Raw genomic sequence first — 57,076 nt, 5'->3', positions numbered from 1 at the left:
AAAAACGAAGGATATTGAGAGCGGAGGGAAATTCAATTTTATATTTTTTTGAGAAAGGAGAATTAAATGAGAAGGAGAATATGTCAGGTGTTGACTGTACTAAGCGTTTCCAGTTTGACGCTTAGTTCCCTAGGAGGGTCACGTCTTGTTTATGGAGAAACACTACAGTCCTCCCAAATGCAAAGACAAGAAGTGGGAAATATTGAGACTACAGATGAGACAGATCCATTGTTAGACACTGGTGAGACAAAGAGATTAACAGAATATGAGGAGAAACAGAACGACCAGTCTAGTCAAGTAGAAGAAGAGTTAGCTACAGGCTCATCTTTTTCTATGTATAATCTTGACCCAATCCCTTTTCCACCGAACACTGATCTAACAGCGACATCTATCGATAGTTTCCCTAAACTAATTCGATTAGATAATTCCGGGCAAATCGTATCGGGGTTTGAATTTCTTCCTCAATCAGAAACATATCTGGTAAATCAAGGTTCATCAGCTACATTTTTAAACGATAGGCGTATTACGAATTCAGCAGCGGAAGGAAACGGCACTGTATTTCGAGTGGGAGATATAATTAGATTTGAAAACGTTGGAATAGGTGCAAATGATCGCCCATTTCATGCCATCTATGAAGTACTCCGACAAGGCAATAATTTAGCTGTTCATGCTCAAGGATTTAGTAGTTCTAATGTAGGGAGTGGTCCGCGTAGAAGTGCAGTGTTTCTTGTACACTTCGAATATGCAGATGGAAGTCCAGTAGAAGGCAGTATAGCTATGAGTCTGGGAGGAACAGCAAACCCTACACTAACGACATTGGAAGAAAATATGTATGCTGTTGCCACGTCATCGAATGTTCCTAGATGGGGACAAATTGATCCTTCTGTATTATCAGCTAGAATCAATATGGGAACCATGAATGTCTTCATTCCTGCAGAACCACATGTTCAAGCATGGTCTGCTTTTAATATTAGCTCCGTAAGCTTGTTTCAGCAACATGGCCCAGAATTAGATGTTTTTTACAATGAATTAGATGTGATTGGCGACATAGAAGAAGAGGCATTTGTTAGTCGATACAAAGTATCCCAAAGAATTCCTTCAGCTTCGAGACCTGGTGATAGACTTAATATTCAAGTAGATAATCCAGATATTTTGAAAGCATCGGATGCACAAATTCTTTCTGTTAAGGATGATACAGGAACCGACTTGAGTGAGGTGGTAACTGTCACCCAAACGGCGGAACAGCTTACCTTTGGTATCGATGACGAGGCGTTATCTTCACTTCGAGGGAAAACAATTGACATCGAACTAGAATATCCGATTGATAAGGAAAAAAGTCCATCTGACTTCTTAGTTGGTGATTATTTAGAAGTTGACCTAGAAGTTTCCAATAGTCAGAGCAGTACAATTGCGACAGGTACTGCTAAAACATGGGCTCGTCCATGGGGTGATCCAGTCCCTCAGGAAGTAGGTCAAGGACTATCTACAGCTGATTTGGATCCGAAAGAGCTTGTTGAAAACTTAGCGAATAAGTTGGTAGGCGACGAACCATTTGTTGTTGGCTTTTCTGAAGAAAAAACGTTTGATACACTTGGCGATACGACGGTAGATGTCATTATCGAATCACAAATTAGCGGGATTCAAAATACAATAGCCGTGCCAGTGAAAGTGATTGAAGCCGATGTGGTGCTGACGGTTGAATTTATGAATGAAATCAACCAACTTTTATCGGACTATACGGTGGTCATGGATGGAAAAATTGGGGATGTCGTGGATTTAACGACTGAACCTTTGGTTCTTGAACAAATGCAGGCATTAGATCAGGCAGGGTATGAGATTGTGACACGACCGGAGAATGAATCTTCTTTTACCTTAACCCAAACAGAAATGATTGCTCGCTATCAAGTCACCGGCCTGCTGCGGTTAACTTCTGCGCCAAGTGCATTGGATTTTGGTTCATTGACGTATAATGCCAGAACCCAACGGGTAGAAAAACCAACCTTTGATCAAGAAAAGGAACCACTGCTTGTGACAGATACACGAGCGAGTGCGGACAGTGGCTGGACGATGATGGCTACCTTGTCTTCGCCACTAGTCAACGAAGACGATCAGGAGCTATTCAACGCGCTACGGTATGTTTTTGAAGGCGAAGAAACCATCTTAGATACCAATGCTTTAATTGTTCATCGTCAAAATGATGCTCAACGATTGTTTAATGTTTCAGACACTTGGGGAGACACCCGAGGTAGTGATGGACTAAAACTACAGATCGGTGCCCGTGATGTCGTGCATACCGGGAATTACCAAGGGACTATCACTTGGACGCTCATGGCAGGACAACCATAGGAGGGGCAAATCAGATGAAAAATATACGTATGATACGAAAAACAATCTTTGCTGCTTTGGTGGTCCTTGCCTTGTTCTTTGTACCTTTGACTATGGTTCATGGGGAGACCACAGAATCTGTGGGTGGGCAGGTGACGACCGAAGGTCGAATTACATTTGTTTTAGAAGAAACCACTGGGGGGTCTAAGCCTGATTTTCCTGGTGGAGGAGAGACGGCGAAGCCTCCAGGAGGAGGCAGGTTGCCCCAAACGGGCTCTTTAGTCACAAACATTGGCCCGTGGTTGCTGGGAATTCTGATCTTATTCCTGCTCCTTCTTTATTGGAAGAAACGCCAACAGGAGGAGGAACAAGTCGATGAGAAATAAGAAAGTGATTCAACGTGTAACCAAACTGGTCGCGGGCGTCTCCATTGGATTTTTGTGGCCAGTAACCATTCAAGCGTCTAGTTTAGACGTAGATTCTACCGGGCGAGTGACAGTCCAACAAGGAGAAGCACAACCCGTTGATCCCGAAAATCCCGCAAACCCTGGAGATCCGGGAGAAGGTCCTTCAACGAAGGGGGCACTGCGGTTTGATTATGTGTCTTCACTTGATTTTGGAGAAGTGGTTATCTCACCTACGAACCGAGAATACCCTGCTTTAGCGCAACAGTTTAAAGAACCAGCGATTGGCCCGAGAGGGAGTTTTATTCAACTGTCGGATCATCGAACCACATCAACCGGTTGGACGTTACAGGTCAAACAAGAACAAGCCTTTACCCATGAATCCACTGAACATGGCAAGAACCAACTGACTGGGGCAACCTTGTCCTTAGACAAAGTTTGGGCCAATAATCATGGCACCAGTACTGCCCCAAGTGTGACGCGAGATCCGATTACGTTAGACAGTATCGGAACAGCTCAAACGATTGCGACGAGTGAAGCCGGAACTGGGCGTGGGGTATGGACGATCGCCTTTGGAGGTAGCAAACAAGCACCCGTGACGATCGGCAATACCTTGATCCCGGTAAAAGATGCCCAAGGAAACCCAGTCTTAGATGAATGGTCAGGAAAACCTGCTTACCATAATCATGCGATTACGTTATCAGTTCCAGATGGAACACCAATTGTGCCGGCGGAATACCAAACAACCCTTACGTGGATTTTAGCGGCATTACCTTAATTTTGTAATAATCATGAACCGAAGTTTCGTGTTATTAAATATAAACAACCATATTTTAGGAGGAAACAAAAATGAAATTACGTACATTCTCATCTGCTGCAATTATTGCGGCCATTGCTTTAGGAAGTGTGATCCCCGCAACCTCTGCCTTTGCGGACGAAAAAGACTTAGATTCTGTAGGAAGTGTTCGCGTCTTAGAAGACGATGGAACAGAAGAGCCAACGGGACCGATTGACCCAGAAAAACCAGATACAGAACTACCTATAGTAACATGGCCAGAGGTAAACCCAAACCCAGATCGTGGTCCGTTGATGATTGAAAATGTCACCAACTTAGAGTTTGGCGAAATCATGACTTCTGCCAACCGTGTTGAAAAACATGCAGAAGCAGTACAAATTTCTGATGGGACAGAACGTGGGAATTTTGTGCAATGGCGTGATACACGTGCCGGTGGTACATTCGGTTACGAGTTACAAGCAAAGTTAACACAACAATTTACCGGTGTGGAATCAGATACCAATGTCTTGACAGGATCAACGATTGACTTTGCGAATGGCTTTATGGAGGCAGATGTTCGTGATGGTGAAAATGAGAACCCAGCACCAACGGTTACTAACAATGCGTTTACATTGGCTTACGGCGATGCTGCAGAAACGGTCGTTACTGCGAATGAAGAAAACCGTGAAGGGAAAGGGCGTTACATTATGGCTTTTGGCGACAGTCGTGAAGAAACGGCTGGGACATCCGTGAAGCTATCCGTTCCAGCAAATACCGCAACGAATATGGCTCTTGATGACTATGAAGCGATCGTGACATGGAGTTTGGTTGCGGCACCATAGGAATGCACAGTAAAGTAAAAGCAACACCAGAGGAAAACCGTTCAATGGTTTTCCTCCTCGTACATAATCGATGAAGAAAAAGTAAGGAGAGCTAACGATGAAGATGAAGAAAAAAACAACGATTTTAACAAAAATGATCGCCTTCCTTCTTGTGATAGGAACAATCATTTCAATTCAGAGTCCAGTGGTTATGGCAGATGAAACACCCAGTAGTGCGACAGGGTTTACGTATGGGTTAACGTTTCCGGACAGTCAGGTTCAAGATGATCTAGGATACTATCATCTGACTCTTTCCTCAGGACAAAAAGAAGAGCTAGTGATTACATTGAACAACCCATCCACTGAGTCCATTGAAGTAGAGGTGGGATTGAATGGCGCCAAAACCAATCAAAATGGGGTTATTGAATATGGAGATACAGATATTGACAATGATCCTTCCTTGAAGGTTCCGTTTGAAGACGTGGTCAATAGTCCCGATTCTATCACATTAGAAGCTGGAGAGACAAAACAGCTCACGATTGAGGTCACGATGCCAGAAGAACCGGTAGAAGGGTTAATTGCCGGGGGGATTCAGTTGATGAGAAAAGACCAGGGATCAGAGGCTGAAACCGAAGGTTCCATGGTGATCAATCAATATGCATACGTGATTGCGGTCTTATTGCAGGAACAGCCTGTGACAATCTTACCTGATTTGGCATTGAATAAAGTCTTTGCGGACCAAAGTAACTATCGAAATACAGTATTTATCGATTTTTCGAACGTTGAGGCTAACTATTTAAATGATATGACTGTAGAAACAAAGATTCGAGCAAAAGGACAAGAAGCGATTTTATTCGAACGAGTAAAAAGCGATATGCGGATGGCACCCAATAGCTTTATCCAGTTTCCTGTAAGTATGAATGGGGAGCCAATGGTTCCTGGGCTCTATTCGGCACACACAATCGTTACGTCAGGTGAGCAGCGCTGGGAGTGGGACGAAGACTTTGAGATTACCGCAGAAAACGCGAAACTGTTTAATGAGCGGGATGTGGAATTAGTTCAAGAAGACGGACGAAATTGGTGGTTACTTGTGCTCATTCTTCTCGTCATTCTCTTCCTTGGCTTTGGGGCGTATATTTTATGGAAAAAAAGAAACGAACAGGCAGAAGAAACTGAGGAGCATCAAGAAAAGTAGGTTCAATCGTACAGGCAAAAAAAGGGGGGACCCGTATGGGCAACAAAACAAAACAATCCTTCTGGAAAGGCTGGCTGCTTCTTTTCGTGGTCGTCCTTGGCGTTATTGGTACAGGTAGCTATTTTTATGGGACACAAAGCCAACCATTGTCGGAAGAAGATGTGCCGTTAGTGATCAAGGGCCATGACTTGTTAGTAGAAGTTGAGGAGCAATTTGTTTTAGCAAAAGAACAACCTGGACAAGTATCCAAAGACTACTGGGAACAGCTGGTTTCTTTATTGGCAAGTTATCGGATGAATAGGGCTGATCCTGAAAATAGTCAAGAGGGGCAGCAGCTACTCAATCGTTATTATACGAGTCTCCAACAATTAGGAGAAAATGCAGGTACGATCTCTTCTATTTTAGAAAATCCAGAGCAGATTGACAGGTATTTACGAGAAATCAGTCGGGCAAAAGAGCACCAACAAGCGATCTTTTTCTACTATCGAATCAATGAAGAGGCATTACAGCAAAAGTAAAACCGATTTTCCGATGTGAGAAACTATGTACAAAAACAGTTAATCAAGGAATCACCGGTTTATACCAGTAGAGTCCATGGCTTGGAGAAAGGAGCTACCTATGTATGATGGAATTAAAAAATGTGCAGACCGCAGAAGAATACTTAAGTTATTATGAAGAAGCAATTGAGTGGACACAAGTAGTCAAAACTTTTCCAAAAACCTATGCGTTATATCAAGATCTAGGGGAACAATTCCGTAAGGAATATCACCAAACTTCCAACAAATTTTTTCATTCACTACGCAAGCTGTTAGAAATCGATGCGCAGCTTCAGATTTTGACTCAAGTCTTTCAACGAGATTTTGATTGGCGCTTTTTAATGGAAGATGAGGATCTTGTTGAAATGGTTATCCACGATAAGCAAAGTTTTTATCGTGAAAATGTGGGATTAAGAACCACTGATCAAGTACCATGGGGATTGATGTATTTGAGTGAACAAAACTAAATCAAAAAACAAACGCTTAAAATTCAAATAGAAAAGAGAGGTAAGACATAGTTATTCGATATCTTGTCTTTTATTTGATCAATGCTCAAATAAATCAGTAGTCACCAATAGAACTGATAAAGAAATAATAACTGAAAAATTAAGGGGAAAATACATTAAGTTTTTTGTTTTTCTACTATATATAATAGTAGAACTTAACTTTTGTATTGTTTTACAGAAAATTGGAAATTTGTGGGCGATAGCCTATCTAGAAATTTATGCCTAGTTGAAAAGCGAAGTTTTTGAATTTCAAAGGAATTTTTTGAAAGGTAAGGAAGTTTCTTCTATCAGTAGAGAACAGCGGAGTATTCTCTGTTGGTCTATTTGCCGATTGGAATATATAAACCGTTCTTGGCGATCAGATATGTTGAGCAAATTAGATTTCAAAAAAATGTATATGATTAAATTGTTGATAAGAGTGTTCAGAAAATGATAGTTTCTGAACGCTCTTTTTTTGGATCAAATTCCTATGGAAATTATTCTATATCATGTATAGAAACCTGTAACAAAATCATTGTCTAGAAAAAAGAGGCGGCGATAAGTTTTAGAACAATTCATTTAGGGGTCAGAAACTTAATAGTTTTTGACACATGGTTAAATTCGCGATATAATAGGCTTGAGAGTGTTTCATAAACTTATGTCATAAAGTTAAGGGGATTTTGCATGATTTTAGAGAATAAATTGGGTTTAACCAATCAAGTTGAGTTGGCAAAAGCAGAAGAAAAACTTAGCAAGCAAAAAGCGAAGGAATTATACGATTCGGGGAAAATAAATGAAATCGAAGTCGGCACGTTTAAAGGCTTATCTGAAATTCATGATTTTCTCTTTTCAGAAATCTACGATTTTGCAGGAAAAATTCGAACGGTCAATATCGCAAAAGGAAATTTTCGATTTGCACCGGTCATGTACCTGGAACATTCGTTAAAGCATGTTGATCAAATGCCGCAAACTTCTTTTGACGAGATTATTAAAAAATACGTAGAAATGAATATCGCTCACCCGTTTCGTGAAGGAAATGGACGAAGCACTAGAATTTGGCTGGATCTCATTTTGAAAGAAGAATTGCAAAAAGTTGTCGACTGGAACTTAATCGATAAAGCAGACTATCTTTCCGCAATGGAGCGCAGTCCAATAAATGACTTAGAAATACGCTATTTAATTTCTAACGCTCTGACTGATAAAATTGACGATCGCGAGTTATATATGAAAGGAATCGATGTCAGCTATTTTTATGAAGGATACTCTGAGTATACGATAGATGATTTGTAAGAGCAGGTGGGTTAAATGACAAAATATGGCTATGCACGTGTCTCAACTGCTTCTCAAAGTACAAAGGAGCAGATCCAACAGCTGCTTGAGAACGGTGTTGAGAAGAAGAATATTTTTTCTGAAAAATTTACAGGTACGAAACGAGATCGACCAAAGTTTAATCAGCTGTTGGCTGGTCTGAAGCCTGGAGACGAAATCGTTGTTACGAAACTTGATCGATTCGCCCGTAATACAAGAGAAGCACTAGAGATTATTGAACCTTTACTCGATGATAATGTCACGATTAAGGTATTGAATCTTGGAACGATCGAAAATACGTCAATGGGTCGAATGGTTACACGCACGTTGTTGAGTGTAGCTGAAATGGAACGTGATATGATTGTAGAACGTACTCAGGAAGGGAAATTGTTTGCGAAAAAGAATAATCCTAATTTTAAAGAGGGACGTCCGAAAGCAACAATTACACCAAAGAAGAGGCACGCATATGAATTGATTACTTCCGGTAAATCGTACAAAGAAGTGGAAGCCATAACGGGGTTCAGTCGTAGCACGCTTTTTAGAATTAAGAAACAAATAGAAGCGAGTGAGTAGAAGATTTATAAAATGAATATAAAAATCTCTTTCAAATCAAACAGATCGTTGTTTATACGAGCATTCTAAGATCAAGTTCACTTTTTGAGATGTATCAGTGGCCAAACAAAGCGTTATACTAGCTACGAATAGAGATATTTTTAGAGAGGAATGAAGTAAATGAAAGAACAACAATTAGGCTATACTTTTTGGGGACGTCCATTATATGGATTAGAACGAAGAACGGCTGTATCGATCGATTGTGCTTGCGGTGAGCTGATTCAGCAAAATATTCAAACGAAACAATATCATTGTAAAAATTGTGGGAATTGTTACCAATTCATTGATCAAGACTTCCAATTGCTAAACGAAAAAAACAAGTAGGTGTATGATAGTCAGACAGTTGTCTGGCTATTTTTCTGTTTAGAGAAGATCCTCGTTGTAAACACGAATGTATGTTTCCGTAACGTGAAGGAAGATAGGAGAACAACTGTCATTTTTATGTTTAAATGGAACAAATTTTTCTAATTATTTGTCGTTTAAATATAAAAATGACAATGATCGGCTAGTGTCTATTTAGGGTAAACTCTAATAATACACATAAGTAATATTATACTAATAAAAAGTATAGTAGCTTATAGATAATTATTTGAGATTATTTAATGATTTTATTTGGTATGTATATTACGTATAACTAAATCTGGATTAAAAAAAGCTTTATTAAATTCTTTTATATGCTATGACTAAACTTTTTTTATTGAATTAAATAATATTAAGAATAGTATAAGTCTAAGAGTTACTTTGAGATAACTAAATAGAAAATATATATTATAATAAAATTATTAAATAATCGTATTATTATTTTCAATTTACAACAAATAGATTTATAAGTTACAAGAGTAAAGTTCTAATGATGAGTTGGGGGAGTATACAATGAAGGAATTTCAGTTAGAATTTTTAAGTAATAAAAAAAATAAGCGTTGGTTAACTATATTAAATTTTTTAGAACTATCTGAAGTAATTTCTTCAACGGATTTATCGAAAGCCATAGGAGTTGCAGAAAGAACAATAATATTAGATGTAAATCAAATAAAAAATGAAATTTCAAAATACTCAGAAATTACTTCATTTCATACGGGATATACTCTAAAAATAAAAAATATGGAGAAATACTTATCTTTTAAGAAAGAGCTATTGAGTCAGGAACCGTTGTTTATCATTTTAGAAAATATTTTTTATAGTAATCTTTATTCTATTGATGAATGGTCCGATAAATTATATATTTCTAAAACAACATTAGTGAGATATTTAACTAAAGTAGAGGATATTTTTACTAAATATAAGCTTTCAATACAATATAACCCCTTGAATTTTGTCGGTTCGGAAGTAAATATACGTAAATTTTTTGTAGATTTCTACTATATTTCTAATTATACTCCTCATACTGTCTTTCCAGATTTGAAGGTAGTAGAACTTGCAGAAACTTTATTTAAAAATGAAAAATTTCAAAATAATACTTCTATTACTTCTTTAGAGCTTGCATATTATATATATATATCGATTGAAAGATCCTTGCAAGGTCATATTGTTTCATTGTCAAAAGAAAGTAATAAGATATATATCAATAATAATAACAATGAATTTGAAAAATTAGATAGGTATGTGTATATGGTCTATAATCACCAATTACCTGTCGATGAGTTAGCTTATATTTATTATCTATATATTAGTAACCGAACGACAAATCAATCAAAAGAATTAGAATTCTGTCATCAATTTTCAAGTTATTTTCAAATAGATAGTTTAGTAAAAAAAATTTTTAATGACCAAAGAATATTTAGTGAAAACAAGCAACTAGATTTTATTTTTCTAACCTCATTTTTTACGTCTGTCAAAATAAAACATTTATTGTCATCAGTCTATTTGATGAATATAACTGATCATACTACAGATAGTATAAATTATAATTTAGTAGCGTATGAAAATTTATATCCGTACGTTCAACTAGTACTTAAAAAATTGAAAATAGACATTTATAAAGAGGATATTGTTAGTAATTTTTTAAGATTAAGACAAACGCTGAGAGATATATATGTAAAGAAACAAAAAAATATCGTGTTTTTACTAGAAGGTGATACGTTTATTAGACAAAACATTAAAGCAAAAGCAACTAAATATTTTTCATTTCATAATTTATTTTTTATAGATAAAATGTATTTTGAAAATTTTATGGAATCTAATTACATCGACATAGTCGTTACCAATTACAGTGAATATTTTGAAAATATATCGACAAAAAAATATATATTATTTAATACAATACCTAATATTAATGATTGGGAGACTTTATTAATTGAAATTAGCTCAAAAGAAGATCTTGAATTTCTTCTAAAAAAATAAAATTCTTTTAGAAAATAGTTTTAGTAGGTAAATGTAAGGAATCTTATCAATAATCAGTCTGAGAGAAAACCGTCTCAGGTGGATTCTTTGAATAAAAATTGTATTGGTAGAAAACAAGATTTTTTCTACCAATACTACATATTAAATAAATAAAACCGTAATTATCATACATGCCTGATAATTACGGTTTTATTTGTGAATTATTTATAGTTATTCTAATTAAGAAGATTAAGAAGTTAATTAAAATTAGTTTCTTAATTATTCAAAGACTTATAAAGGAGGAGGGATATGAAATACAAAAAAAAATACATACTAAGTATGGGTATGTTACTGATTCAATTTTATGCACCACTAGTTGTTTATGGGGCAGAGGTACGTTCGGCGGAAACTGAAGGGGCCATTGGTTTTACTGGTGTATATGAAACACCTGGAACACCAGTTCCGGCACCAGAAGCTGAGGTCAAACCAGATTTACCAAAAGAAATTTCCCAGCAACCGTCAGATACCGAACACGGAATATCCAGAAGATTACCGAAAACAAATGAGGAACAGAAGAGTATATGGACAATTTTTGGTCTTCTGTTGATCATAGCAACACTTGGCTTTTGGCTATGGAAAAAAGAAAAAAATGAAGAAAGTAGGATTTAAATAAATGAAATTTGTTAGATTAGCAACCATTGCAGCAGTAACATCCACAATTTTTGTCGGGGGTATCACAGCCTTCGCAGAAGAAGTACGTAATGTAACAACTGATGGAACAATTGAATTTACAGCGAATGAGGATGAAGAATTAGTCGTTGTTCCACCAGAAGAAGGTCCAGATGTAGAAATTTCTCCTGAAGTACCAGGAACCACAGGACCTTTATCCATCATGAAAGCTGCAACGATGAATTTCGGTTCACAAGTTATCTCTAATCAAGATCAAACCTACAATATGATTGCAGAAAAGCAACAAAAAACGGGCACGACTGGTGAAGAAAACAAAGTCCCTTATGTCAGTTTTGCGCAAGTACAAGATGTGCGTGGAACGAATGCTGGTTGGGATCTGCAAGTACGTATGACCGACTTTAAAGCAACGAATGAAACAGTCAATGATACATTGCTTGGTGCAGAGATTTCATTGTTGAATCCAAGAATCCAGTACGAAGGAAGTACGCCTGAGAATGCGCCAGTGGCTCATACGGATGGATTGAAATTGATACCAAATGCTTCTTCTGTATCAGTAATGACAGCAGAAAAAGATAAAGGCGCAGGTGTCTCTTCAGTCGTTTGGGGCAACCAAGCAAACTTAGATGCACAAGAGGCGGACGATGCTACTGACGTAGTAACAAATGATGCGATCCAATTATTTGTTCCTGGTTCTACAGCAAAAGATGCGACACAATACAAATCAACACTAACTTGGGAATTATCCACTACACCTGATAGTAGCGGTGTAGATGAAGAGAACGAAGCATAGTCTTTACGAAACTTATATAAGTACATGGAGTAGCGTTACAAGTTTGTAGCGCTACTCTCTTCAAAGGAAGGGGTAGAAGAATGAAAAAAACAAATACATATCGAAAAAATAAAATCCATCAAGCAGGGATCATACTGCTCATGTTATTGGTTAGTTTTTTGTCATCGATGCGTGTGGGCGCAGAAGAAGAAACATTGAATTTTTATGTGACACCGGAGTTCTCAGAAAATCAAAAGTCAGGAAATGATCGTTATTTTCAATTGAATCTTGCACCAAATACGACAGAAAAACTCACGCTGAAACTACAAAATGCCAATGCAAAAGCAAAGAAAATCCAAATTACTCCACATACTGCTTATACCAACGTGATGGGAGTAGTAGAATACGGACAAGACGCGGATAAAGCAGATCCAACACTCAAACATTCACTGGCTGAGTTGATTGAACAACCAAAAATCCTTGAACTTGCTGGAAATGAAACAAAGACCGTTACGCTTGACTTGAACATGCCTACAGAAGAATTTGAAGGATTATTAGCGGGTGGATTACGAGTGTCAGAAGTCAAAGAAGAAGCATCAGAAGAAACGAGTAATGAAGAGGGTGTCGCCATCCAAAATGAGTTTGCGTATATCATAGGTGTAGTTGTGAGCAACAAACAAAATGCTGTACAACCGGATTTAGAGTTGTTAGATGTTTTTGCTGATCAACTCAACTATCGCAATGTGATCAGTGCGAATCTACAAAACTTCACACCGACCTTCGTGAATCGCTTAGAAGTCGAAGCTACGGTTCAAAAAGTGGGCGAAGAAGAGATTTTATACCAAGCAAGTCAAGAACAAATGCAAATGGCACCAAACTCCAATTTCAACTTTCCGATCTCTTTAGAAGGTGATCGTTTTCGCAGTGGTGACTATTTATTGAAAATGACGGCACGTTCAGGAGAAGAGGAATGGCAATGGGAAAAAACCTTTACGATCGAAGCAGATGAAGCACGAGCATTGAATCAGAAAGATGTCACAATCGATACGAGCATTAATTGGTGGATGATTGGCTCCATTACTTTACTTGTTTTATTACTTGGAATCGTTCTTTATCCACTAATTAAAAAAAAGCTAGAGCAAACGAACAAGATAAGTAAGAAGGAGTGAATGTAATGACTACAAGATTAAGAAGGGCGATACTTTTGTTGGGAACGGCAATTTTAATGATGCAATCAGTATCCATATCAGGCAGTATGGTTTCCGCAGATACATCGATGGATACCGAGGAACATGAACTAGTGGAACTACTGTCTGTTCAAAACTCCTTAGAAGAACTATTCAGTGATCCTCACTTTTTCTTTCCTCAATCTCAATTACAAGGGAAGGTAGAAGAACCCTTACAAGTGACATTCTTTTCGGATAAAGAAGTTTCAGAGGCGCGAGTTATCTTACCCAAAGAAGCAACGATCATCAAAGAGCAATTGCCAGAAGGGATTTCAGTCGAACAAGGAGAGCAATCTCATGAATGGATTATTCATTCAGAACGTATTCAAACTAAGTTTGGCCTTCCTTTAGTATTTGACACAGCAGGTAGTTATGAAGTGTTTGTAGAAGAAGTAAATGCAACTATTGAGATTCAACAAGATAAGAGCAATAACATCATGGATTCAACACAAGATGTAGAGCAACCTGATAATTCTGTAAAAGATGAAGAGAAAGATCATAATGATAAAACAATCGATGAAGATGCTTCTGATGAAAATACAGATGGAGATGAGGGCATAGATACATCAGCACCATTATTGGATCAACCTGTTGATGATGTTGAAGAAAAGATAATCAACCATACACATTTTGATGGAGAAACCATTGAAGTCAATACGTTTGAAGAATTTCGCTTAGCCGTTGCTAATCCTGAAATTGGAGTTATTGAGGTGCGTGATAATCTGAATCGAAGCGACACTGGTGTATCAACAGCAATTGGTTCAATAGATCGAAGCTTATTAGTCAAAGGAAATGGTCACTCAATTAATTTTGGCGCTGACAATGGTAGTTTAGTTTTATCTGGCTATTCAGAGAATACAAAAAGAACATTACGTTTTGAAAATACTACACTTTCAAAAATTGGGCAAAGACCAATATTTGAAAGTACAAATACTGATAGTTATAACTGGGTAGTTGAATTAGAAAATATTGGAGAATCATCTATAAATAGATCTCCATTAATTCTTGCACGTAGAGCTAAGATTCATTTCACAGGAGGAGTAAATAAGTTTGAAAATACCCAATCAGCTTCAGATACATTTATTAATGTCACAGATATAGAGGTTAGCGGTTCATCAGAAGTAAATATTGAAAAAGCGAATACTTATATATTTTATACGGCTCCTGATATGCCCAATCCAAGTATAAATATTAATGACAACTCTTATGTAAATATTAAAACTTTAGCAGGGACAGCAAATGTAATCGATATGAGGGGAGGAAACGCAAAATTCAATTTAGAGAATTCTCGTTTAACTATAGATGCTATAGGAACAACAGCGCAGCCTTCTAATACAAGTAATAATGTAATTACTTTACCAGGAGCAAGACCAACAGTTAGTATCAGCGGACAAAGCAATCTGACTGTGAGAAGCACTGCCTCTAAAAGAGGACTGCATCTATCTGGAGATAATCCTAAACTATTGGTAGAAAACTCGGAGTTATCGGTCACATCCGAAACGCAATCAGCAGTGAACTTAGAGGGAACTGGTGCTGATATAAAACTTAATGATAGTCATGTTAATATCAATACTACAATAGGATATGGTATAAATTTAAGGGGAAATACTATTAATTTTCATGCATCAAAAAGTGATATTGATATCAAAACTACTGGTTCTGCAAATGGAATAACTATGAATGGGCAAGACTCTTCTCTGGAGATTTTGGATAATAGTGCAATCTCTATAGAGGGTGGAGTTGGTGTGCATGAAAATATCTTAGTAGGAAATGGAAATGCGAATCCATCATTAAAAGTAAGTGATAACTCTAACATATCAATCAGTGCACGGAGCAACTCAAACACTGCAGCAGATGGAAATAACAATGCTATAAGAATTGATGGGGCTTCACCTATTTTAGAAGTTTCAAAAAATTCAAAGATATCTATTGATGTTCTTTCAGGAGGACGTAGAAGCATATTTATGAATGGTGAATCTGCAGTTTTTACGGTAGATAATAATTCTGAAATTCTAAGTAATAATTTGTATGGTACTTCTATAGGAATGAGTACAGCGAATGCTGAAGTTACTATAGATAATTTTTCGAAAATAAACATTGAGAGCTCAGCAAGAAGAAATAATCCTTTAATTAATTTTGCTGGAGGTTCAAATAATCTATCTATAAAAAATAATGCGTCAGTTTTCACAAAACATGTTGAATTTGATAACCCTGGTAATAATACTCGTGCCATATCCATGGCTGGTTCCAATAATAACATTAGTATTACAAGCGGGGGAAATCTAGATTTAGATAATACTCATTATACCGACCGTCCGAGTAGTGGATCTATTTCAGAAAATTTTTCTACTGTCTATCTTGGCGATGGAAACAATAGTTTTAGTATTGATAACAATGGCGCAGAGGGAACTAGATCACAATTACGATTAATAAATGATTATGCATCAGCTTTGCATTCTGCTGGTGGACATCTAACGTTTAATCAAAATCCAGATACAGTTTTTTATTCAGAAGGATCTTCAAATAGTACTCGTGAATATGGTGTTTTCGTGGCAGGAGATACCATGGACTTCAATGTAGATTCTCCATACTATTTCGACTTTAAGAATGTAAGACAAGCCGGAGGAGATATTTTCGGAACGAAAGCTGGTTCTCATTTAAATATTACTAATACCTTTTTTTCTGCATGGTCAACAGGAAGCCATTTTGATAGTGATCCTGATATCGGTTTCTTTAAAAAAATTGATGTCTCTTATGAAGGTCGGGATTTTGCTTCTGCTTCTTCGAACAATAACCCTGATCTTTCAACATCTTTACCTGGACTGTCAGGAAGAGTATCTAGAATATCAGCTAATAACTCAAAACCTATTTTTGAAGGATTTAGACAGCCGACGAATGCTGATAAATCATTTATAGCTGAGTTTTCTTATAAAGAGGGTCTAGATGATAAAAGAGAAGCTGGTACGGATGAAATTACAGCTGAAATAAAAGTTACAGATCCTGATAATAATTCTAAAAATTATACAGCTTCTACCGTAGGAAATGAATCTCCAATTCAAACTTGGGAAGAAAAAGAAGCTAATGATCCAGGAAAAGGAGGAAGAATACTGTTTGAATTTGAAGACCTTCTTAATAAAGGGTCTACCATTGAATTTGTTTCAATCAGCAGAGGATCGAATGAAGGGAGAATCTCTTTGTCAGAAGACGAATTAGAATTAATTAGCCCAATAACAGTATTGAATGTAACTCCACCGGAATTAGTTGACTTCGGGCATAATATAAACTTAACTACTAATACAACTAATATCGAGGCATTTCCAAACTCAATAAACATCCCTGGAAATAATGCTTTATTATATATTAATAATCAATTTATAGAAAAGCAACAAGTTAAAAATGATGGTAGTTTTTCTTTTGAACTTAAAAGTAAGCTAATGGAGGGGGATGAAGTACAAGTATCAATGGAAGACAACGAAGGAGTCTTGATTGATCATTTTAGTACTATTGATAGTGTTTTTAGAAGGCCTGAAACTAATAGTGAGTATGGGAATAGAAATCCGATAGCAAATGATTATACTTATCATGATGCAATATTTAAAAAAGCTAAAACTTATATTGTTGAGCTCTCAGATAATGTTTTACCGGTAGATCCTTTGGATCCTGAAATAGAAGTGACTCCAGAAAATCCACCAGTTCTTCCAGAAGAACAAGGTCCACTAAGTATCGATTTTGCCTCTCGCTTCAATTTTGGAGAACAGAATATCTCAGTCAAAGATAAAACATATTATGCGCAACCGCAACGTTTACTGAACGAAGACGGAACGGTCAATGAAACACAAGATCGCCCAAATTATATTCAGATTAGTGATCGACGTCCAGAATCTAAGCGAAACGGTTGGGAATTGGCGGTTACACAAAATGAACAGTTTAAAGGCAAAGAGAACCAAATGCTTAATGGAGCTAGTTTAATTCTGTCAAACCAACAAGTCGTTACTGCTCAAGGTGGAACGGAACCAGGACTCCAATTTACTGTTCCATGTAGGTTAGTACCTGGAAATCGGCGGACGTTACTTAAAGCACAAGGGAATGAGGGGACAGGTACTTGGATCTATCGTTTCGGTGATAGCGAGACGGCAGGAGAAAGTGTCAGTCTGTATGTACCTAAAGGAACGAATCCAGAAGCAACCAGTTATTCGACAACGTTGACATGGGAATTAAGTGCAGTTCCTGACAATTAGAAAAGAGTATCATTTTCTCTTATCTTGCTATGTCTTTAGAATCTCTGATAGATCAAATCGTTACCCAGAATGATGATTTAAAAATCCTCGATGGGTTACTGTAGTCTGATCAATAAATAAGCAGAAAAATTTTATCAAATCAGTCAGAAATGATTAAAAAAGAAAGGAGTGCACAAAATGAAACCACTCTTAACGAAGGATGCATATATGCGTCAGTTTGAAAAAAGTATGCCCCAAGACAAAAGGGAAGCAGAAGAACTGAATGATTACCTTGTACAACAGTTCGAGCAACTCGATCAACTGATAAGTACGATTTCGCCAGAAAATTTTTGGGAAAAGCTTCCTAGAGTGTTGGGAATCGATGCGAAACTAACACTGATAGCAGAGTTGATTCGTTATGACTATAATAAATGGCCTATAAAAGAAATCCTGCGAATCGTTGAGACGGACTATCGTACGTACCTCAAAGAACTTTGTGGAAATGAGTTAAGTGTGGAAATCAATAACTCTCTAGTATTTCATGTCGTATAAAATAAGTGTAACGCAATAGATCTTATAAAAAGAGCTTTCAGAAAAATATTTTCTGAAGGCTTTTTTTATAAGTATATGATTTGAACGGTCATTAGCTTTTGTTTCAATAATCTTATCATTAGATCATTGTTCATTAAAATAAAATTTATTAATGCATGAACAATTTATCAGAGACGGATACTTCTGAGTTTCTGATCATTCAATAAGAATAAATATTTCAATTCACATTGTTGTGAAACAAATACTGAGGGAAATTTAGACGAAACATTAAATACAAATGTGTTACAGTTAAGAGATAGTAAATAGGGAGTAATCTGTTTTAATTCAAAATATGGTTGTTCATACGAACATTCTAAGGTCCGGTTCACTCATTGAGACGTATCATTGGTTGAACTAAGCGTTATACCAACTACAGATAAAATATATTTTTATGGAGGAATGAAGTGAATGAAAGAACAACAATTAGGCTACACTTTTTGGGGACGTCCATTATATGGATTAGAACGAAGAACGGCTGTATCGATCGATTGTGCTTGTGGTGAGCTGATTCAACTCAATATTCAAACGAAACAATACCATTGTAAAAATTGTGGGAATTGTTACCAATTCATTGATCAAGACTTTCAATTGCTAAACGAAAAAAATAAGTAGGTGTATGATAGTCAGACAAATAGTCTGACTTTTTTGCTATTTTAGAATGTTCCCCTTTACAAATGCGAACGTATGTTTGTATAATCGAATTGAAATGGGGGAGAAAAATATGCTTGTTTACTCAAATGAGCTAGTCAATGATTACTTTTTGATCGATATAAAAAGTTTTTATGCGAGCGTTGAATGTGTCGAAAGAAATTTAGATCCATTAACAACGCCTTTAGTTGTGATGAGTCGAGCAGATAATACAGGGTCAGGACTTACTTTAGCCGCTTCACCCACTGCCAAAAGTAAATACGGAATCACAAACGTTAGTAGACCACGTGATTTACCTTATCCTTTGCCTAAAGAACTGCACATTGTTCCGCCAAGAATGAACCTGTATATAAAGAAAAATATGGAAGTAAACAGTATTTTTCGGCAATACGTCGCAGATGAAGACTTATTGATTTATTCGATCGACGAATCAATTCTTAAAGTAACAAAATCGCTGAACTTATTTACGACACCTGGTACAAGAAGTGAGAGACGCAGACAGCTCGCAAGACAGATACAGTTACACGTTTACCGTCAAACTGGTTTGATCGCAACCGTCGGTGTCGGTGATAATCCACTTTTGGCTAAACTTGCCTTAGATAATGAAGCCAAGCATAATAAAGGATTTGTGGCGGAATGGACGTATCAAAATGTGCCAGAAAAAATTTGGACGATTAAAGATATGACGGACTTTTGGGGGATTGGCTCACGAATGAAAAAAAGACTGAATCATATGGGAATCTTGAGTATCAAAGATTTAGCCAATTGGAACCCATACGCGCTCAAGAGGCAATTAGGTGTGATTGGACTACAGCTCTATATGGATGAAGAAAGAATAGACAACCAAGAATGGGTTAAGCCTATTTTTTTGATGCCGATATTAGGGATTAGTCCTAGTGAATAAAAGAAGTAGACAATAGCAGGTTATAAACGTTAAAATATTATTGCGAAAGCAATAATATTAGGAGAGGTAGGCTTACCCACCATGTCTCGAAATACTTTTGTTTATTCCCACCCAATCAACGTATTTATTATCAAGTATCTAGGAGTTACTGTGGATCAATTTTGTGAGTCTTATGGCTATAGTCAAGGTACTGTCGCAAGCTGGATCACACGGAATCGACGAGTTGAATCACTGCCCGTAGGTTTCATTTATGACTTAGGACTTGCGGCAAGCTTAAACATGTCTGATGTGTATGAAAAATTATTGATACTAGAAAATGAATACGACCAATTTACTTCAAATCAGCGGCGAAAATTAAAGACACAAATAGATTAAAAATTTATATTTACCAACTCATTAAGGTATAAGTTATACCTTAATTATTAAAAGTATAACTTATACCTTTAACAAAAAAGTATAGTTTATACTTTTTTTTGCCTATATTTCAACGTTTTTATAGAACAATATTTAACTTATACTTTTATTATTGACCATTATTGATATTTAAGTTATACTTTAAATATCAATTAAGGCTTAGGAGGATTTATATGGATAATTTTCAGGGAACTACATTTACAGTTGGCAATTTCAAAGGCGGCGTTGGTAAAACTAAGATTGTCAGCATGCTTGCTTATGACAATGCAATTATAAGAAATAGAAAAACACTCATTATAGATTTAGATCCACAAGCAAACTTAACACAAGTTATTGCAAGAACTTTTGGTATAACCACTATCAACACTACTATAACAACTGGTATTGCAAAGGGAGAATTAGCAAGTAGTATTATTAATATAAATGAAAACCTTGATCTACTAGCATGTGACACAAGTTTTCGATCGTTCTCTTCTTTTGCAAACAAACATGAAAATGAATTAGATCAAGTTACAGTCTTAAAAAAATTACTTCTACCAATAAAGAACAACTATCAAGAAATATTTATTGATGTTCCGCCGACAATTAGCGAGTTTTCCGATAATGCTATGGCAGCTTCAGACTATTCGATAATTTCATTTCAGACAGCCGAAGAATCTTTGGAAGGAGTTAACAAATATGTAAATTATCAAAAATTCATGGTCGATAGATATAAACTTAATTTACAAATTATAGATATTGTACCTTGTATGGTAGAACCAAATGATGATTTTGATAAAGAAATATTAGAAGAAGCAATCGAAAAATACGGAACTGTGGTATCCAAAAATCTCATTCACTATCAAAAGAGATTAAGAAGATACTCTAAAATTGGCATACAATTAAGAAAATATAAAAATGGAAATTTTGATCAATGGGATTATAAAGCACACCAAGTATTTATAAATATTTTGGCAGAACTGGATGCCAGACAAGAGTTTTTAAATAAATAAAAGGAGTTGTATAGGTAATGCCTAAAGACTTTGATATTCCTAAAACAATGAAAAATGGTGAGTTTGAACCATTATTACCAAATAACAAACGACAAGACGTAAATATATCCGGTGAATTTAACTTTAGCAATAGTGCGTTGAGTAACACAAAAAATATATCCTTCAAAAAAAGAGGACGACCAGTTTCAATTACCGATACAAGAAATAAAGTATCAGTTCCCAAGAAGATCTCTCCAGCATTAAATAGTAAATTATCAATTTTACAAGATTATATGACAGAGTTACAAAGTGAAAAAGGACGAATTTCTTTTGAAAAAATCGTAAACACATTAGCAGATTCGTATATCCAGCATAGACTAGGAGTAGCAAAAGAAGAACATATAAAAGAAGAAATACAAGAAGAATTTGATAAGCTACCAAAATAATTTTTCCTCATGTAACATCAAATTAAAGTATAACTTATATCATATAAACATAAATTAAAGTATAACTTATACTTTAATTTATTTAAAGTATAAGTTAATTATCCACCAATATATTAGCTATTAAATCAGCATTATCATAATTATATTTAAAGTATAAGTTATACATTATTTGGATTTAAAGTATAACTTATACTTATTTTTTTAATGTATAACTTATACCTTAAATACGGTAGTTGTTTTATTAAGTTTAAATACATGATATAGTTCAATTGTTGAAAATCGAGAATTGATATATAAATTTTTAAGAAAGAAGGCAAACAATGAGTACTTTTAATTATTTAAAAGCAAATCGTGCTTATAACGAATTATACTATCAATACCCAAAAGTCTTTATTGAAAGTGATACTTATAAAGAATTGTCGGAAGGTGCAAAAATTGCATACATGCTATTAAAAGCAAGAAGTGAACTTGCTATAATAAAAAATCAAATTGACGAGCAAGGTAATCTCTATTTCGAATTTACTGGAAAAGAATTAGCCAATATGATGAATTGCAGCGAGCGACGTATTACAAGCATAAAAAAAGAATTAGAAGATTTTTGCCTTCTAAAACAAGTGCCTATGGGATTCAACAAAACTACTGGTAAAAATGAAAAAAATAGACTTTATTTAGCGGAACTAGAAGTATCAAATCAAGATGTATATTTAATGCAAAAAAGGGAAAATCATGCTCAAAAGCTTGACAATAGCGGACTAGCAGAATTTGCTACCCAGTCTAAAGAAGCAAAAACTTCCGAATCCCTTGATAATAGCGGACTAGCAGAATTTGCTACCCACTCGAAAAGCTCTCAATCCTTTGATAATAGCGGACTAGCAAAATCTGCCAAAGAACTTAATAATAATAACTTAGACACTAACAGACACAATATAGACACTGAGAAAGATCACCTACAAGATCAATTATTGCTAGATAATTTTGAAACGATCATGAAAGACAATAGCATTGCCACGTTTATCCCTGAGAGAGTACTAAGTTTGATTAAAACATTCTCATCTAGTTACAGTGAAGCTCAAAAGACCGTTCAGACAATCCATAACGCAAAAGCAAAAGCAGAAAAAGATACTCAGACTAAAATTATTTTTGAGGATCTAGATATTTATGGGCTTAATGCCGAGCAAGAATTATATCAAACTCTTTTAAAAGCCTATCAAAAACAGAAAACAGAAAAAGTTGAAAATATTCAAAATCTAATCTTTGTTTACGTTAAAAACTGGTTTATGGAAAATCCGATTGCTGCAAAACAACAAGCTGAATCAAGAGAAGCATTCCCGACGGTCTCTTTGCATGATTGGACAAGCGAAGTTTGAAATCAGTAGTGACCATAGGAATTGGCTCAGAGTATCTTTTAGTAAAGAGTCCACAGTTACTAGTCTTAGTCGTGTTATAATTTCAGTTAAAAGGGCAAAAAAAGTTGATAGAACTGATACTTGTTATAATCGAGATTATGTAAACTAGATAGTTAAATAACAAAAAGGTGTATAAAAAATGGAAAATAAAAAATTAATCATTTTGGGCAATGGTTTTGATTTAGCCTGTGGCTTAAAATCTAGATATGCGGACTTTTTTGAAAAAAGAATTACTGAAAATATAAACGATGGTTTATTAGAAATTTATAGAATATTTGAACAAAAGCATAAACTTGGATCAACTGGACTAAATGCTCCTGTGTATTCATTTTCTACACTTTTTGATCTTAAAACTACTCATGCTAAGAGAAAGAAAGGTTTTTATAATATACATGAGTATGAGGTACTTGAGATAAGGTTAGGTATGCAAGGAACAATCAAAGCTAGTAATTTAACTTTTTGGGATATCGTATTATTTTATTTTCAAAAAGTTGGTCAAATAAATTTAGAAGATATTCAATGGCAAAATATTGAAGATAGAATGTTAGATTTTTTAACTAATGAAAAAACAGAAACACCTTCATTTAAAGAAATTTGTCGAGTTATTAATGAGGATTACGATATGGGTCTTTCTAGCTGGGTTTGTTTACACGTAGCAAGTTTTTTACCCGATCGAAATAAGAAGTATCAAGAGGATGATTTTTTACAATATTTGTATGATGAATTACGTTTATTTGAAAAAGATTTTGCAGAATATATTAAAACCGAATCTAGCAAAAATTCTTATAAGCATAATGCAATAAATAAAATTTGTGAAATTTCTGGTAAATCTATAAATAATTTTACTGACAAAATTTTTTCATTTAACTATACAGATCCTTTTAGTAGAAGAAGCTTAGATGTTATAAATGTTCATGGAAAAGCTGAAACAGACTCAATATTATTTGGTATAGATCAAGAAGCCATTTTACCTAGTTCAGAAGTTTATAGTTTTACGAAAACCTTTCGACAAATGACTGAAACAAAATTAGCAAAAAACTATAAGGTAGATATTTTGCCTAGTAAAGATGAAATTGAAGAAATAGCTTTTTTTGGTCATTCATTAAGTAACTTGGATTATTCATATTTTCAAACTATTTTTGATCATTATGATGTATATGACTCCTATGTTAAATTGGTTTTCTACTACGAAAGATATGGAGATAAAACCACTAGGGATATGGAGTTAGATTTGGCTAGTAAAATTAGTCAGCTGCTGCATGCTTATTCTCCAAGTATTGATAATGAAAAAAAAGGAAGAAATTTATTACACAAATTGTTATTAGAAAAAAGACTGATTATCGAAGAAATTAACTGATGGCATATGGTATAATTGAGAGGTAGAAAAGTGAAAAGATGGTGGCTAATCTCTTGAAAAAGGGGTGATGCCTATGGTTCATAGCTTTATCCCTAGAAGGGAGTAGGCACGTGTCAACTTTTGAAGCAATTCAACTGATGATCGCTTTTGCGACGTTAGTTTTGCTGATTATTGACCATAAGGACAAAAAATAACCATCTAAACACTTTGACAGGGCGTTAGATGGTTTGAATAAAACAATTAATATCTGTCACCGTCTTTTTAACGGTTCTACATAGGAGCTATGTTGACGCATAGCTCCTTTTGTTAATTAGATTATAGCAAAATATTATCAAATTCGCAAATATAGACTAGGCGAACTGCAGTATTGAACGCTTAGATAAAGATAAAACGCACGTTTTTAATTTTAATTTAATTCAAAATAACGATTATGAGTTCAAAACCAAAGGAAAGAGTGATCTGTTGAAAGAATTTTTTAAAAAGAACTGGAAAGATATTTTTACAATAGTTGTAGCTACTTTAAGTTTATTAATAAGTTTATTATCGTATAGACAAGTATCTTTAGACAGAATAAATCAAGTTAGTATCGATTTGAAAGATAATAGAGTATTTTCTGGTACTGAAAAGATTCAGTATGATGTTACATTACATAATGGCTCGGATTTAACTATTTACAATGTGACAGTTGCAACTCCTGAAAATATTGCTGAAATGCACAGTGGTTTAATTTCGCTTGATGAAGAAGAAAGACCCAGAGGAATATATTTAGGAGATATAGCCCCTAGAACTAGTATCACTCGCACATTTGTACTAAGAAATTCAGAAAAAGCCCAGTTAGAAAACTTTTATATAGAGTTTATGTCTGTGAAAAGTTTTCCATTTGAAAAGAGAATTTGGTGGAATAAAAATGTTGGAAATCCACCTCAAAAACTAAATATTACTGAAAGTCAGTTTACTCAAATTGTGGGAATAACAACAATTCGAGAAGCTGAATAAAGGAATGTTAGTAAGTTTAGATGAATTATCATGTACTTACTAGTATAGTTGTGTTTTTTTCATAAAAAGCACCGCAGAAAATAAAGTGCTATAATAGTTTTGAGTATTACAAATAAAAATAGAGGTCGTTCTTTAACAGAACGACCTCTATTTTTATATTTTTTTAAATCATAAGCTTTTTTAGTTTTTTTTACATATGTAACACGATTATGTGTTTAAAATAGCTTTTTATGATATTTTTGCTAAAAATTATTTCAGTCATGATATAGTCTCAATATGGAAATTTTAGGAGGGTTAGCGATGGATTAGAATTAGGAGAAATTTGTTGTCTGTTTAAGACTGAAAATTCAGAAAATTTAAAATGTTTGTGGTTTAGAGAATATTAAAGATAGTTTGTTGTTGTTTAATTTGGAGAAAACTTAAAGGAGAAATCGTATTATGAAAAAAGTATTAACTATAGTTTTAATTTCTTTATTTGGTTTTGTTGGTTTTGGATTGTCAAGTATGGTAGTAAATGGTGAAGAGATTGATTTACAGACACAAGAACAAGCTATTCCATTCCATGAATTAACGTTAGATGAACAAGAATATTTTAAGTCTAAAGGATTTGATAGTGGAGATACTTTTTATACTACAGAAACTGTGTCTGATCAAGATTCTAAATTACGTTTATCTGCAAATGTGTTACGATTAACAGCTTCAACGAAAAAAATAAGTAATACTCAAGGTCGCACAGAATATATTATAACAAGTCCAAATTCACCAATGTATCGTATATCTACACGATTAAATTTAGGCAATGTACAATCATATACACAGACAGTAAATTTATATAATGTGACTGGTTATAGCGGAGGTATGTATTTTACGTATACTGGAAAAAGAAATTATTATAGTGTTAGATTGGCTATGCAGGTATACAATACTTTTGGTGTTGGATCGGTTTCAAGTACTGCAGGAGGATTGACAATAGGAAAATGATAATTTCATATTATGTGTTTGATCAAGTTGATGATGAAGAACTATTTATTTTCAAATCGTTACATGAAGATTTTGCTACAAAAGAGTTTTATAATCGTACAAATGAAAAAAAATTAGAAACAAATTTGTTTATTTTAAGTGACTCAATTAAACCTTTTATTGAAAATTCTAAAGTTTTCGAGCTATTGAGAATTAAAGACATTAAAAGTTTACCAATCATTGAAATTGATAAACAAATTGTAAAAATTGGAAATTATTTAAGTTTAGATGAGTTATCTGAACTTACTGGTATAGGGATGTCTGTTCAGAGAAAAGATTGATATGATTTAAATTAGCGGAAAATAAAGTGCTATAATGGTTTTGGATATTACAAATCAAAGGAGAGGTCGTTCGTCAAAAGAATGGCTTCTTTTTTATGTTCCATGTACTCCGAATTGCCTTTTTATTATAGATTATATAGTGGTGTAACTAATTTAGATATGGAGTTACATTTATCCAAAAAAATTATTAAAATCTATAGTCCTAGTATTGGAAATGAAAATTAGGTTAATAATTTGATTCACAAATTACTATTAGAGAAAAGACTAATTATCGAAGAAATTAGCTTATAAAATATGATATAATTGAGAGGTAGAGAAGTGAAAAGATGGTGGCTAGTCTCTTGAAAAAGGGGTGATGCCTATGGTTCATAGCTTTATCCCTAGAAGGGAGTAAGCAAGTGTCAACTTTTGAAGCAATCCAACTGATGATCGCTTTTGCGACGTTAGTTTTGCTGATTATTGACCATAAAGACCAAAAAAAATAACCATCTAGCACTTTGACCAGTTGTAGATGGTTAAATCCGTATTATAACAGTCACCGTCTTTTTAACGGTTCTACATGGGAGCTATGTTCGCGCATAGCTCCTTTTTGTTAATTAAATTATAGCAAATTTGTATCTAATTCGCAAACATATAGTAAGCGGACTTCAGTATTGAACGCTTAAATATAAAAATAAAACGATGATAAAAAACACGAATTTCTAATTATAATTTAATTTAAAATAACGATTATGAGTTCAAACTCAACGGTTATGATTTTTCGGACGCAAAAAAAGAACAAGCGTTTGTTTATTTGGTTTTGTTATGTTAAACTTTTTACTTGTAAGATTTGATTGATTAAATTTTACATATATGCTTATTCCGATATTTTACTTGACAATTATTTTAATTAAGGGTAAAGTCGTAAGCGAGTTGATTGTGATACTTAGCACAGTCAGTTATGTGTACGTAGATACAAAAAAAATGAAGGAAGGCTTAAAGGCTCAGGGCTGGTAACCCTTCGACGCCAGAAAGCCACAAGACCTAGCACACCTAGGCTCCTTCACTGTTATGGCTTGCGCCACAACGGTAATATGATAACACATTCTTGGTAATAGTTCTACGATTTATAATTATTATATTTATTTTTTATATATAATTTTTAGGAAACGTAGGGAATCTATTGTGTGTGGAATCATGTTATTTATCGGCGCAACCAACGTTTTAACAGTGAAAAAAGGAGTCAGTTGCTACTAAGGCGACTGACTCTTTTTTTCGTTTTTTTTTACGGTTATCACAATCAACTCAATTATTAACGAATGATCTTTGACAACTGAATAGTGAGCAAGAAAAAATCCAGTAATAGCTTCTTTCTTGTTCCATATACACATAACAAATGTGCATAGCATAGCCTAGGAAACTATACTATAGCATGTTTTAGTTAATTTGTGTAGTTGGTTGAGGAACCATTTATAAAATCCTTAAGACGCTTGCTAAAGCGAGCGCTGATGATACTAGATGGAACTTGTGATTTCGTGAGAATAAGCAAGGGTATTTGACTGACAAAGTGTCTGTATTTCAGGTGTGCGGTTGGAGCAGAAATGCCATGATGATCCCTGAAAAAAAGATAGCACAAGAAAAAAGCCAAAATATAAGTGAGGCAGGCGCAGTGTATAATACAGATTATTTTAATCAATTATTTACAGAAAAAGTTCGAAATTATTTTTCGGATTACAGCCGTTTTTTTGATCAGTGTAGAGATCAATTAGCAGAAAAGAAAGGATCAAATCCTTTAAACAAATTGGAACAAGAGTATAACGAAGCAGTAATTCGTTTAAAACAAATTTCAGAAAAGCTTCACTTAAAATCTTTGCAAGAATATGAAGAACAGCAGTTTACCAATCAAAGGGATTCTATTTCTTATTGCCATAAACTGTTGGACGGAAAGATCGATAATTTTTTAGAATTTTATTTTGAAGAAGCCAAAAAAGAGTTACAAGAAAAACTAGTTCATTGTCAGACAATGTTTACTTAAAATGGACAGTAAAACAAGAAACAGAAAGTAGGACGATACATGGAATTTTTAAAGATAAAACCACAAGAAACATTTGGAACATTATCTTTTGTTGGAAAACCAATTAAAGGTGCAGAATATACACAAGGTTTGGGACAAGCTCGTAAGCATGTTGGTAACTATTGTCGTTTACTAAGCGCTAAGCAGTCAGAAGCAATTGAAGTTATTTTTCCAACTCGTGTGAATTTAAGTGACTTTGCTTTCGGTGATGTGGTGTCAATTGCAGATGTAAGAGTTGAACCTATCAGTGAGAGTACAGGTAGCGGAGCGATTACAGGTTGGCGTATATTTGCACAAAGTATTAAAAAAGGAACTGTGTAGGGGGAAAATAAATGGCTAAAAGAAATGAATTGAATGCAGGCATGGAAATTGATGCAGATGAAACGTTTGGAGACATGACCTTTTTACGTATGAAGTCACCAAAAACAGAAGTGGATGAAGATACAGGTGAGCGTATTCCAGTAGCGCTACGCTATGTTGTAATTGCGAGGAAACAATTATCTGAAGAAATTATTACTGTGCCAGTTGAAACACCATTACGTGAATTGGTTGCTGGTGATAAAGTAAAACTAGTGAATCCGACGACTAATCTACTGGGTTTTGGAAATGGAAATTTTGCAAGTAGCTATATTCAAGTGTTTGCGGAAGATATCAAAAAATTGAATGAACCAACAACTGAACCAGTTGGAACGACGAATACTCCAAAAGATCCAAAAAAGAATCAAAATAATTAGGAGGATTTACTATTTCTAAATTTATTCGGTATCGAGGGATTAAAATAAGAAAAATTCATACAAACATTTATCGCTTTTATTTGTTTTTTATGGCTTTACCTTTTTTAGTTGGGGTAGGCTTTTTTTGTTACTTTCAAATCTATCCTATTGTAAAACCGATGATCGCAAATAGTAGATTTGAGTATCGAGTATTGATACTTCCAACAGCCCAATTAGTCGGTTTAATTACGTTGATTTTTGTTGTTTTAGCAGGTATAAGAAGAACTTCAAAAGTACGAGGGAAATTTTTTGTACGAGTTTTGCACCGACAAATGTTAGCTCAAATGATTGTTAGTCGTAATTGGGTTGATCGAAAAATAAAAAAAGGAACAGATGGAAAAGCACAAGAAAGAATCAAATTTCCTAAGTTATACTATCGGCATAAAAAGTTTACAACGTTAATCACAGTACCAACCGACGGTAAAAGGTATCATGAACAAATGTTGAAAATTGGTCCTGTATTAGAACAAATGTTTTTTGCGGATCTAATTGATTCAAGAAGCGAGCTTGGTTTTACGCAACATGAGCTTTTAATTGGGTTGGGAACGAATCGTATTTCAATTAATGATGTGAAAGTAACAAAAACGTCAGTTCAAATCATGAAAGATTTTACTTGGGATTTTGCTAAAATGCCACATATGCTTATTGGTGGTGGTACTGGTGGGGGGAAAACCTTTTTCTTGTTTACGCTCATTTTACATTTATCAAAGATAGGTACAGTGTATATTTGCGATCCTAAAAACGCAGATTTAGTCGCAATTGGCGAATTACCAGCGTTTAAAAATCATGCCTTTAGTGGCGTTGATCGCATTGTACGTTGCTTAAAAGACGCTGAAACAGAAATGATCAATCGTTTTGCGTATATGAAAACACACTCAAATTATAAATGGGGAGCAGATTATACGTACTACGATATGGCACCTTATTTTGTAGTTGCTGATGAGTGGAGTGCGTTAATGGCAGAAGTAAATGATGATTTTAAAAAACGTCAAGAAATCATGAAGCCGTTAACTCAAATCATTCTAAAAGGTCGTCAAGCAGGTGTCTTTATTATTCTAGCAACTCAACGCCCAGACACGGAAGATATTGATGGTAAATTAAGAGATCAATTTAATTTACGTCTTTCTCTTGGTAAGTTAGAAGGAAACGGCTATCGAATGATTTTTGGGAAAGCTGGAGAAAATAAGAATTTCTTCAATAATGAAGTACGTGGACGTGGTTATATTAGTGATGGAGGAATGCCAAGGGAGGCTTATTCTCCATTAGTTCCTAAAAGTTTTGATTTTAAGGAAGCTTTGTCTAAAATACCGAACATGATTGAAGAAGATTATTCACGATTAAGTTTATCGGAAGTTGAGAAAGGACAACTTGAAAAAGAGTTAGAAATCGAAGGCGGAATATGATACACAGAACTTGTTGATATGGCTACATTATGCCAACGTTTTGACCGTTTTTACTGAGTTGGAAAGTTTTCCGAAGTTGTTGCTTACTGTGCGGAGCGAACAAGGTCTCCTTGTGAGAGGTGGGCGCTTTAGCGCCCACCGTTGAACGCAACGACGAATACGAGGTCTCCTCGTGTGAGGACTGAACAGTAAGCTTACAAATTCGTGAAAGGCGCTGGTTTTGCGCCATTTTCAAGTAAAAACATAGGGAAAAACGGGCTTGGCGAGCTTTGCTCGTCAAGCTGTAACCCCCGTACTCTAACAGGGGGGTAGTGGAGATGTAAAATTCAAGTTTCAGAGGTTCTAAAGACTGATATAACAGCTTTTTCATTGGTTGCACACTCTCGAAAAAAAATCGTGATTTTGACAACTAAATTAAGTGGGGGAGAAACGATTGATAATTTAGTATTAAATGACTTAGGAAGAAGCGTAAAAGCTTCAAGAATAAGGTTTCGTATGACGCAAACGGAGTTTGCAAAGGAAATAGGTGTGAGTCGTCAGGTTATCAGTGAATTAGAGCGTGATATAGTGAGAGTTTCTGAGGAAACGTTAAATAAAATTTTTGATTATATTGCCATGCAGGATCGACATGATCCGTTAGAATGTATTATTGATTATCTGAGAGTCACATTTCCTGTAAATGATGTTGCTGGCATATTTAAAGATGTGTTAAAGATTGAGAAAGCTTATTTTGCCGAAGTGGATTCACATTTGTACGGTTATATAGGTGGTTATCAATTAGATTATATCCAAGTTCTCTATTCAAAGAAGAATGATGAACGTGGTGTATTAATTCAACTATCAGGACAAGGTTGTCGTCAATTTGAAGCCTTCCTTGAAGCGCAAGGTCGAACGTGGTTCGACTTTTTTTATTGCTGTTTTGAATATAATTGCCGAGTAACAAGACTTGATTTGGCAATCAATGATTATCAAGAATATTTAAGTATACCAACGCTCTTAAACAAGGTGTTTCGGCAAGAATTAATTTCACGATTTCGTAAATTTGATTTTAATGGCTCAGGAAGTATTTCCGAAAAGAAACAGGAAGGCACAAGTATTTATTTTGGATCGAAGAAAAGTGAGTTCTATATCACTTTTTATCAAAAAAATTACGAACAAGCTCGGAAATTAGGGATTCCTGTCGAAGAAGTGCCAATAAAAAATCGTTATGAACTACGATTTAAGAACGAACGTGCAATGTTGGTGATAAAAGAGTTCATGCGTTCTGGAGATTTAGCAAATATTGTCTTGGGTATCATAAAAGATTATTTATTGTTTACTGATCGAAGAGCAGGTGTTAGTAGAAAATACTGGAGCGTGAACCGAAAATGGCAAACTTTCTTAGGGGACGCTGAAAAAATGCGTTTAGCTGTTGAACCAAACGAACAGCTGTATGAACGATCAAAGAACTGGTTTAAACGGACAGCAGCTGCCACTGCTAAAATCATACAAGAAATTGATGAGATTAAAGGTACACAAGAATTTCAAGAAATTATCGATGAAATTGAATTAAGTGAGAAACAACAACATGTGATAGAAGTGCAAACAACACCTATCTTAGAAATGATTTGTTCCGCTTAACATGCAATTAACACGATCGATAAAAATAGTAACAAATTTAGAGGAGGCGAAAGAAATCGTGTCCTTTTTAGTTGTTTCAAATTTAATAGGAATGAGGACGTGACGTGAAGAACTTTAGTAAAAGTAATATGAAAAAGCATGTGGCAGTTGCCATGATGCTTGTAGGAACGGTTGCTGGTGTTGCAACGAGTAGTGTGAATACTTGGGCAACAGAAACAAGCAGTAGTGATTCAAGCAGTTTATCAGAAAGCGTGAAATTAAATTCAGAGCAGTTAGGACAAGTTACTAAGACGAATGGTTCAAACAAATTAATTGATGATCCTAATACTACTGTGGTTACAGATGATACAGTTATTTCTTCTGATTATAGTTTTTTTGTTCAGTTTATTAAGGGGAAGACAACGGTCGAAACCATTGGTGATTCTTGGAGTGAAAAAATGAAGACTCCAGAAGGTGAACAAAAGGATCGGTCGGTTAGTATTCCAATAAAAGATGTTCAAAAAGGAAAGTCAGGGGTTATCTATCGCAATGTGAGTGCTTTTGGGGAAGAGGTGGACGCCAGATTTATTATCGAGGATTTTAAGGAAGGAAAGACGACTGATGGAAAGGTACCAACAGATGGTCAAATTGCTTTTAATACGAGAGATCAAGTAGGGGTTTATCAAAATAGGATTCAAGAAGCGACTTTCAGTATTGAGTTCTTGAAAGCTGGTACAAATGAACCTATTCATTTAGATGGTTTTTATACTTTTTCTGATATCGATTGGACACAATATATTACGTTGCATAGTGATATGTTAGATAAATCTACAGGTATTCTGGCAGATCCTACGTGCTGGTTAGTTTTAACAGAAAATGAGGACAAATCAAAGACATTTGCAGAAGTGAATAATCAAGGAAGTGATGATTATGACATTCATGCGATGTTTACAGTGCTATTTAGAGATTTATCAAAATTTACAGTTAGTTTTGGATCAGCCCATGCGACCGATAAATTACCAGTCAATAATGATTGGGAGTGGAGTTGGTTTGGGAATACAGCGGTTAAACCTGCAAGATCTGATGATCCTAATCCTGAAAAAACAGTAACGGATATTGATGAAAAAGAAGTGACACAAAATCAATTAGCGCAAATGAATGAAACATTCACTTATAGTATTACTCAAAACATTTCAGGGCAATTAGAACAATTTTATCACCGCTCGTTTGAAATGATTGATGAAATTATACCAGAACTAGAACGAATATCAGAGGTCAAAGTAGTAGATGAATCTGGCGAAGATCGTTCTAACTTTTTTAAAGATCAATCTGAAGGAAACAAAGTACATGTTGTAGCTACAGAAGAAGCCTTGAATACGCAAGATTTTTATGGTCATACGTATACATTTAGCTTTGATACGAACGTTCGTGAAGCAATGAATCTCGATAAATATTTTAATCAAGAAGAGAAGATGTATTATTTTCCAAATCAAGCAAAAACGGTAATCAATAATCAAGAAAAATTAACGAATCAAACGCAAACAAAAGTTGGCGAGACACCAGATGATAACCCAATTAAAAAAATTAAAGATTCCAATGGGAAAGAAGTAGATGTATCACAAGTGAAACAAGGCGAAGTTGTTGAATTTGTTATTTCTAATCCAACAGGTGTACCGTATTCTTCGATTGGAAAGCCAGTTTCTATTTATGATGATTTAGAAGATGTTTTCATGTTAGATGATAAATCAATCAAAATGGAAATCGCTGATCTAGGGGATCAGGTCGAATTTACAGATATTACTGATAAAGGGAACTTGCTTATTGATAAAGAGGCGGAAAAAGCTACATGGTCAATTGAAGATGGTTCTATTTTAGCAGGAAAGCAATATCGATTAACTATCTCTGGAACGGTAAAGACAGATGTTGACTTTTCAAGTTACGTTGATGATTCGGGAAATATTCGTGTACCGAATATCGCTTATCAAATAATTGGCGATGAAGAAAAAACAACGAATCAAGTGAATGTTATTGTGCCACAAGAAAAACCTGAAATTTTACCACCAACAGCTATTGATAATGGAAATAATCAATTATTAGTGGTAACTGTTTTAGTCTGTCTTGTGTCTGCCTTGTGTCTAATGGGTGTCTTTTTGGTGAAAGGTAAAAAGAATGAGAGAAACAACTAAAAAAAAACATTTATTTGGAGCAATTGGAATCGGTCTGATTGCTCTTTCTTATATGATTTTTTTTATCATTCATATCAGTATTGACCATTCAGCAGGAAAAGAAAGGGAAATTAAACCGAGTGATACAAGCTTTATAGAAGAAAGTCGAAGGAACGATTTATCAGATAGTTCTATTTATGAAGAAGAAATCACTGAATCGGGGATAAGCAAGAAGAGCGAGACTGCGTCTAAGGAAAGTAGTACTCCATCGACAAAAGAATCCAAATTGACGAATACAAGTCAGCTTGATTCCGCAGGTAATGAAGATTTTTCTGAAATGGAGCGTCCAACACTTGAAGAAATTAATCATGCGCAAAGTAATCGTGAGGGTATGTCTGATCAAGTAGTTGGTGGAATTGAAATCCCAACGATTCAATTGAAATTATCTATTTTAGAAGGAACAACGTATCAAAAAATGCTTTATGGAGCGACAACTTTATTAGCTAATCCGATAATGGGGCGTGGAAACTATGCACTGGCTTCTCATAACATGGGGGTTGAAGGAAGTATGTTTACGTCTATTTATCAATTAAAAGAGGGTGAGGATATCTATTTAAAAGATAAACAAGGAAAAACCTATCATTATCAAGTGATTTCAAATGAGGTTGTCGATTTCAGAAATACAGAGAAATTAAATTTAACTCGAAAACCAACGATTACCCTAATTACTTGTCAAACTGTTCAAACAACAGATAATCGAGTAATCGTTCAAGGAGAATTGGTAGAGTGAAACGGTCGTTTAGCCCACCTTTAAATACTATTTTAAAAAATAAGTATGGATTTTGTTCATTTGTTAGCAGTCCAACTCCAAAAGATCGAGAAGACTATTTAAAAGTGTGTGAGTGGACAAAACGCAATGATCTACCCTTTACGCCAAGGGTGCCAGTGCTTTATGAACGAAAATTATCAAAGACAACTAGCTTGATGATTGAAGGTACAGTAATGTACAGCGAAACAGGACTTTCATTAGGTTATCGTTACGATTTTTACAAAGTACGATATTTTGGTAAATCAGAACCAAATGACATTAAAATTTATTGCCAAAATGTAAGTAGAAAAGAATTACTACAGCGTTTGACTAAATTCAGTTTTTTAGAAAAGGAGAAAGAACATGTTTCGTTTTAGTTATGAGGAAGACAAATTAAAAGCAGAGCTTTTCTCAAAAAATTTAAAAAAAATCAGAGAAGAACGTGAATTGGTCGTAGAACAAATTGCTTTATTGGCTGGGGTATCAACGGCAAGCATTCGCAGTTATGAAGCAGGAACGACGTTACCAAATGTTAAACGTGTGTTAAAACTTGCTAATTTTTTTGATGTATCACTAGATTATTTTTTCACAGAATAAGAGCCAAACAGCAATGGCTAATAGCTGAATTGAAGCAAAAGCCATTGTGGGTCAAGATGAGCAAAACTTAAAGAAAGGGGTGTTGATGTGGCGTTACAAATAGTTTTATTTATTGTTTGTCTTGTTGTAGTTATTGGAGTGGCTGGGTATGTATTAGCTCATTTTTTACAGCAAAAAAAGACAAAAGCAACGGAACAGGAAAAAAGAGAGGAGGAAGAAAATCGACAGCCAGTGCATTTTAGAGAATTAGAAACACCAAAAAGTGCAAAAAAAGAAGAATCTAAAATTTATCTTGTGAAAGGTGATCGGACAGATAGTTATAAAATTACCGTTCGGTTAAATAATGAAATTTATGAAAAAGAATATTATGCGTATGATTCGACTATTTCACGTGAACAAATTTTAAATGAATTTTATTACGTAAATGAACGAGAAATTGTATTGATTGATGAAGAAGGCGAGCATTATTACAATCAACAAGCAATTGAACGTATTGATTTTATTCATAGAAAAATTTTAATAAGTCAAATTGATCAGGAAGAACAAGAAAAACAAGAAGAACAAGAAGTCCCAGAAAAACAGGAAGTACTGAAACAGGAACAGATTCCTGAGAATGAGGGTAAAGAAGAAACAGAAGAAAAACAGGAGATTGACAACGATTCGAATGTATCAAATGAGGAACAGTTTTCCACTGTTGCATTAGAGTCTAAGCCAAAAAAATTCTTTAAAAAAGATAAGACTGGGAAACAGTCTTTAAAACCAATGCAAGCTAAAACATTTAATCGTTTATTTTTAGCTAGTTTAGTTTTATTGGTTAGTATCAGTGTGCTTGGTTTCACACGTACGTTAGGGTTAAGTTCTCGTGTCGATAAGGTACAGGCGAGTGTTACTCAACTTCCTAAAGAATTCGCTGGTTCAAATGAATCCAATTATTCGTCCATTTATCGAATGAATTTTTATATGCAAGAATTTTTTGAAACGTACATTCCTTTATCGACAAATAGTGTAGAAATGAGTACTAGAAATGAAGCATTAAAATCTTATTTTGCAGATAATGTCTCATTAAAATTAGAGAGTAGTACGGTCAATCGTGAGTTTATTTCGTCAGAACTTATTGATGTGGATACGACCGATAAAATCATTCATGCTAAGTATCGAGTTGTGACAATGACAGAACAAGCAGATGAAAAAATCAAAGATCAATCCGTATATGTCGTGCATTTAGTTGAAAACAACGGAAAATTTAGTTTAGTTTCTTTACCTTCCATTTCTAAAAATGAAAGTTTTAAAACAGGCTTTTCTGGTATTGAAGTAGAAGAAGAAGGAAACAAATTAACAGATACTGATCATACAAATGTAAATGATTTTTGCGAATTATTTCTAAAAAAATATGCTAGTGGAACAGAGGCAGAACTTGAATACATGATGAACGATGTGGAATCGATGGGCGAAGCGTATACTTTAGAATCGATTGATTCTTCTGAATACTATGAGTCAGAAGGTTCGATTCATGGCTATGTTCGAGCGACCTTTAAAGAAAATGCCACAAGTGCATTACACCAAGAAGACTTCTCTTTTGAAATTTCAAAAGCAGGCGATCAATACAAAATTATAAAAATGAATCATTATTTAGGAGGACTAAATTAATATGTTATCAACCAGTTTTGTAAATTTATCAACGAGTTTTTATCTAGCAGCAGCCAAACCAACGTTAGGGGATACCAAAGTATGGTTTACCGGAGAAATGAAAACAGCATTAGGGATTATTGTGTTAGCCTTATGTTGTTACTTTATCTTTAAGCAAAAGATTGGCATGATGGTATCAACCGTTGTTGTAGGGGCGTTTATTTGGTTCTTAGCCAGTGATCCAGTGGTTATCTTCGATTCTATCGGTCATTTATTTAAACCAATTTTTGGTGGGTAAGCCATGAAACGTAAGAATCTATATAACTATAAAAAAGCACTAAATGTTCCTTATATGGTACAAAAATTGACAAAAAAATTCTCATTAGAAAATCCGATAAAAGTAACAAAGATTGCGGTGTTTGCCTTAACACTGCTTTCTCTTTTTACCATATTTAAACCGCTGATGATCATGTTACGTGTGATACCGGGGCTTGATTTAGCTTGTTATGCGTTGATCCCAATCAGTGTCACGATGATGTACGATAGCGTTGAGCCAGACGGTTTGAAAATTTATCATTATCTATGGGATTCTGTGAGCTATATTCTTCAATATAAGTTAATTCCTAAAAGAATTTATCAGGATAAAAAGTATCGAGCAGAAGTAGATGAAAAAATACAATTTGAAAAAATGGGCTAGGAGAAATTCTCCTAGCTTTTTTGGAGGGATCTTGTGAAATTAGCAATACCATTAAAGCATGTATACGAGAATATGATGTATACAAAAGATAATGAAATATGGGCATATTATCGTATTCAATCTGTCAGTATGCCAGTGACAGCAGATAAAAAGAAAGAAGAAGTAAAGGCAAAATTTCGACACTTGATAGGTGAGCTAAAGGAAAGTGGAAATGTCGATATTTTTATGGTACCAAAAGATATGACATTAGAAGAACGATTTGAAGAATTGTCGGATTCGTTTTGTAAGGATTTACCAGAGGTAGCTAGATACTATGCAAAAAATACGATTAAACGTTTGGAACATGAAATGGGATTGATTTATACCTATGATTGGATTATTGGGGTTCCATTGAAATCCAATGAATTGATTGATTCGTTTAAAGACGGAATGAAAAAAACGTATGAAAAATTCCGTACCAATGTGGTGACACAACTAGGGTATGACGTTGTTGTCGGCGAAAAAGAATTTCTAGCTTATCGAGAAGCTGAATTATTAATCAGACGGAAAATGAATTTGTTTCAAGGAAAACCATTAAATGAAGAAGAAATGAAGTACTTGAACCGACTGAACTTTATTCGGAATATGCCCCATACATTAGAAGAGGAGTATGCCAATGATACATTGGAAAATATTACTGATTCTGAAATTGATCCAAGCAGTCGAGCAGGTGTATTGAAATTAAAAAGTATTGAAGGTGAGAGCGCGATTGCGGTGTTGCCTATTTCTGATACCCCTTTAGAAGTCTCTTACATGCACGTAGCGGAGATTGTACAGACCTTGCCATTTCCGGTGGAACTTCGTTTTAAATTGAATTTCACGCAAACTAAGGGCGCTTTAGGCATGGAAGGGAAGGCGAATCGTTCTTCTTTACGTTTAAAGAATGTGGTTCGAGAGAGTCGAGCAGTAGGAAACGCAGAAGGTCGAGAAATTTCAGATAGTCGGAAAGTCGTTGGAAATTTGCAAGAGCAATTAAACGCTGAAAAAGAAATTGTCGATTGGTTAGGTGGGATTGTCGTATATGCCAAAGATGAGAAAGAGTGTCGAAAACGTGTAGGAATGATTATTTCTTTATTTAAAGCACGAAAAATCAAGATTTCTCGTGCGCAATTCCAACAAGTTTATTTATTTTACAAGTTTATGATGGGTGAGAGCTTAAAAACAGCTGATAAGAAATGGGTTCAAACAACGACTGTAGCAGGCTTTTGCGAAAATTTATTAGCGATCAATCAACGTGTGGGCTATCATACTGGTTGGTATTTAGGGCGTGTTGATCCCCATTTAACACCTGCCAGTACATTGCAAAGTGCGATTCGAGGAAGTCGTAATATTATTTTATCTAATCCTTTTGTCGCCAATAAATATAATGAGGCAATGAAAACTGCTTCATTACACCAAGTCGTTACTGGTGAAACTGGACAAGGAAAATCCTTCTTAGTCAGTTTATTATTCATGTATATGGCAATGTTAGACGTCAAAGGGTTATTTATTGATCCGAAGACAGAAAAAAATAAACAAATAAAGGCTTTCCTAGCCAAAAAAGAAAATCAAAAGAAATATCCCTATCTTTATCGTCTCGTTCGGTCTTTTCATTTAGTCGCACTTGATCCTGACAAAGAAGAAAACTGGGGCGTTCTTGATCCTATTGTGTTTTTGAAAGGAACAGACGCAAAAGATACTGCAGAAGCAATGATTTATCAAATTATCAATTTAGATGATAGTCGTTTAGCACAAACAGAAGTTTCACGTAATATCCGTTTAACCATTGAAGAACGAGCGCAAGGTCAACGTGTAGGTATGATGAATGTGATTGAAAAGCTTCAAGGGCATGAAGAAAAAGAAGTGAAACAAGTAGGGGATTTATTAGCTGAAAAAGTAGCTGGTAGTGTCTTGCGTTTAGGTTTTAGTAATGGAAACACGGAGGGGTTAAGTTTTACTAATCGAATTACGATTGTAGGCGTTTTAGGTTTATCTGTACCAAAAGAAACAGATGATCCACGCTTTTATACGACGGCAGAAAAAAGTAGTTTAGCATTAATGGTGCCATTAGGTAAGTTTTGTGAACGATTCGGTGCAATGAATGAAGAGGAAGAAACGTTTGAAGTGTTTGAAGAAGCATGGCTGTTCAATACGTCACCTGTCGGTCGAAAAGTCTTGAATGCAATGAAACGTGTTGGTCGGTCACAAAATAATATGTTGATCTATTCTACACAGTCAGTTGCAGATGTGAACCAAGAAGACGATCATGGAAATTTTGGTACTATTTTTGCTTTCAATGAACCAAAAGAAGAAGATAAAATTTTGGAACATGTCGGGGTGACTGTTTCAGAAAAAAATAAAGAGTGGTTATCTGGTATGAAGAAAGGACAGTGTTTGATGCTTGATCCTTATGGAAATGTGCAAAAAATCAGTGTACATGCTCTTTTTCCAGAAATGCTTCAATTATTCCAAACGGTCAAAGAAACCAGTGGCTCAAATGCCGAACAACGGTTTAGTTAAGGAGGAATGACATGGGAAATTATGCACTTAATTCATATCGTTCCTTACTGTACACAAAAGGTTCTTTTTGGTTTAGCGCCAGTGAAACGTTCTATCAAGCAATGAACGGTTTGATCAATTTTATTTTGACTGCGAATGCGTGGATTTATCGTGTATTTGATTTGGGGTTACAGATTTTTTTATCGAATGATGTGTTTGATCAAACAATCGGCTCGGTTTTTACAACCATAATTGCCATGTATAATTCATTGTTTAGTTCTGTTGGGATATTAATTTTCTTAGTGGCAATTTTTTCAATCTTTTGTGTATTTATGTTCAAAAATCCGAATGAAGCGCTAAAGAAAATGTTTTTACTTTTTTGTATTATTGGGATTAACTCAGTGATCTATAGCAATGGCGAACAGTATATGAAAGACATTAACCATTTAGCCGATGATTTTGAAACGCAACTTGTTAAAGCGGTCAAGGTACCGACATTTAGAGAAAATGGTGAGATTGCGAAAGAGACGATAAATGTCGGGGAAAAATCGTCCGTAGATCGCATTAGAGAAGCGTATTTTACGATGGCGATCGAACAACCCTATTCTATGATCAATTTTGGAACCGTCCAAATTACCGAAGAACAGGAAAAATTCTTGTATAAAGAAAATGAAGTCGCTGGAGACAAGAAGGAAGATAAAATAAACAAAATTAATGAACTAGTAGAAAATGCCAGCGAAAAAAATGTTTATCTAACACCTGATAGTATTTGGGATAAATTATTTATTTCCATTTTTTCCTTAGTGAATAATATTTTTGTTGGCGGGGTCTTTTTATTAATTGCAGCTACGAAATTTCTACTAAAATTATTGATTTTTTGTATGTTATTCTTACTGCCGATCGTTTCCATGTTAAGTATGATCCCACAATTTGGCAATTCCTTGTTCAATGCGTTAGGAAAGATTTTAGCGGTCTTTTTAGGTGGCGCCTTTATTTCTTTAGGTTTGTTTGTGTTTTATTTTATTATGACATTGATTGACTATTCGATTATTCGTATGGCTGGAACCGTCGATATTGTTACGTGTATTTTGGCGCTAATTGTTAAAATTATTGTTATTACACTGCTTTATAAAAATTCTGGGAAAATCTTATCCTTTGTGACTGGTGGTCGTATAACTGGAAATGTGACGATCCCTGATTCAGGATTACACACAAGCGACCGAGAGAAGGGGTTAACGGAAGACAAAATAGCAGAAACAGAAGATCCAGAGACAGAGTCAGAAGGGGAAGGAAACAATGCGAATCATTTAACTGGGCGTCAATCAACTATGAATTCTGATGAGGTTGGACGGTCGTTAATTGAAGGGTTTGAGGATTCAGATTCCAATTCCAATTCCGATCAGGAGGATCATACGTCGAATGATCGGTTGACGGAGGAAGATCCAACTATGATGGAGTCAGACGAGGAAGAAAATTCAGAGACTTTTGAATACGAAGAAGAGCCGTCAGAACTAGAAGAACTCGAGGAAGATTCGCTTGATATACCAGAACAAGATTGGGCGGAGGAAGACGAATTTGAGGAAGATTATGAGGCGCTTGACCTTCCAGAAGAGTATGACGACTACGACGAAGCGTTCGATGAAGACGAGTTAAGCGAACTACCTGAAATAGCTGATGATTTTGAGCAAGAATCTGAAGTGGAACCTCTAGAAATAGAGGCAGAAGAGGGGGGATTTGAGGAGGAATCACTTGATGACCTAACGCCTTCTGAAATCAAAGAGCGTGAGGTGATAGAAGAAGTAGATGACAAAGAGCCTGTATCTATCGAGAATGTCGAACCTTCTACAGGCGTTTCTTATGATTCACCGACTCCTTCTGAAAATCAAGTAACAGATTCGTCCGATTTAGAAAACAATCAGACAGATCAACCGATTATTTCTCCTGAACATTCAGCCGATACTCATGAAGCCAGCGACGATCAGCTAACAATGGAAGAAGAAGTAATGATTCATATGGAAGATGTGAAAGAAGCAGAAGATGAAAGCAGTTAAACAGTATCGAAAATGGAAATGGCTAGGGATTGTCGCTGTCCCTTGTCTCTTTCTTTTTTTCTTTATCTTTTTCTTTGGTGGTGTTTTAGATGATGTCGGCTCAACTGGTGGGGAAGAGATCGGATTTACAGGCGAATATACCGAAGAATTACCTGAATTTCCAGAAATAACAGGCAAAGGGAATATCCCTGACGAAGTGGCGCAGTTCGCTGTAGGAACAGCGGTCAAGTATCGTTTGTTACCGAGTGTTGTGATGAGTCAGTGGGCGTATGAAAGTGCATGGGGGACTTCTCAACCCGCTAAAGAAGATAATAATTTTTTTGGTATTACATGGTTTGCCGGTTGTCCCTTTCCTAAAGGTTCCGCTCGAGGCGTGAATGGCTCAGAAGGGGGCTGGTACATGAAGTTTCCTTCTGTAAAAGCAAGCTTTAGTTATTATGGCTTTATGCTGGCTAGTCAATCCAATTTTAATGCCGTTGTGGGGAATAAAGATCCACGAGCGTGTTTACTCATTTTAGGTCGGGGTGGCTATGCCGCAGCGGGAATTACTGAAAGTAGTCCTTATTTCACTAGTTGTATGTCCATTATTGAAGCCAATCATTTAACGAATTATGATGAGTTTGCGATAAAAAAATGGCAAACTTTGGCTCCTAGTCTTCCAACAGGGCAGGCAACTGGTTCACAAGGCTTAAAAGAGTTAGAAAACCTTTTAGGACAACGTGTTGGGAATGGACAGTGTTATGGACTAACAGCCCAATATTCAGGCGTTTTAAATGGTTGTGGCTTAGGTGCAGGGACTCGTTATACGTTAAGCCATGTCATTGGTAATACAGAGTCTGCTTCTGATATTGGCATTGCTTATGATTGGTCAGCTGTCGGCTGGAAAGTCATTAAAAATCCTACTTATGATCAATTAGTAGTGGGTGCGATTATTAACTGGTCAAGAGGTGGACAAGTAGGTTCATGGAGCGCCGATCCTACGTATGGTCATACAGGTATTATCCGAGGGTTACAAGGCGGGCGGATTCAAACCTATGAACAGAATACGGAATTAGGGATGGTCTGTGCGAAGTTAGATCGAGAATTTTATCATTCTGGAGCGATCTCCTCGATTGTCATTCCACCTAAATAAGTCGAATGGAAAGGAAATTTTATGAAGAAAATTGCGAGTTTTAGTCTTATTATTTTAGGATTAGTTGTTTTTTTAAGTGGTTGTAGTATTGAAAAATCGAATGAAACAAAAGCTGATTCGAAAGACCTTTTTTATGACACCGATCATAGTCCGCAAACAGAAATATCGACTAGCGATGATACGTTAGACTCTTCTCGTAGTACTAATACGAGCGTTGTAGCTGAAATTGATGGAGAGAGTGGCGATGAAGAAGTGTCAGAGAAAGAAGTCTTAAACGAATTTGCGAACGCCTATTATAATTTTCAGTCGATTAATGATCGAAACAAAGCATTGGCAAAGTACGGAACACCAGAATTGATTGAAGAAAACGGACTGGCTATTGAGGTTGAAGTCGCTTATGATTCGGTTGGTTTTGTCAAAGGAATTTATCAAAATTTGGACGACCCAGCACATTATTCTATTTTTTGTGAGTCCACAGTAAACAATGTCACGATTCAAAGTGTGTTAATTTGTCAAATCACGAGTGAGAATAAAATTGAGTCTTTCGAAGAACAGGTATTCAAAGAAAAATACTGAGAGCATGTGAATAATTTAATTAAGTGTGTTATTTTGGTTGAGGTTTGTTATAATTAAAAGAAAAAGATGAGGTCGGATATTGTGCGAAAATGGTTGTTAGTGTTGGTTTCTGGTATGGCTATAGTGTTATTAAGTGCTTGTGGAGGATCTTCAACAAAAGATGAGGGAACACAAGAAGTAATTGATAAAATTATTGAAAGTAAAATCCGAATTGATAATAATACGCTAAATTCAGGAGACGAAAGATATAGCTATACGGAGGATGATTTTAGTTTTCTTATTTATTATGACTCGGATACCAAATTATATCTGGTTGATAGCTGGATTCCATTCGAAGGGAAACCCAATGACCTTAACAGAAAATATCAAGTGAATTTATTTAAAGATAAACTACAAACGTATCAGATTGATTCTCTGTTTGATGATGACAAACAATCAGGTAACTATGAAGCAGTTTATAAATCAGGGCAATTTGCAGATTAAAAAAGAACCTTTAACAGCTATTTGATAGTTGTTAAAGGTTCTTTTTTTGTATTAAGTGAAATTGAAAGACTGTATAGAAATCATGTTTATTAAAAACAACAAAATAGAGTTTTGATTTGACTAAATTATTTGTAATACAAGTGATTTAAGAGTATTATGTAATCGCAAAGTCATTTAAAATCTGCAAAATTGAGTATAAACAACTCAGAAGGGGATGGGAAAAATGAAGGTAAAAAAACGAATTGAAAAAAGTAGAATACAGGTCGGAATGGATAAGGATTTAAAAGAGAATGCCGAAATGATATTGGAAGAACTAGGATTAAATCCTACGACAGCAATTACAATCCTTTACAAGCAAGTTGTCGCAAGAGGTGAGTTTCCAGTAGAGATAAAGCTAAGTGAAGAGGAAAAGCAAGGGATCAGATTGCAACAGCTAACTAAAGATATGCCAGTAGATTTTCTAGATACCGATGAGAAGTTAGAAGAGTGGTTCAATGAAGCCTAATGAAATAGTGACTGTCTACGTAGCTTTTACGGATAAAGGCGGAGGTAAAAGAAGACCAATATTGGTAGTAAGTGACAAAAGAGATAGGGTAGAATTTTTCGGAATAACAAGCCAATATGAGAAAAAGTCAGAAAAGATAAAGAAAGTATATTTTCCAATTACTGAATGGGAAAAAACTGGCTTAAAGAAACAGTCATGGATTGATGTTGGTTCTTTAAGGGCTATACAAAAAAGCAATGAGAACATATCTTTTAAAAAGGTTGGCATGCTGTCAGTTAGTGATACGAAAAAGCTAAATCAATTTATTGAGAGATTACAAAGAAGGATGAATAAATGAGTAATTCAATGGTTATGAATGGTTCGGTTTGATTTTTATAATAGATTTAACTAAAAAGATAAGTCGGTATTCAAGTATTCAAAATAAAAAAGTTAAATAGGGGCAAAAATCGCTTAAAGGGATTTTTGCCCTTTGTGCACTCTTGGATGCTTATATTAATCAATTATTCTTTTTTAAAGAGTGTTGCATACGGAATAGTTCTTATGTCTTCTTGCTGTGCCGATGGCTTTTATTAATTTAAATTATTTGAGACAAACTTTTATATTTTTTTAGATTTAGGCAAATGAATCAAAGTAAGTATATTTACGATTATGACATTAAAAATAACTTTTATGACATCAAAAGCTACATTCATGAAGCCCATATTAATAATAAAATAAAATATGTTTTCAGATGACAAAATTGTAAGTTAAAATAACGTGGTTTTAACTTAAAAAATATAAATAATATGCTATCTTTTAAATAAGGACAATTATTTATTGTTCAAAAAATGAGAGAAGGTTTAAGTTTTGAAGAAATTAACAGCAAAAGAAATGTCACAAGTAGTAGGTGGAAAATACTACGGTAATGGAGTCTCATGTAATAAAAAAGGGTGCAGTGTTGATTGGGGAAAAGCTATTGGCATTATTGGAAATAATTCTGCTGCGAATTTAGCTACTGGTGGAGCAGCTGGTTGGAAAAGTTAATTTGAGCCTTTTATTTTAGTATATTATATTTTTAGAATACTCATTCAAAAATTCTATGGATGAGTATTCTTATTTATAGGTGATTCTTTGAGACAAAAATTAATAAAACAGTATAATGAAGTTGATTGTGGTATAGCCTGTATGCAGATGATTTTAAATAATTTTCATTCATGGAGTTCAGTGGAAGTTTTAAGAGACTTAACTGAAACCGATTCTGAAGGTACCTGTGCATTAGGTATAGTTAACGGATTTGCTAAATTAGGAATAAATTGTGAAGCCTATAAAGCTAATAGTGATGTATGGAAAGAAAATGAGTTCAATTATCCCGTAATTGCTAATATAGTAATGAATAATCAATTTCTTCATTATTGTATTGTATATGGTGTGAAAAAAGAGAAATTGTTAATAGCTGACCCTGCGATTGGAAAATACAAAGAATCAATAGAAAAGTTCAACAACAATTGGACTGGTGTTATTTTAGTTGCTGAAAAGACGCCTGATTTCCAACCCATAAATAATACAAAAAAAAGTTTTTTTTCTTCAATAAGTTTATTAAAAGATCAATATAAAAAAATTTTATTGGTGATATTATCTTCATTAATAATAACAATTATAGGAATACTATCAAGTTACTATTTTAGAATTTTAATAGATTGGTTACTTCCTGAAAAAGACTTTTTAAATCTATTTATGATATCAATTAGCTATATCATAGGCATTTTTATAACAAGTATATTTGAAATTACAAGAAGATATAATTTAGAAAAGCTAGGACAAGATGTAGGTAGAAGCATTTTATTTAAATATTTAGATCATATTTTCATTTTACCAGCTTCCTTTTTTTCTAAAAGAAAAACTGGAGATATTGTCTCTAGATTTTCTGATGCTAATAAAATTATAGAAGCTTTAGCTAGCTTTACTATATCTATTTTTTTAGATTTAAGTTCAGTCATTGTTGTGGGGATTATATTGATCAATATTAATAAACAATTATTTTTAATAACGTTAAGTTCTATTCCATTTTATATAATAATTATATTAGGATCAAATAAAAAAATGAGTCGATTAAACGGAGAAGAGATGCAAACAAATTCAATAGTTGATTCTAATTTTATTGAAGGATTAAACGGAATATATACTATAAAAGCACTTTGTAGTGAGAATAAGATTGTAAATCAAATATATAGAAGTTTAAATGAATTTTTTGATGTATCACTAAAGAGAAATATGTATGATTCTATAATTCAAAATTTAAAAATTTTGGTTTCTCTTTTAACCTCGGCTTTTGTATTATGGTTTGGTTCGTATTATGTTATCAATGGAGAAATTACAATAGGAGAACTAATAACTTTCAATTCATTATCTATATTTTTTTCTACACCTCTACAAAATATAATAAATCTACAAGAAAAATTCCAAAAAGCACAAGTTGCAAATAATCGGCTTAACGATGTATTTTCTATAAATAATGAAAATAAAGACAAGTTTATTCATTTGGCTAAATTAACTGAAAAAGCAACGATTACATTTGAAAATGTATATTTTAGTTATTCTACTAAATATCCTAATGTGTTAGATAATATGAGTTTTTCTCTACCTGTGAGTAAAAATATAGGAGTAAAAGGTGATAGTGGTGCTGGGAAATCAACTTTAGCACAACTTCTAGCTGGATTTTACTCTCCAGATAATGGAAGAATTTGTATAAATGAGCAAAATATTGAAAATATTCATAGAAAAGATTTACGTAAGTTGATTACCTATGTGCCTCAAGAATCTTTTATTATGAGTGGAACTATTAAAGACAATTTATTTTTAGGTTTAGAAAGTATTCCTGATGAACAAGAACTCGAAAAAGTACTGAAAGATACTTGTTTATGGAGTTATATTACTGCGCTTCCTCTAGGACTTGATACGTATCTAGAGGAAAATGGTGCGAATTTATCAGGTGGTCAAAAGCAAAGAATTGCTTTAGCAAGAGTTTTATTATCAGGAAGTAAAATTTTATTATTAGATGAAGCTACGAGTGCTCTAGATTCTAAAACTGAAATGCTGATTTTTGAAAAAATATTAAAGTACCCTAACAAGTCAATCATTATTATATCTCATAATGATAAATTAATAGACAAGTGTGACATAATCATTGATTTAGACGAAAGGGATTCGTAAAAAGGAATCAAGGAGGATGAATAAATGAGTAATTTAAAGTGGTTTTCTGGTGGAGACGATCGACGTAAAAAAGCAGAAGTGATTATTACTGAATTATTAGATGATTTAGAGATAGATCTTGGAAATGAATCTCTTCGAAAAGTATTAGGCTCCTATCTTAAAAAGTTGAAAAATGAAGGAACTTCAGTTCCGTTAGTTTTAAGTCGTATGAATATAGAGATATCTAATGCAATAAAAAAAGACGGTGTATCGTTAAATGAAAATCAATCTAAAAAATTAAAAGAACTAATGTCTATATCTAATATTAGATATGGTTACTAGTGATTTATTTATTTAAATTAGATAGAGTTAATTTTTACTATTGGATCATAAAATTATTAATTTTTGTCGGTGTCTTTAAAAATGCTGATAAATAGTTATTGGTTGTGGGGACAATGTATAACGATTTTAATTGAATCCCTATTGTTAATTCTAAAATCCTGAATAAGTTACTAAAAGTTACAAACAAGAAATACAATTAATAAAAGGGATCAGAAGCTTTTAAGTTTTTGATCCTTTTTAACTTGCTTATTTGATAATTCTTTCAGTTGCTCACTTAATTAGGTTTAGTAAGATATTTACCTAGAGTCCAACAGAGTATACCCTGTTGGACTTTCGTTTGAAGTTAATACTGCAATTAATTTTAATGGACATATGAGTTGTGCGGTAATATATTTTTAAAATGACAATATTTAGAATAAACAATATAATAATCTAAAAGGTAAAAAATAAAGGAGTATGTGGATGGTAGACTTTAGTAAATTAAAGAAAATAGAAAAAGTACCAGAAATTATTGATCCAATTGAGATATTTAGAAGAATGCCTAAACCTGAAGGGATAAACGATCTTTACTCTAGTCAATCAGAAGTTTTGAATTCTTGGTATAAAAAAAGAGACGAAGCTGATAATATTATAAAATTGCATACTGGTGGAGGTAAAACAATGGTGGGGTTGTTGATTGCTCAGTCAACAATAAATGAATTAAAAGAACCAGTATTATATTTGGCACCTACTAATCAGCTAGTCAATCAAACTTATGATAAAGCAGTTGAATTAGGAATATCTGCAGTAAAATATAAAAGGGGAGAGAGTTTATCACAAGAATTTGTAAATGGCAAAGCTATCATGATAGCAACTTATTCGGCATTATTTAACGGAAAAAGTAAATTTGGGATTCAAGGAAAACCTTCTATTCAAAATGTTGCAGCGATTATTTTTGATGATGCCCATGCAGCATTATCAGTTATACGAGACAATTTTACTTTAGAAATAAGTAGGAGTGACCATGAAGATTTATATGGCGAACTTTGCTCACATTTTAGGAAAAGTTTTATTGATATTGGGAAACAAGGAACGTTTGATGAAGTTGTTGATGGAAAAGAAGAGATGGTTTTGGAAGTACCATATTGGGAATTTATAGAATCTATACAATATGTAAGTGAAAAAGTTAAAAATATAGATATATTTTCCTGGCCATTAATTAGAGATCAGTTAACTATGTGTCATTGTTTCATTAGTAAGAATAAATTTACAATAACACCTATTCAACCAATGCTTAATATTTTCCCCACATTTATGAATGCAAAACGAAAAATATATATGTCTGCTACTATCTCAGATGATGGTGATATTATAAGAACATTTAATGTGACTGAGAGTGCAGTAGATCATCCTTTAACATCTAAGTCTGTGGCCGGAATAAGCGAACGAATGATATTAATACCAGGATTAATGGATTTTCCATTTGATTCTTTTAAAGACTCATTGCAATTACTAAAAAATGTTGCTGAGAGAGAACATGGCGCCGTTATTATATCTCCTTCTGATGAAAAAGCTAGTCGTTGGGAACCCGATGTAAAGTTTCTAAGAGGGTCAGAAGAGGTAAATGATATTGTGGAGAAAATGCAGAACAAGGATGAATTTGGTCCAGTTGTTTTTTCAAACAGGTATGATGGAATTGATTTGCCAGGAGATGCTTGTCGACTTTTAATAATGGATGGTATTCCAATGGGTACCTCAAGTTATGAAATTTTTCGAGCAACAGCTTTGATGGGTGGGGATACTATTACAAGAATGATGACTCAAAGGATTGAACAAGGACTAGGTAGAGGTGCAAGAGGATCTTCCGATTATTGTATAGATATACTTGTAGGAAAAGATTTAACTTCATGGATTAGCTTAGAAAGTAATTTTTCTTATTTTACAAGTGCTACTAAAGCCCAAATTGAAATAGGCAAGAATGTAAGCAAAGAGGTAAAAAGCATTTCTGATTTATCTGAAGTTATAAATCAGAGTTTGAACAGAGATAGTGGATGGACTGGGTATCATTCTAGAGAATTAGTGGAGTATATTGATAGTGATCAAATTCTAGACAAAGATTTATCTTTTGCTATGTTAGAAAGAAAAATAGTAAATCTATGTAATAAGGGATGTTTAGATAAAGCTATTGAGAAAATAAATGAATTTTTAGAAAAAAGCAATTCTATAGACAAAAATGAAAAGGGCTGGTTGCAACAGCTTGCTGCTAGAATCGCATATATATTGAAAAATAAAAGTTTGTCTAAAGAATATCAAAATCAAGCATATTTTAATAATACCAATTTATTTAGAAGTAATAATTCAACTGTTGAATACATTCCACTAAAAATACCTTCTAGCCAATCTAAAATGATAATTAGAAAGTATAAAGAATTTAAAGAGCCGCGAGGAATTCTTGCTAAAATTGATGAGATAGAATCATTTATTACTCCAAAATCTAGTGCAAATCAATTCGAAGAAGCATTAAAAAATCTAGGTATTATTTTGGGGTTTTCAGCAGAAAGATATGATGATGAGGGAGTAGGGCCAGATTTATTATGGCTAATTAGTGAAAAAAAGGGTTTGATAATAGAAGCTAAAAGTCGAAAAAAAGAAAATAATGCTTTTAGAAAAGAGGAACATGGACAGCTTCTTGTTGCAGAAAAATGGTTTAAAGATAACTATTCTGACATAGAAGCATTGCCAGTTAGTGTTCATTCAGACAACAAAGCCACTCACTCTTCTTATGCAGAAAATGTTCTAGTACTCACACTACCTAATATATTGCTTATTATAAGTGAAGTTAGAAAATTTTATAATCAACTAATAGAATCTCATGTAGGTGAAGATGTTTTGGAGGCAAAATGTCAACAATTACTTTCCAGTTCAAATTTAAGCAGCGAGAAAATTACAGGAACATATCTAACTACTTTTGAGACAATGGAAGATAGCTAATTATTAGTATTTTTTATTCGATAAACTGTTTGTCTCGTAATATTATGGTCCTTTGAAATAGCAACCCCCTGATTTAAAACCTCAACGATGCTTTTATAAACAAGGCGACGTTGGGGATCTTTTGCGTCTGTAATATATAGGTTGCCATCCTTTGTAAACACCATTCGCTTTTGCAATCCTAATTCCTTGTGTCTGGCGGCGTTTAGATTCTGTACGTTCCTGTTTGGCAATCATGGCCAATATCTGAATGATTGAATCTTTAATCAATTCATGGTCAATAAACTGGTTGTAAAGACATGTACGTTTTATTTTTACAATTATTATTGAAACTTGAAACAAACGCATGTTTGTTTCAAGTGATTTAACATGATAATATAAATTTAGCTAGATGGGAGGGGATATTTTGTCTAATAAACTATTAATTAACTCGAAGGACAGAAAGTTATTACTTTTTAGTGATTTTGTTAAAAATACTGAACCAGAGATTTTTGGAATACTTGAGGAAAATAATACCATTTCTATTGACCTTGCTATTCAGTTAAATATATTTAATAAGATAAAACAAGGTTTACCGTTTTGGTTAGAGTTTTCTAGAAAAGAATGGATTCCAGACAAACAAAACCCAAGATTAGTAGCAAAAAATGGTGATTTTAAAAAATGCCAATTATGTGCTACTCCCAATAAATTTCAATATAAAATTGAGAACAAAACAAATGGCAATATTTTACTAATTGGTGGAGACTGTGTAAATTCTTTTAAAGAATTAAGAACAATGAAAAAATTAATAACAAATGATGAAGAATATACAAGGTATCAAAATTTATTGAGTTATAATCCGTATTTCTATGAAGTTCTAGTAACAAACACTAATATTTTAACTAGTACAGAAATTATTTTACCTTCTTACTATAAGGATAGCTTTAAAAAAATTCAAAAGAGATTGATTCAAAAATTACGTGGTTATATAAAACATGGTCAAGAACTTAATGAAAAAGAAATTAGTCATTTAATTGCAGTATATAAAAATGAAATACAAACAATAAATGAATTTGTAAATAAGAATAAAAATAATGATGACTATCTATCTAGGGATATAGCAGATAAAATTAAAAAGAATCAAAAAAATGAATTTGAAAAAATATTAGATAGTGTAGAGAATAATGGTGGGAGAATTCCAAAATTCACTTCGTTAATAATTAAAGTTGAATCGTATCTTGAATTATTTATTAAAAAAATAAAATATAGGTTACCAAAAAAGTTTAATCTAGTAAGAGCCCAATTTGGGGCATTTGAATTAATCGTTACAAATGAAAAAGTTGACTATAAGTTTAAAATTGATTCAAAGCTACTTATGACTCAATATTTTGAAAATAAATTAAAAAGTATTTCTGAGTTTTTTTTGAATAATATTGATGTACTCGTTATTAATGAACCATCAACTAGAGATAAACTAGTACAAAAAGGACAAAGTAAAATTTTAGAAGAAATGAGTGGAGAATTTTACGAGGCTAATATAAAAAAAATTATTCATATATATGATAAAAATCTAACCCCTAAGGAATATGCTGAGACTTACAATAAGGTTGAATCAATAATTGAAAATTTCTTTGTAATTAAAAATCCTAAAGATGAAGTTTTGAGTATTTTTCCTATAAATGATTTAATACCAATAGGTAAAAAATTACTATTTTCAGATGGTAAAATCAATCTAAATGAATTACATTATAGAAAAGTTACGGTGAAAAACTTCCAACAATTTATTGTGTCACAAATTGTTTAGAATAATATATCAAAGTAACATGGACAACTATTACTCATTGGGCATGCCATCTTTTTTGATTCTGTATACAGTTTGTCTCGTAACATTGTAAGCTTTAGCAATCTTTGAAATAGCAACGCCATTCTCAAGATCCTCAACGATGCTTTTATAAACAAGGCGAAGTTGGGGATCTTTTGTATCTGCGCTATATAACTTAGGACGTCCTTTGTAAACACCATTCGCTTTTGCAATCTTAATTCCTTGTGCCTGGCGTCGTTTAGATTCAGAACGCTCTTGTTCAGCAATCATGGCCAAGATCTGAATGATCAAATCTTTAATAAATTTATCCAGGAGAGGATTTCCAATTGCTTCAGCCATGATTGGTAAACTAGTGATGATTAGTTGTACATTTTTCTTTTTGAGGTAATTGACTGAGTCAATGATTTCGTCATAATTTCTGCCTAATCGATCGATGGCTTCGACAATAAAAATATCTTGTTCTCTGACAAACTCTAAAGCTTCCTGAAAAATCGGTCGTTGGGTGATCGTTGCTCCAGATTGTTTCTCGATGAAAATTTTTTCTGCGCCATACTTTTTCATTTCTTCAATTTGCCGTTGTTCATTTTGATCAATCGACGAAACTCGAATATAAGCAATTTTCAATTTTTTACCTACTTTCTCGAATTATTTAAAATACACCCTAATCATACATTAGAAATCGAGATTTTTCAATGATTGGCTAGTGTCTATTTAGGGTACGCTTGTGTCAGAAAATTAAAATTTTTTGACATCATTTTTTACTATAGGAGAAACACAGGAGAGATGAAAGAGAATTGTTATTAATTCCAATAATCAACTCACCACACGTACTTCTCAAACGGATCTTTTGGGTCGATCATGAAGAACAAATCGATTCATAAAAAGAGGAAACTGATTGATTACATATGCCCCAAATGATCAATAGTGACGGTGTAGCAATCGGTGTAAACGAAGCATGGATTGTTTCTTCCCCAATGAACAATACGTATCGAAGAAAAGAGATAGCTGTGCGTACTCGGATCCATAAAGAAAGATCAAAAGCTGTACTCTTTGGGGGTCTAGCACGGTTATGTGCTTTTATTATTTGAGTGGGTATATAAAAAGCTTGTTTGAACTTATTATTTGTCTCCTTAGTGAACAATTTCCAACTGTAAGCGCCCTCCTCCTGTTCTTTTTTACTTATTTATCAATTTTGATGAAAAATAAGGTTTATCATTTTCAACGATTATGCTATGTATGTAATAGTACTATTAAGCATTCAATTGGAAATGAGGGGGAAACATGAGGGATCTACAATTGGCTTTTATCAGTAATCGCGTGACGAGTCGATTATTTAAACTATTAAGTGTCATCGAGCGTAATCGTCTCTTTACGATCGGTGAACTGGCAGAAAAAATTCAAGTGACGGAACGGACGATCGCTAATGATCTAAAATATATGCGAGATTATTTTGGGGAAAGTATCACATTGATGTCTGGAAACAGTGGTTTTGTATTTGAAGAAACAAGACCGTCGATTTATCAAGAACGAAAACAACATCTATTGGAAAATGAATGCTTGTTTGAAATCATTGGTAATATTTTTTATGGCAAGTTGTATCGAGTCGATGAACTAGCGGATTACTATCACTTTTCAGAGAGTTCGTTTCGCCGGATGCTCACGCAAAGCAATTCGGCACTAAAAAGCTACGGGCTGCAGTGGGCGTCAAACCCACTGACGATTCAAGGAGATGAAGCCAGTCTGCGCAAATTTTTCAAAGATTTTTATTACGAAGGAATCGAAACAGGCTACACCGTACTGCCAGACCCTGCCGTCCAAGACCTGGTTTTGACACAGTTAAATGGAAAACTCGGTAATTATAGGATTGGGTCAGGGACGACGCCAACAGCTCTTTACTATACGTGTTTTATTGCTTTAAAACGAGCCAGTTTAGGGTATAGCATAAACTTGCCTGAAAAATTGACAAACCTGGCTTATACCGGAGCTGATTTTTCGCTGATGTATTCTTTGAAAGAAAGCTTTGAGCAGCTATATGGAAACGAAATTCCCAAAGAAGAGTTTGCCTGGATTTATTTAATGACGATCGTCGAGCGTACACTAGATCGTGAAGATCAGGAACAACTCTTTTATGATCATTTCCATCAAGAAAAAGAAAGCGCTCAGTTGACCGAGGCGTTCTTAAAAATGCATGAACTACCGCAAACCAACCGCCAAACAGTTGCCACGTTTATACGATCCTTTTTTTTATCGAGAAAACTCAATCATTTGATTGCACCTGCATTAAATAAGGAAATGACAGATATTAAAGAGCAAGTTATTTATTCTGATCATGAAACATACCAGAAGAATCTTCATTTTTTGGAGGAACAGGGACTTATTGCCTTTGGTCTATCTAAATATTTAGAAGATATTTGTGTTAGCTTAACACTGTATAGCGGGTTAATTTTAGACTTGTACTCACCAAAGAAAACCATTTACTTCCTTTTAGAGGGCGATCATTTCATCTGTCAGTATATTCGAACCCGCGCGATCCAACAATTTGGATCGAAACATAAGCTAACCTTTCTGCCATTACAGTCTCTAACAAGCGAAAGCTTACAACAAGATGAGGTTGATTTGATCGTAACTAATTATTCTCGCTACGTGTTGGACTCTGTCATTGAAACAGCGTACCTCTTGTTAAAAGAAGTGCCAGATGATCAAGATTGGCACCAATTAGAACAAACGATCGATCCTTACCGCAAGAAATTGAAATAACCGATCACGCCCATACCAAGCCGCTGTAGGCGTTGTTCGCTTTTTTCAGGCGTCGATGAAAAGAACGATTTTGTTTTTTTGCCTTCTCCAAGTATGATGATTCTTGTAAGGAAAACATGCATGAATACTAATAGAAATATTTTATCAAAAACCTTCGTTTTTTAGAGTAGTGATTATCTATGTAACCCGTTTCTAGAAAACCAAATCTAACAACTTTTTCAAGACATCTAATCATAACGGATGCCTTTTTTTGTCGTCTACCCAAAAACGAAGGATATTGAGAGCGGAGGGAAATTCAATTTTATATTTTTTTGAGAAAGGAGAATTAAATGAGAAGGAG

General features: G+C 34.3%; 54 protein-coding genes and 2 pseudogenes. 54 read left to right on the top strand and 2 right to left on the bottom strand.

Features of this window, described 5'->3' with window-relative positions; genetic code table 11:
• Nucleotides 1-66: 66 nt before the first annotated feature.
• The 51 genes and pseudogenes from I2F89_RS14645 (at nucleotide 67) to I2F89_RS14405 (ending at nucleotide 52,181) form a co-directional block, all read left to right on the top strand.
• Complete coding sequence (locus I2F89_RS14645; RefSeq protein WP_195514565.1) at nucleotides 67-2,346, top strand: WxL domain-containing protein; 2,280 nt, start codon at nucleotides 67-69, stop codon at nucleotides 2,344-2,346.
• A gap of 14 nt (nucleotides 2,347-2,360) precedes the next feature.
• A complete protein-coding gene (locus tag I2F89_RS14640) occupies nucleotides 2,361-2,711 on the top strand; it encodes an LPXTG cell wall anchor domain-containing protein (protein ID WP_195514564.1) in 351 nt (116 codons plus the stop codon).
• Complete coding sequence (locus tag I2F89_RS14635) at nucleotides 2,701-3,507, top strand: WxL domain-containing protein (protein WP_195514563.1); 807 nt, start codon at nucleotides 2,701-2,703, stop codon at nucleotides 3,505-3,507. Before I2F89_RS14640 ends, I2F89_RS14635 begins: the two co-directional genes overlap by 11 nt.
• Nucleotides 3,508-3,578: 71 nt before the next feature.
• Nucleotides 3,579-4,346, top strand: coding sequence for a WxL domain-containing protein (locus I2F89_RS14630; RefSeq protein ID WP_108145537.1), 768 nt, complete (start codon nucleotides 3,579-3,581; stop codon nucleotides 4,344-4,346).
• A gap of 97 nt (nucleotides 4,347-4,443) precedes the next feature.
• Complete coding sequence (locus I2F89_RS14625) at nucleotides 4,444-5,520, top strand: DUF916 and DUF3324 domain-containing protein (protein ID WP_229078149.1); 1,077 nt, start codon at nucleotides 4,444-4,446, stop codon at nucleotides 5,518-5,520.
• A gap of 35 nt (nucleotides 5,521-5,555) precedes the next feature.
• The gene (locus I2F89_RS14620) at nucleotides 5,556-6,038 is read left to right on the top strand and encodes a hypothetical protein (protein WP_195514562.1); all 483 of its coding nucleotides are present in this window, start codon (nucleotides 5,556-5,558) and stop codon (nucleotides 6,036-6,038) included.
• Nucleotides 6,039-6,142: 104 nt separating this feature from the next.
• Nucleotides 6,143-6,523 carry a DUF7006 family protein gene (locus I2F89_RS14615; protein ID WP_195514561.1) on the top strand — a complete coding sequence of 127 codons (381 nt, stop codon included), beginning with the start codon at nucleotides 6,143-6,145 and terminating at the stop codon, nucleotides 6,521-6,523.
• A gap of 702 nt (nucleotides 6,524-7,225) precedes the next feature.
• Complete coding sequence (gene fic, locus I2F89_RS14610; protein ID WP_023520620.1) at nucleotides 7,226-7,831, top strand: protein adenylyltransferase Fic; 606 nt, start codon at nucleotides 7,226-7,228, stop codon at nucleotides 7,829-7,831.
• A gap of 15 nt (nucleotides 7,832-7,846) precedes the next feature.
• Nucleotides 7,847-8,422 (top strand): recombinase family protein, encoded by a 576-nt coding sequence (locus I2F89_RS14605; protein ID WP_002300096.1) that lies wholly within the window; start codon nucleotides 7,847-7,849, stop codon nucleotides 8,420-8,422.
• Between the two features lie 159 nt (nucleotides 8,423-8,581).
• A complete protein-coding gene (locus tag I2F89_RS14600; protein WP_010734340.1) occupies nucleotides 8,582-8,785 on the top strand; it encodes a hypothetical protein in 204 nt (67 codons plus the stop codon).
• Nucleotides 8,786-9,334: 549 nt separating this feature from the next.
• Nucleotides 9,335-10,801 carry a helix-turn-helix domain-containing protein gene (locus I2F89_RS14595; protein WP_074802078.1) on the top strand — a complete coding sequence of 489 codons (1,467 nt, stop codon included), beginning with the start codon at nucleotides 9,335-9,337 and terminating at the stop codon, nucleotides 10,799-10,801.
• A gap of 288 nt (nucleotides 10,802-11,089) precedes the next feature.
• Nucleotides 11,090-11,449, top strand: coding sequence for an LPXTG cell wall anchor domain-containing protein (locus tag I2F89_RS14590; RefSeq protein ID WP_178946889.1), 360 nt, complete (start codon nucleotides 11,090-11,092; stop codon nucleotides 11,447-11,449).
• A 4-nt stretch (nucleotides 11,450-11,453) separates the two neighbouring features.
• Nucleotides 11,454-12,260, top strand: coding sequence for a WxL domain-containing protein (locus I2F89_RS14585; protein WP_074802082.1), 807 nt, complete (start codon nucleotides 11,454-11,456; stop codon nucleotides 12,258-12,260).
• Between the two features lie 80 nt (nucleotides 12,261-12,340).
• Nucleotides 12,341-13,408 carry a DUF916 and DUF3324 domain-containing protein gene (locus I2F89_RS14580; RefSeq protein ID WP_178946888.1) on the top strand — a complete coding sequence of 356 codons (1,068 nt, stop codon included), beginning with the start codon at nucleotides 12,341-12,343 and terminating at the stop codon, nucleotides 13,406-13,408.
• Nucleotides 13,409-13,413: 5 nt separating this feature from the next.
• Nucleotides 13,414-17,703: a WxL domain-containing protein gene (locus I2F89_RS15575; protein ID WP_229078148.1), complete on the top strand. Its 4,290-nt coding sequence runs from the start codon at nucleotides 13,414-13,416 to the stop codon at nucleotides 17,701-17,703.
• Nucleotides 17,704-17,880: 177 nt separating this feature from the next.
• Nucleotides 17,881-18,234: a DUF7006 family protein gene (locus tag I2F89_RS14570; RefSeq protein ID WP_074802088.1), complete on the top strand. Its 354-nt coding sequence runs from the start codon at nucleotides 17,881-17,883 to the stop codon at nucleotides 18,232-18,234.
• A 447-nt stretch (nucleotides 18,235-18,681) separates the two neighbouring features.
• Nucleotides 18,682-18,885 carry a DNA helicase UvrA gene (locus I2F89_RS14565; RefSeq protein WP_169059075.1) on the top strand — a complete coding sequence of 68 codons (204 nt, stop codon included), beginning with the start codon at nucleotides 18,682-18,684 and terminating at the stop codon, nucleotides 18,883-18,885.
• Between the two features lie 109 nt (nucleotides 18,886-18,994).
• Nucleotides 18,995-19,783, top strand: a pseudogene (locus I2F89_RS14560) (type VI secretion protein ImpB); the annotation flags it as partial.
• A 123-nt stretch (nucleotides 19,784-19,906) separates the two neighbouring features.
• On the top strand, nucleotides 19,907-20,200 hold the full coding sequence (locus I2F89_RS14555) for a type III secretion system protein PrgN (protein WP_178946887.1): 294 nt from the start codon (nucleotides 19,907-19,909) through the stop codon (nucleotides 20,198-20,200).
• 212 nt (nucleotides 20,201-20,412) lie between these two features.
• Entirely contained in the window at nucleotides 20,413-21,231 is an 819-nt protein-coding gene (locus I2F89_RS14550) for a ParA family protein (RefSeq protein WP_178946886.1), read from the top strand.
• Between the two features lie 17 nt (nucleotides 21,232-21,248).
• Nucleotides 21,249-21,656 (top strand): hypothetical protein, encoded by a 408-nt coding sequence (locus I2F89_RS14545; RefSeq protein WP_142433693.1) that lies wholly within the window; start codon nucleotides 21,249-21,251, stop codon nucleotides 21,654-21,656.
• A gap of 320 nt (nucleotides 21,657-21,976) precedes the next feature.
• Nucleotides 21,977-23,023 (top strand): replication initiator protein A, encoded by a 1,047-nt coding sequence (locus I2F89_RS14540; protein WP_178946885.1) that lies wholly within the window; start codon nucleotides 21,977-21,979, stop codon nucleotides 23,021-23,023.
• A gap of 178 nt (nucleotides 23,024-23,201) precedes the next feature.
• Complete coding sequence (locus I2F89_RS14535) at nucleotides 23,202-24,419, top strand: AbiH family protein (RefSeq protein WP_178946884.1); 1,218 nt, start codon at nucleotides 23,202-23,204, stop codon at nucleotides 24,417-24,419.
• Nucleotides 24,420-24,529: 110 nt separating this feature from the next.
• Nucleotides 24,530-24,613, top strand: coding sequence for a putative holin-like toxin (locus I2F89_RS15815; protein WP_219336905.1), 84 nt, complete (start codon nucleotides 24,530-24,532; stop codon nucleotides 24,611-24,613).
• A gap of 268 nt (nucleotides 24,614-24,881) precedes the next feature.
• The gene (locus tag I2F89_RS14530; RefSeq protein ID WP_100495148.1) at nucleotides 24,882-25,415 is read left to right on the top strand and encodes a hypothetical protein; all 534 of its coding nucleotides are present in this window, start codon (nucleotides 24,882-24,884) and stop codon (nucleotides 25,413-25,415) included.
• A gap of 438 nt (nucleotides 25,416-25,853) precedes the next feature.
• Nucleotides 25,854-26,396, top strand: coding sequence for a hypothetical protein (locus I2F89_RS14525; protein ID WP_100495147.1), 543 nt, complete (start codon nucleotides 25,854-25,856; stop codon nucleotides 26,394-26,396).
• A complete protein-coding gene (locus tag I2F89_RS14520) occupies nucleotides 26,393-26,716 on the top strand; it encodes an arsenic metallochaperone ArsD family protein (RefSeq protein WP_178946883.1) in 324 nt (107 codons plus the stop codon). Before I2F89_RS14525 ends, I2F89_RS14520 begins: the two co-directional genes overlap by 4 nt.
• 398 nt (nucleotides 26,717-27,114) lie before the next feature.
• On the top strand, nucleotides 27,115-27,201 hold the full coding sequence (locus tag I2F89_RS15810) for a putative holin-like toxin (RefSeq protein ID WP_219842351.1): 87 nt from the start codon (nucleotides 27,115-27,117) through the stop codon (nucleotides 27,199-27,201).
• Nucleotides 27,202-28,301: 1,100 nt separating this feature from the next.
• Nucleotides 28,302-28,730, top strand: coding sequence for a hypothetical protein (locus I2F89_RS14515; RefSeq protein ID WP_178946882.1), 429 nt, complete (start codon nucleotides 28,302-28,304; stop codon nucleotides 28,728-28,730).
• A gap of 39 nt (nucleotides 28,731-28,769) precedes the next feature.
• On the top strand, nucleotides 28,770-29,090 hold the full coding sequence (locus I2F89_RS14510; protein WP_178946881.1) for a DUF961 family protein: 321 nt from the start codon (nucleotides 28,770-28,772) through the stop codon (nucleotides 29,088-29,090).
• A gap of 11 nt (nucleotides 29,091-29,101) precedes the next feature.
• The gene (locus I2F89_RS14505; RefSeq protein WP_023520783.1) at nucleotides 29,102-29,503 is read left to right on the top strand and encodes a DUF961 family protein; all 402 of its coding nucleotides are present in this window, start codon (nucleotides 29,102-29,104) and stop codon (nucleotides 29,501-29,503) included.
• A 191-nt stretch (nucleotides 29,504-29,694) separates the two neighbouring features.
• The gene (locus I2F89_RS14500; protein ID WP_224435007.1) at nucleotides 29,695-30,945 is read left to right on the top strand and encodes an FtsK/SpoIIIE domain-containing protein; all 1,251 of its coding nucleotides are present in this window, start codon (nucleotides 29,695-29,697) and stop codon (nucleotides 30,943-30,945) included.
• 396 nt (nucleotides 30,946-31,341) lie between these two features.
• A complete protein-coding gene (locus I2F89_RS14495; RefSeq protein ID WP_232092516.1) occupies nucleotides 31,342-32,565 on the top strand; it encodes an XRE family transcriptional regulator in 1,224 nt (407 codons plus the stop codon).
• Nucleotides 32,566-32,669: 104 nt separating this feature from the next.
• Nucleotides 32,670-34,730, top strand: coding sequence for a hypothetical protein (locus I2F89_RS14490; RefSeq protein WP_178946879.1), 2,061 nt, complete (start codon nucleotides 32,670-32,672; stop codon nucleotides 34,728-34,730).
• Nucleotides 34,714-35,499: a class A sortase gene (locus I2F89_RS14485; RefSeq protein ID WP_229078147.1), complete on the top strand. Its 786-nt coding sequence runs from the start codon at nucleotides 34,714-34,716 to the stop codon at nucleotides 35,497-35,499. The genes I2F89_RS14490 and I2F89_RS14485 overlap by 17 nt, the downstream gene beginning before the upstream one ends.
• Nucleotides 35,496-35,894 (top strand): hypothetical protein, encoded by a 399-nt coding sequence (locus I2F89_RS14480; RefSeq protein ID WP_178946878.1) that lies wholly within the window; start codon nucleotides 35,496-35,498, stop codon nucleotides 35,892-35,894. Before I2F89_RS14485 ends, I2F89_RS14480 begins: the two co-directional genes overlap by 4 nt.
• Nucleotides 35,881-36,114 carry a helix-turn-helix domain-containing protein gene (locus tag I2F89_RS14475; RefSeq protein WP_178946877.1) on the top strand — a complete coding sequence of 78 codons (234 nt, stop codon included), beginning with the start codon at nucleotides 35,881-35,883 and terminating at the stop codon, nucleotides 36,112-36,114. Before I2F89_RS14480 ends, I2F89_RS14475 begins: the two co-directional genes overlap by 14 nt.
• 87 nt (nucleotides 36,115-36,201) lie before the next feature.
• The gene (locus tag I2F89_RS15730; protein ID WP_178946876.1) at nucleotides 36,202-37,761 is read left to right on the top strand and encodes a conjugal transfer protein; all 1,560 of its coding nucleotides are present in this window, start codon (nucleotides 36,202-36,204) and stop codon (nucleotides 37,759-37,761) included.
• A gap of 1 nt (nucleotide 37,762) precedes the next feature.
• Entirely contained in the window at nucleotides 37,763-38,038 is a 276-nt protein-coding gene (locus tag I2F89_RS14465; RefSeq protein ID WP_178946875.1) for a TcpD family membrane protein, read from the top strand.
• Between the two features lie 3 nt (nucleotides 38,039-38,041).
• Entirely contained in the window at nucleotides 38,042-38,437 is a 396-nt protein-coding gene (locus tag I2F89_RS14460) for a conjugal transfer protein (RefSeq protein WP_023520792.1), read from the top strand.
• A gap of 33 nt (nucleotides 38,438-38,470) precedes the next feature.
• On the top strand, nucleotides 38,471-40,975 hold the full coding sequence (locus I2F89_RS15725; RefSeq protein ID WP_178946874.1) for an ATP-binding protein: 2,505 nt from the start codon (nucleotides 38,471-38,473) through the stop codon (nucleotides 40,973-40,975).
• 11 nt (nucleotides 40,976-40,986) lie between these two features.
• Nucleotides 40,987-43,005 carry a CD3337/EF1877 family mobilome membrane protein gene (locus tag I2F89_RS14450; protein ID WP_023520794.1) on the top strand — a complete coding sequence of 673 codons (2,019 nt, stop codon included), beginning with the start codon at nucleotides 40,987-40,989 and terminating at the stop codon, nucleotides 43,003-43,005.
• Complete coding sequence (locus I2F89_RS14445) at nucleotides 42,992-44,137, top strand: glucosaminidase domain-containing protein (RefSeq protein ID WP_178946871.1); 1,146 nt, start codon at nucleotides 42,992-42,994, stop codon at nucleotides 44,135-44,137. Before I2F89_RS14450 ends, I2F89_RS14445 begins: the two co-directional genes overlap by 14 nt.
• 21 nt (nucleotides 44,138-44,158) lie before the next feature.
• On the top strand, nucleotides 44,159-44,713 hold the full coding sequence (locus I2F89_RS14440) for an EF0163 family protein (protein ID WP_023520796.1): 555 nt from the start codon (nucleotides 44,159-44,161) through the stop codon (nucleotides 44,711-44,713).
• Between the two features lie 81 nt (nucleotides 44,714-44,794).
• Nucleotides 44,795-45,196, top strand: coding sequence for a hypothetical protein (locus I2F89_RS14435; protein WP_224435013.1), 402 nt, complete (start codon nucleotides 44,795-44,797; stop codon nucleotides 45,194-45,196).
• A gap of 223 nt (nucleotides 45,197-45,419) precedes the next feature.
• Entirely contained in the window at nucleotides 45,420-45,701 is a 282-nt protein-coding gene (locus tag I2F89_RS14430) for a type II toxin-antitoxin system RelB/DinJ family antitoxin (protein ID WP_041684767.1), read from the top strand.
• On the top strand, nucleotides 45,691-46,038 hold the full coding sequence (locus I2F89_RS14425; RefSeq protein WP_023520799.1) for a type II toxin-antitoxin system PemK/MazF family toxin: 348 nt from the start codon (nucleotides 45,691-45,693) through the stop codon (nucleotides 46,036-46,038). The genes I2F89_RS14430 and I2F89_RS14425 overlap by 11 nt, the downstream gene beginning before the upstream one ends.
• 533 nt (nucleotides 46,039-46,571) lie before the next feature.
• Nucleotides 46,572-46,724: a leucocin A/sakacin P family class II bacteriocin gene (locus tag I2F89_RS14420; protein WP_039729568.1), complete on the top strand. Its 153-nt coding sequence runs from the start codon at nucleotides 46,572-46,574 to the stop codon at nucleotides 46,722-46,724.
• 87 nt (nucleotides 46,725-46,811) lie between these two features.
• Nucleotides 46,812-48,890: a peptidase domain-containing ABC transporter gene (locus I2F89_RS14415; protein WP_178946870.1), complete on the top strand. Its 2,079-nt coding sequence runs from the start codon at nucleotides 46,812-46,814 to the stop codon at nucleotides 48,888-48,890.
• A 24-nt stretch (nucleotides 48,891-48,914) separates the two neighbouring features.
• Complete coding sequence (locus I2F89_RS14410; RefSeq protein WP_023524142.1) at nucleotides 48,915-49,211, top strand: bacteriocin immunity protein; 297 nt, start codon at nucleotides 48,915-48,917, stop codon at nucleotides 49,209-49,211.
• Nucleotides 49,212-49,673: 462 nt separating this feature from the next.
• A complete protein-coding gene (locus tag I2F89_RS14405; protein WP_178946900.1) occupies nucleotides 49,674-52,181 on the top strand; it encodes a DEAD/DEAH box helicase in 2,508 nt (835 codons plus the stop codon).
• On the opposite strand, the pseudogene I2F89_RS14400 reads toward I2F89_RS14405, so the two are convergent.
• Nucleotides 52,178-52,451: pseudogene (locus tag I2F89_RS14400) on the bottom strand (recombinase family protein); the annotation flags it as partial. The gene I2F89_RS14405 and the pseudogene I2F89_RS14400 overlap by 4 nt on opposite strands.
• Nucleotides 52,452-52,584: 133 nt before the next feature.
• Between I2F89_RS14400 and I2F89_RS14395 the strand changes: the two are divergent.
• Nucleotides 52,585-53,961 carry a hypothetical protein gene (locus I2F89_RS14395; RefSeq protein WP_178946899.1) on the top strand — a complete coding sequence of 459 codons (1,377 nt, stop codon included), beginning with the start codon at nucleotides 52,585-52,587 and terminating at the stop codon, nucleotides 53,959-53,961.
• A gap of 30 nt (nucleotides 53,962-53,991) precedes the next feature.
• Here I2F89_RS14395 and I2F89_RS14390 read toward each other — a convergent pair whose 3' ends face one another.
• Nucleotides 53,992-54,603 (bottom strand): recombinase family protein, encoded by a 612-nt coding sequence (locus I2F89_RS14390; protein ID WP_178946898.1) that lies wholly within the window; start codon nucleotides 54,601-54,603, stop codon nucleotides 53,992-53,994.
• Between the two features lie 281 nt (nucleotides 54,604-54,884).
• Here I2F89_RS14390 and I2F89_RS14385 point away from each other — a divergent pair, with 281 nt between their 5' ends.
• Together I2F89_RS14385 and I2F89_RS14380 are read left to right on the top strand one after the other, a co-directional pair.
• Nucleotides 54,885-55,067 (top strand): hypothetical protein, encoded by a 183-nt coding sequence (locus tag I2F89_RS14385; RefSeq protein WP_178946897.1) that lies wholly within the window; start codon nucleotides 54,885-54,887, stop codon nucleotides 55,065-55,067.
• Nucleotides 55,068-55,260: 193 nt separating this feature from the next.
• Nucleotides 55,261-56,736, top strand: a complete 1,476-nt coding sequence (locus I2F89_RS14380; protein ID WP_195514559.1) for a helix-turn-helix domain-containing protein — start codon at nucleotides 55,261-55,263, stop codon at nucleotides 56,734-56,736.
• The last annotated feature ends 340 nt before the right edge of the window (nucleotides 56,737-57,076 follow it).

Source organism: Enterococcus sp. 1001283B150225_161107_E12 (assembly GCF_015556925.1).
In the GTDB taxonomy this organism is placed as follows: domain Bacteria; phylum Bacillota; class Bacilli; order Lactobacillales; family Enterococcaceae; genus Enterococcus_B; species Enterococcus_B mundtii.
Note: the sequence above shows the minus strand (reverse complement) of the source record. Positions and strands in the feature narration are given on the sequence as shown.

What these genes read in the sequence shown, in the direction of transcription:
- I2F89_RS14645 (WP_195514565.1), top strand. Translation starts at nt 67, where the DNA reads ATGAGAAGGAGAATATGTCAGGTGTTGACTGTACTAAGCGTTTCCAGT.
- I2F89_RS14640 (WP_195514564.1), top strand. Translation starts at nt 2,361, where the DNA reads ATGAAAAATATACGTATGATACGAAAAACAATCTTTGCTGCTTTGGTG.
- I2F89_RS14635 (WP_195514563.1), top strand. Translation starts at nt 2,701, where the DNA reads ATGAGAAATAAGAAAGTGATTCAACGTGTAACCAAACTGGTCGCGGGC.
- I2F89_RS14630 (WP_108145537.1), top strand. Translation starts at nt 3,579, where the DNA reads ATGAAATTACGTACATTCTCATCTGCTGCAATTATTGCGGCCATTGCT.
- I2F89_RS14625 (WP_229078149.1), top strand. Translation starts at nt 4,444, where the DNA reads ATGAAGATGAAGAAAAAAACAACGATTTTAACAAAAATGATCGCCTTC.
- I2F89_RS14620 (WP_195514562.1), top strand. Translation starts at nt 5,556, where the DNA reads ATGGGCAACAAAACAAAACAATCCTTCTGGAAAGGCTGGCTGCTTCTT.
- I2F89_RS14615 (WP_195514561.1), top strand. Translation starts at nt 6,143, where the DNA reads ATGATGGAATTAAAAAATGTGCAGACCGCAGAAGAATACTTAAGTTAT.
- fic (WP_023520620.1), top strand. Translation starts at nt 7,226, where the DNA reads ATGATTTTAGAGAATAAATTGGGTTTAACCAATCAAGTTGAGTTGGCA.
- I2F89_RS14605 (WP_002300096.1), top strand. Translation starts at nt 7,847, where the DNA reads ATGACAAAATATGGCTATGCACGTGTCTCAACTGCTTCTCAAAGTACA.
- I2F89_RS14600 (WP_010734340.1), top strand. Translation starts at nt 8,582, where the DNA reads ATGAAAGAACAACAATTAGGCTATACTTTTTGGGGACGTCCATTATAT.
- I2F89_RS14595 (WP_074802078.1), top strand. Translation starts at nt 9,335, where the DNA reads ATGAAGGAATTTCAGTTAGAATTTTTAAGTAATAAAAAAAATAAGCGT.
- I2F89_RS14590 (WP_178946889.1), top strand. Translation starts at nt 11,090, where the DNA reads ATGAAATACAAAAAAAAATACATACTAAGTATGGGTATGTTACTGATT.
- I2F89_RS14585 (WP_074802082.1), top strand. Translation starts at nt 11,454, where the DNA reads ATGAAATTTGTTAGATTAGCAACCATTGCAGCAGTAACATCCACAATT.
- I2F89_RS14580 (WP_178946888.1), top strand. Translation starts at nt 12,341, where the DNA reads ATGAAAAAAACAAATACATATCGAAAAAATAAAATCCATCAAGCAGGG.
- I2F89_RS15575 (WP_229078148.1), top strand. Translation starts at nt 13,414, where the DNA reads ATGACTACAAGATTAAGAAGGGCGATACTTTTGTTGGGAACGGCAATT.
- I2F89_RS14570 (WP_074802088.1), top strand. Translation starts at nt 17,881, where the DNA reads ATGAAACCACTCTTAACGAAGGATGCATATATGCGTCAGTTTGAAAAA.
- I2F89_RS14565 (WP_169059075.1), top strand. Translation starts at nt 18,682, where the DNA reads ATGAAAGAACAACAATTAGGCTACACTTTTTGGGGACGTCCATTATAT.
- I2F89_RS14555 (WP_178946887.1), top strand. Translation starts at nt 19,907, where the DNA reads ATGTCTCGAAATACTTTTGTTTATTCCCACCCAATCAACGTATTTATT.
- I2F89_RS14550 (WP_178946886.1), top strand. Translation starts at nt 20,413, where the DNA reads ATGGATAATTTTCAGGGAACTACATTTACAGTTGGCAATTTCAAAGGC.
- I2F89_RS14545 (WP_142433693.1), top strand. Translation starts at nt 21,249, where the DNA reads ATGCCTAAAGACTTTGATATTCCTAAAACAATGAAAAATGGTGAGTTT.
- I2F89_RS14540 (WP_178946885.1), top strand. Translation starts at nt 21,977, where the DNA reads ATGAGTACTTTTAATTATTTAAAAGCAAATCGTGCTTATAACGAATTA.
- I2F89_RS14535 (WP_178946884.1), top strand. Translation starts at nt 23,202, where the DNA reads ATGGAAAATAAAAAATTAATCATTTTGGGCAATGGTTTTGATTTAGCC.
- I2F89_RS14525 (WP_100495147.1), top strand. Translation starts at nt 25,854, where the DNA reads ATGAAAAAAGTATTAACTATAGTTTTAATTTCTTTATTTGGTTTTGTT.
- I2F89_RS14520 (WP_178946883.1), top strand. Translation starts at nt 26,393, where the DNA reads ATGATAATTTCATATTATGTGTTTGATCAAGTTGATGATGAAGAACTA.
- I2F89_RS14515 (WP_178946882.1), top strand. Translation starts at nt 28,302, where the DNA reads ATGATGATCCCTGAAAAAAAGATAGCACAAGAAAAAAGCCAAAATATA.
- I2F89_RS14510 (WP_178946881.1), top strand. Translation starts at nt 28,770, where the DNA reads ATGGAATTTTTAAAGATAAAACCACAAGAAACATTTGGAACATTATCT.
- I2F89_RS14505 (WP_023520783.1), top strand. Translation starts at nt 29,102, where the DNA reads ATGGCTAAAAGAAATGAATTGAATGCAGGCATGGAAATTGATGCAGAT.
- I2F89_RS14485 (WP_229078147.1), top strand. Translation starts at nt 34,714, where the DNA reads ATGAGAGAAACAACTAAAAAAAAACATTTATTTGGAGCAATTGGAATC.
- I2F89_RS14475 (WP_178946877.1), top strand. Translation starts at nt 35,881, where the DNA reads ATGTTTCGTTTTAGTTATGAGGAAGACAAATTAAAAGCAGAGCTTTTC.
- I2F89_RS14465 (WP_178946875.1), top strand. Translation starts at nt 37,763, where the DNA reads ATGTTATCAACCAGTTTTGTAAATTTATCAACGAGTTTTTATCTAGCA.
- I2F89_RS14460 (WP_023520792.1), top strand. Translation starts at nt 38,042, where the DNA reads ATGAAACGTAAGAATCTATATAACTATAAAAAAGCACTAAATGTTCCT.
- I2F89_RS14450 (WP_023520794.1), top strand. Translation starts at nt 40,987, where the DNA reads ATGGGAAATTATGCACTTAATTCATATCGTTCCTTACTGTACACAAAA.
- I2F89_RS14445 (WP_178946871.1), top strand. Translation starts at nt 42,992, where the DNA reads ATGAAAGCAGTTAAACAGTATCGAAAATGGAAATGGCTAGGGATTGTC.
- I2F89_RS14440 (WP_023520796.1), top strand. Translation starts at nt 44,159, where the DNA reads ATGAAGAAAATTGCGAGTTTTAGTCTTATTATTTTAGGATTAGTTGTT.
- I2F89_RS14430 (WP_041684767.1), top strand. Translation starts at nt 45,420, where the DNA reads ATGAAGGTAAAAAAACGAATTGAAAAAAGTAGAATACAGGTCGGAATG.
- I2F89_RS14425 (WP_023520799.1), top strand. Translation starts at nt 45,691, where the DNA reads ATGAAGCCTAATGAAATAGTGACTGTCTACGTAGCTTTTACGGATAAA.
- I2F89_RS14420 (WP_039729568.1), top strand. Translation starts at nt 46,572, where the DNA reads ATGTCACAAGTAGTAGGTGGAAAATACTACGGTAATGGAGTCTCATGT.
- I2F89_RS14410 (WP_023524142.1), top strand. Translation starts at nt 48,915, where the DNA reads ATGAGTAATTTAAAGTGGTTTTCTGGTGGAGACGATCGACGTAAAAAA.
- I2F89_RS14405 (WP_178946900.1), top strand. Translation starts at nt 49,674, where the DNA reads ATGGTAGACTTTAGTAAATTAAAGAAAATAGAAAAAGTACCAGAAATT.
- I2F89_RS14385 (WP_178946897.1), top strand. Translation starts at nt 54,885, where the DNA reads ATGCCCCAAATGATCAATAGTGACGGTGTAGCAATCGGTGTAAACGAA.
- I2F89_RS14380 (WP_195514559.1), top strand. Translation starts at nt 55,261, where the DNA reads ATGAGGGATCTACAATTGGCTTTTATCAGTAATCGCGTGACGAGTCGA.